Genomic DNA, 45,207 nt, shown 5'->3' with positions numbered 1-45,207 from the left:
GGTGCAGCGCAGATTGCACTTGTCGATCACCGACAGCCGCAGATCCGTGGCCCGGCGCCCGTGCCGGTCCATCAACCCGGTCCCGGCCGGGGCCCCGGAGGGGCCCGGCCCGGCACCGCGCACCCGCGGCAGACCCAGGGAAACACTCATGACACCGCCTCGATGGTCTCGACCGGCGCAGCGGGGGCCGGCGCGCCGGGTGGTCCGCCCAGTGTAGTCGGACCCCATGACGCCGACCCTGCGGGATCCGTGCGCGGCGTCAACTGCGCCCGGGCGGATCCAGCTCGTCCAGCCGGGCGAGGGCGTCCGTCCACCGGGCCTGCCGCTCCTCCGGGGTCTGCTCCCACCAGGGGGTGCCGCGCTCGCCCAGGCCCCGCTTGGCCAGGCCCACCCGCTCCCGCACGGCGCGCAGCTGCGCCTCCGTGCCCTCCCGCCGGACGGTGCGCACCGCCGCGCGGGCGCGCCCCAGGTGTGACCTGAGCCGGGCCGCGACGTCCTCGGGCAGCGCGGGGTCCTGCCGGCGCCACCGCCGGCCGTCCACCACGATCCACCGCCCGTCCGGCGTGTGCTCCACCTCCCGCTGTGCCATGGCACCCATCCTGCCAGCCCCGTCCCCACGATCCGTCCGGGGCGGCGGTCCGCGGTCGAGCACGCCGCAGCAGGGGCCCCTACGCTGGGGGCATGAGCAGGCACGCGCAGCACCCGGTCCGCAGCGTCGACGAGCACCTCCGTGCGGTCACCGAGGCCCTGCGGTCGGTCCGTCCGCGAGCGGAGACCGTCTCCCTGGAGGACGCGCTCGGCCGGGTCCTGGCCGAGGACCTCGTGGCTCCCCTGGGCCTGCAGCCCTTCGACAACTCGCAGATGGACGGCTTCGCGGTGCGCGCCGCCGACAGCCGCCGGGCACCGGGGGAGGACGGGCACGTGCCGTTCGTCGTCGTAGCCTCCGTCCCGGCGGGCCACGTCCCGGACCCGCTCGGCCCGGGGGAGGCAGCCCCCATCATGACCGGTGCACCGCTGCCGCCCGGAGCGGACGCCGTGGTGCCGGTCGAGGAGACCCGGCCGGGCGGCTTCCCCGCCCCCGGGACCGTGCTCCGGCTCCCGCCCGACCAGCCGGCCGGCCGGTTCGTGCGCCGGGCGGGGGAGGACGTGGCCGAGGGCGACACGGCGCTGTTCGCGGGGCAGCGGCTCACGCCGGCCCGGCTCGGGCTGGCCGCCGCACTGGGGTGCGCCACGCTCCCCGTGCGGACGCGGCCCCGGGCCGTGCTCTACACGACGGGCGACGAGGTCGTGGCCCCCGGCGCCCCCCGCGGTCCCGCCCAGATCTTCGACGCGAACGCGGCCATCCTGCGCGCCCAGCTGGCGGAGGCGGGCGTGGAGGTCCTCGCGGCCCACCTCGTCCCCGACGACGCCGGGGCCTTCGCCGCGCGGCTGGCCGCGGACGCCGCGCTGCGGCCCGACCTCTTCGTCTCGTCCGGGGGCGTCAGCGAGGGCGCCTACGAGGTGATCCGGCAGGTGCTGGGGCCTCAGGGGGAGTTCGTGCACGTGGCGATGCAGCCGGGCGGACCGCAGGGTCTCGCCCGGCCGGAGGGCGTGCCCTTCGTGTGCCTGCCCGGCAACCCGGTGAGCACGCTCGTGTCCTTCGAGATGTTCCTCCGCCCGGCCCTGACGGAGGTCGTCGGCGCCCCGGCCCCGCGCCCGCGCCGCACCGTGCCGCTCGCGGAGGCCGTCCGCCCGCTGCCCGGCAGGACCCAGGTGCGCCGGGGCGTGTGGGACGGCACGTCGGTGCGGATGGTGGGCGGGCCCGGCTCCCACCTGCTGGCCGCCGCGGCCCGCGCCGACGCCCTCGTCCTGCTGCCGCCCGGCGACGCCGAGCTGCCGGCGGGCACTCCCGTGGAGACGCTCTCCCTGGACTGAGCCGGCGCGGGAGCCGTCCGCGCTGCTGGCTAGACTGGCCTGCGCCCCCGCCCGGACGACCGCAACAGAACAGGCCCCCATGAAGTCCCTGCCCGCGCCCCTGCTCCTCGCCGCCACCGCCGTGCTCCAGGCGCTCGGCCGCTACGAGTACCACCAGAACGCGATCACGGTGGTGGGCCAGATGCTCTTCCCCATCTTCTTCGCCGTCCTGGCGCTCTTCCTCGCCCGGCGCGGCACGGAGGGGGCCTTCGGCACCACGCACCTCGTCCTGCTCGTGGCCGGCGCGCTCCTGTTCGTGCTCAGCCTGGTGGGCCGCGGCGGCACCGTCCCGGAGCTGTATCCCTCGGTGTGGGTCTACTACACCGCGTTCGCCCTCGTGGCCGTCGAGGCCGCGCTGCGGATCGCGGGGACCCCGCGGCGCGGGCGCGAGGCGTCCCCCGGCGAGGGGTCCGCCGGGCACTGAGCGGCTACCCGCGCCCCGCCGTCCCGCCGGGAGCCCCGGCGCGCTCCACGACGAGGCGTGCCAGGAGCTCCGGGCGCGTCTCCGGCAGCCAGTGCCCGGCGTCCAGCTCCACGAACCGGTAGGGGCCGCGCACGTGCTCGGCCGTCAGCTCCGCGGCCCGCCGGCCCAGGGCGAGGTCCCGGTTGCCCCACGCGTAGGTGGTCGGGACGTCGACCGCTCCCGTGCGCAGCCGGGACAGCGGCAGGGCACGGTACCAGTTCAGGGCCCCGGTCAGCGCACCCGGCTCCTCCATCCGGGCGGCGTAGCGAGCGGCCTCCGCGGCGGGCAGGCCCGAACGGTGCAGGAGCTCGCCGAGCCGCGGGCGCAGCAGCGCCTCGGGGGCCCGGGGCAGCTGGAAGGCGCCCACGTAGGCGGAGCGCAGCCCCTGCCCCGAGCGGACGAGGGAGCGCGCCAGCGCCCGCGGATGGGGCACCGAGGCCACGGTGAGGGACGCCGCCCGTTCGGGCCGGTGCGCCGCGAGGGCCCACGCCACGATCCCGCCCCAGTCGTGGCCGACCACGTGCGCGCGCTCCAGCCCGGCGGCGTCGAGCACCGCCACGGCGTCCTCGACGAGCAGCTCCAGCCGGTAGGCCCCCCGGCCCGTCGGCCGCGCACCGGGGGAGTAGCCCCGCTGGTCCGGCGCGAGCGTGCGCAGGCCGGCGTCGTGCAGCACGGGCGTGACCCGGTCCCAGCACGTGCGGTCCTGGGGGAAGCCGTGCAGCAGGAGCACGGGGGCGCCGTGCGAGGGTCCCTCGTCGCGGACGTCGAGCAGCAGGCCGCCGGAGGGGCAGCGGGTCGGTCGGTCCATCCGTCCAGGGTATCCGGGGCTCTCCCGCGCGGGCCGGAGCGGACGGATCACTCCTCGGAGGCCCGCCGGACGCCGGACAGGGGCGTGCGCCAGACCTCCGGGTCCGCGGCGGGGAACCGGCGTCCGGTCACGAGCTCCGGGACGATCCGGACGAAGATGCCCTTGGGCCCCGCCTGCCACGGGAAGAGCGGCAGGTCCACGGTGTCCATCAGGCCCTCGATCGACCGGATGCGCTCGGCGCGGCCCCTGGTCACCACGCTCCACGCGGTGCCGTCGGCGGCGTCGTACCCGTCGATCTCGAGGGCCACCGGGACGTCGGAGAGGGCGGCCGAGACCTTCGTCCCCTCCGCGGAGCGGAAGACGAGGCTCCCGTGGTCCACGACGAAGTTGACCGGGAAGATGTCCGGGTGGTCCTCGACCCACACGGCGAGGCGCCCCACTCCGGCCTCGTGCAGCAGCTCCCAGCAGCTGTTCACCGGCAGGTTCTCGACCTCTGTGGTGTGCTCGTCCGTCATCCTGTGCTCCTCGGGGTGGGTCTGCGGCATCGGCGGCGCCGGGCGGGCGTGCGGCCAAGCTAGCACCGCCACCGGCCCGGATCCAGGGCATGACGCGGGCGGACCGGACCCGGCTCCTGACCCGGCGCGGGCCGGAATCCGGGCCGGAACGATCTGGGCCAGAATGGTGGGACGCACCGACCGGCAGATCCGAGGGGACCGAACCGACATGACCGAGCAGCAGCAGGGCCTCACCCACGTGCGGGCCGACGGGTCCGCGCACATGGTGGACGTCTCGGAGAAGGCCGTCACGACCCGGGAGGCCACGGCCACGGCGACGCTGCGCACCCGCCCCGACGTCGTCGGGCAGGTCTTCGCCGCGGACCTGCCCAAGGGCGACGCCCTGCCGGTGGCCCGGGTGGCCGGGATCATGGCGGCGAAGCGGACCTCCGAGCTGGTCCCGCTGTGCCACCCGCTGCCGATCAGCAAGGTCGTCGTGGACTTCGAGCGGCTGGCGGACGGGGTGCGGATCACCGCGACCGTGCGCACCCGGGGGGTGACCGGCGTGGAGATGGAGGCCCTCACCGCGGCGTCGGTGGCCGCGCTGACTCTGTACGACATGATCAAGGCCGTCGACAAGCTCGCCGAGATCGGCGGGATCAAGGTGCTCGGGAAGTCCGGCGGGAAGTCGGGGGACTGGGTCCGCGACGACGGGGACGGCGCATGAGGACCGCAGCCGTCATCGTCGCCTCCACCCGGGCGGCCGCAGGCGTCTACCGGGACCGGAGCGGGCGGATCGCCGCGGACTGGTTCGGCTCCCACGGCTTCACCGTGGAGGGCCCTTTCGTGGTGGCCGACGGCGAGGACGTCCGCGCCCAGCTCGAGCGGCTGCTCGTGGCGCGGGCGCCGGAGGACCGGCCCAGCGTCGTGGTGACCAGCGGCGGGACCGGCCTGGCCCCCGACGACCTGACCCCGGAGGTCACCCGTCCCTTCCTCGACCGCGAACTCCCCGGCATCATGGAGGCACTGTGGGCGGAGGGCCGCAGGACCACGCCCCTGGCCGTGCTCAGCCGCGGGCACGCCGGCGTCAGCGGGCACACCTTCGTCGTCAACCTCCCGGGCTCCACCGGCGGGGTCTGGGACGGGTTGAAGGTGCTCGAGCCGCTGCTCGACCACGTCTGCGACCAGCTGGAGGGCCACCGCGACCGCGGCCACGACGGTCCCCAGCACGGTCCCCGGCACCACGGCCCCGATCCGCACGAGAAGCACGAGGAGACCGACCGATGAGCAGTCCCGGACCGATCCAGGCACAGACCGCCGTCGTCGCCGCGTTCGTGACCGACGAGGCGCTGGACCACGGGCAGGCGGTCACCGCCGTGCAGGACGAGCGCACCGGCGCCGTGGTCTCCTTCAGCGGCGTGATCCGCGACCACGACGGCGGCCGGTCCGTCACGAGCCTCGACTACACCTGCCACCCCGGTGCCGGTGCGGCGATCGAGCAGGTCGCCCGCTCGGTCGCCGACGAGTTCCCGGGCGTGCGGATCTGGGCCGCCCACCGGGTCGGGCACCTGGGGATCGGGGACTCCGCGCTGGAGGCCGCCGTCGGCGCCGCCCACCGCAAGCTCGCGTTCGCCGCGTGCGACGCGCTCGTGGACCGGATCAAGACCGAGGTGCCCATCTGGAAGGAGCAGCTGTTCGCCGACGGCTCCACCGAGTGGGTCGGGCTGGACGCCTGAGCGCCATGGACCTGCCTCCGCTCGTCGAGCCCGCGGCGACACTCACCGACGCCGAGCTGCGCCGCTACGCCCGCCACCTGACCGTCCCCGAGATCGGCGAGGAGGGCCAGCTGCGGCTGAAGAACGCCCGGGTGCTGTGCGTGGGCGCGGGCGGGCTCGGCTCCCCGGCCCTGCTCTACCTCGCCGCCGCGGGCGTCGGGACCCTCGGGATCGCCGACGACGACGTGGTGGACTCGTCCAACCTCCAGCGCCAGGTGATCCACGGGGAGGCCGCACTGGGCACGCCCAAGACGCGCTCGGCCGCCGCCCGGATCGCCGACCTCAACCCGCTGGTGCGCGTGGTCGAGCACCGCGAGCGGCTCACGGCCGCGACCGCGCCGGAGGTCCTGGCCGGCTACGACCTCGTGCTGGACGGCACGGACAACTTCGAGACCCGCTACCTCGTCTCCGACGCCTGCGAGCTCGCCGGCGTTCCGCACGTGTGGGGTTCGATCCTGCGCTTCGACGGCCAGTACTCGGTGTTCTGGGGCGCGCACGGACCCACCTACCGTGACCTCTACCCGGTGCCGCCGGCGCCCGGCTCGGTGCCCAACTGCGCCGAGGCGGGGGTGCTCGGCGTCCTGCCGGGGCTGCTGGGGACCGCCATGGCCGTCGAGGCCGTCAAGCTGGTCACGGGCGTGGGCACCACGATGCTCGGCCGCGTGGCCACCTACGACGCCCTCTCCGCCCGCTGGTGGGAGATCCCGCTGGCGCCCACGCCGGGACGCCCGCCGGTGACCTCGCTGCGGGACGACGCCGGGGCCCCCGCCTGCGCGGTGCCCGTCCCGGCCGGTCCGGCCGGGGAGGCGACGGCCGAGGAGGTGCCCACGGTGACGGCGCCGCAGCTGGCGGAGCTGCTCGCCGCCCGCGAGCGCGGCGAGGCGGAGTTCGAGCTCCTGGACGTGCGCGAGCCCTACGAGGCCCGGCTCGCGGCCATTCCCGGCGCGCGGCTGGTCCCCCTGGGCGAGTTCGAGTCCGGTGAGGCGTGGGCGGGGATCGACCCGGCCCGCCGCGTGCTGCTGCACTGCAAGGCCGGGGCGCGCTCCGAACGGGCCCTCCGGCTGCTGCGGGCGGCCGGGCACACCGACGCCGCGCACCTGGAGGGCGGGGTCCTGGCGTGGATCGAGCAGGTCGACCCCGCCCAGCAGCCCTACTGAGCGAGCCGGGCCGGTCCGTACCGGGCTTCGCGGGGAGCGGACAGCGCTGGCGGGTCCACCCCCGCACCTGCCTACGGTGGGGCCGTACCGTCCTGACGAAAGGATTTCCGCATGTCCGAGAACAGCATCTCCGCCAGCCGCGTCATCGACGCCCCCGCCGACGCCATCTTCGACGTCCTCAGCCTCCCCTCCCGCCACCGGCAGATCGACGGCTCCGGCACGGTCGTCTCCGGCGACGACCAGCGGATCCAGAAGGTCGGCCAGGTGTTCGTGATGAACATGAACGGCGAGCACATGGGCGGCGACTACGTCATGGAGAACACCGTCTCCGGCTTCGACGAGAACAAGCTCCTGGCCTGGCGGCCGAAGCCGCAGGGCGCGGAGCTCGAGGGCTGGGAGTGGATCTGGGAGCTGGCGCCCCAGGGCCCCGGCTCCACCCTGGTCACCGAGACCTACTCCTGGGAGCACGCGACCCCCGAGGCCAAGCAGGCCGTGTCCTTCCCCCTCTTCGAGGAAGGGGCTCTGGAGCACTCCCTCGAGCGGCTCGCCGCGGCCGTCTCCGAGAAGTGAGCGGCTGAGCACCCTCGTACCCGCGCGCCGGCGCCCGCCCACCTCGAGTGGCCGGGCGCCGGCGCGCGTGCGCTCAGCGCGGTCGACGGCGGACTGGCGGCTCCGGCGCGGCCGGGGCCCGGTCGCCCACCGCCGCGGCCGGGCCGTGCGGCCGGGCGCCGGTGCCGGGGTCCACCCAGAGCACCTCCCAGAGGTGCCCGTCCGGGTCCCGGAAGCTGCGCGAGCGCAGGAAGCCGTAGTCCTGGACGTCGCCCTCGGTCGCGCCGGCGCGGACCGCCCGGTCGACGACGGCGTCGACCTCGACGGGAGAGCCGACGTCGATCGCGGCGACGACGGAGGCGTCGACGGGAGTGCCCGGCACCCCGGGGCCCACCGTGTACAGGTGGCGGTCCTCGCTGAGCACCATGACGTGCTCCGCGCCGCGGACCAGCACCGTGCCGCACCCGTCCCCGCACGAGGGGCGCAGCTCCCAGCCGAGACGCTCGTAGAAGCGCCTCGTCCGGTCCGGGTCCGTGACGGGAAGGATGACGAATTCGGTCGTGGTCATGATGTCTCCTCCGTGCTGCGGCAGAGCCCGTCCCCAGGATGGTCCCCGGCCGGTGCACACGCAACGCTGTGACAGCGGATCGGCCCGCATGTCGGGACGGGAACGGGACGGCATCGGGGCGGTGCCGGAATGGGATCGGGGCCCGCACCGTTGGAACGGGCATGTTCGTCATCGGAGTCGAGTCGTTCGGAGGGCCCGAGGCCCTCGCCGTCCACGAGGTGCCGGATCCGCATCCGGGTCCCGGGGAGGTGCGGATCCGGGTGCGGGCGGCGGCCGTGAGCCCCACGGACACCGTCCTGCGCGCCGGGGGCCAGACCCTGGACGGGCGCCGCCCACCGCACGTGCCGGGGATGGACGCGGCCGGGACCGTCGACGAGGTCGGCGAGGGCAGCGTCTGGCAGGTGGGGGACGCGGTGATGGCCATCGCCCTGCCCCGCGGCGAGCACGGGGGCGCCTACGCGCAGCTGCTGGTCGCCCCGGACGACTCGATCGCCCGCCTCCCGGCGAACGCGGACTTCGCCACGGCCTCCACCCTGCCCATGAACGGGCTCACGGCCCTGCAGATCCTCGAGGCGCTGGACCTCCAGCCCGAGCAGACCCTCGCCGTCACCGGGGCCGCCGGCACTCTCGGCAACTACGTGGTGGAGCTGGCCAAGCACCAGGGGCTCACCGTGGTCGCGGACGCCGCGGACCAGGACCTGGAGCTCGTGGAGAGCCTGGGCGCCGACCACGTGGTGGCCCGCGGCGACGACGTGGCGGAGCGGATCCGGGAGTTCTTCCCCGACGGGGTCGACGCCGTCGTGGACGCGGCCGTGCTCGACGAGAAGGCGGCTCCGGCGGTGCGGGACGGCGGCGGGTTCGCGACCGTGCGGGGGTGGACCGGGGACGCGGGCCGGGGCATCACCGTGCACCGGATCGGCGTCTACGACGAGTACCACTCCGGGGACAAGCTCGAGCTCCTGCGCCGGTACGTGGAGGACGGGGTGCTGACCCTGCGCGTGGCCGACCTCCTGCCGGCCGCGGAGGCCGCCGAGGCCCACCGCCGGCTCGAGGCCGGCGGTGTCCGGGGGCGGCTGGTCCTGCAGTTCTGACGCCGCCGGGGCCTCTGCGTGCCCCCGGCGGGACCTCAGAGCCCGGACCGGTACTGGTGGTCGACCCCGGCCTGGTCCACCTTGCGGTGGAAGCGCATCCCGGTCAGTCCGCCGAGGATCGCGGCGATCAGCGGGACCAGCACGGCGACGACGAGGGCGATGATGCCCCCGGTCGTCAGCGCGCCCTCGTTGAGGGGGATCCGGGGGAAGCTGTTGAGCTCGCGCAGCACGTTGAACTGCTCGCCCGCCACCGCGCCCAGGACGGCCAGCACGATCGCGATGACGACGGCCCAGACCCACACGGCCACGCCCTGCTTGGCGCCGTCGAACCGGGCCATCCGGCCTGCCACGTAGCCGCCCGCGAAGTAGGCGATGAACAGGATCAGGGCGAGGACGATCCCGCTGACGATCCCCACGGTGCCGGCGTTCTGGCCGACCTGGTCCGCGATCTCCTGCGGGTCGGTGCTGGTGGCCACTCCGACGCCCGCCCCGATCGCGGTCAGGAGCGCGGTGAGCAGCACGGCGATGCCGGTGGCGGTCATCCAGCCGAAGAACGCGCAGCCGAACTTCACGCCCCCGTACTCCTGCTTCTCCGCGGCCACCACGTCGTGCCGGCGCCCTCGCGGAGTGGTGGCTCCTGAACGGTCCGGGGTGCTGCGTCCGGAGCCCTCGGGAGCGGACGATCCTGTCGGTTCCTGGTGCACCATGGTGCTCTCCTCACATCGGATCATCAGTGTGCTTAATATCTTCCTCCGAACACCCGTGCTCCGCAATGGGCCGGTACCGGACCCGTCACGGAGCGGCCCCGGTGCCGGTGACCGGAGTAGGTTGATGGTTCCAGCAGCACCTCGAGAGCAGCCCGCCCGAGGTGGGCGGGAAGGCACGACCATGGAGTTCACCCCTCGCACCGCCATCGTGACCGGCTCGGACTCCGGAATCGGGCGCGCGACCGCCGTCGCCCTCGCGGCGGCCGGCACGGACGTCGGCATCACCTGGCACGAGGACGAATCCGGCGCCGAGCGCACCGCGGACGAGGTCCGCTCCCACGACCGCCGCGCGGTGGTCGCGCGGCTGGACGCCACGGACCTGCAGGGCTGCGCCGGCGTCGTCGACGCCATGGTGGCGCAGCTCGGCGGGGTGGACGTGTTCGTGAACAACTCCGGGACCGGGGCGAACGTCCCGTTCCTCGAGACCTCGCTGGAGACCTGGCGCACGGTCCTGGCCACCGACCTGGACGGGGCGTTCCTGTGCCTCCAGGCGGCGGCCCGGCACATGGTGGCCGCCGGGCGCGGCGGCCGGCTGATCGCGGTCACGAGCGTCCACGAGCACCTGCCGCGGGTCGGCTCGAGCGCCTACGACGCCGCCAAGCACGGCCTGGGCGGGCTCGTGAAGACCATGGCGCTGGAGCTGGGAGAGCACGCGATCACCGCGAACGCGGTGGCCCCGGGGGAGATCGCGACCCCCATGACGGGGCAGGAGGACGAGGATCCCCAAGGCACCCACCGCCCCGGCGTGCCGCTGGGCCGGCCCGGGGACGCCCGCGAGGTCGCCTCGGTCATCGCGTTCCTCGCCTCCCCGGCCTCCGCCTACGTCACCGGCGCCTCCTGGGTGGTCGACGGCGGCATGGTGCAGATGGGCCCGCAGGCCGGCTCCCACCTGAGGAGCGACGACTGGCGCCAGGGCTAGACGGCAGAGGGCACGACGCTGCCGACGCGGACCGGGGTGCGTGAGGCCGGCGGCTGCCGGGGGCTCCCCGGCAGGGGAGTGAGCTCGCACCGGACGGAGGATCAGCCGCGAGCGAGGAGATACTCGGTGCGCACGTGGCCATGGGGGAACGCGAGACTGGAGCGCAGCTCCAACCTCGTGTCGCCGGGAACGGTCGGTGCCAACGGGCGCCCGGTCCCGATGAGCACCGGGACGACCCGCAGACGCAGGACGTCGACGAGTCCGGCCGCGAACAAGGCGTCCGCCAGCGTCAGGCTGCCCCACAGCACCAGGTCGCCGCTGTATCGCCGGCTCAGCTCGGCCACGGCCTGAGCTCCGTCGCCGCGTTCCACGATCGCCGGCGCGAACGTGCCCCAGGGTGCCTCGTCGAGAGTGGCGGAGACGACGTGCTTGGGCAGCGTGTTGATCGGCCCCGCGATCCGCTCGGTGGTCCCATCGGCGCCGGGCCAGTAGGCGGCGAACATGCGGTAGGTGGTGGCGCCGAGCAGGATCGCCTCCACCTGCGCGAGCATCCGGAGCTGGTCGTCCTCGGTCTCGGAGAAGTCCGAGTCCACGAACCAGGAGATGTCCCCGTCGGGGCGGACGGTGTATCCATCGGCGCTGACGATCTGCTCCACGATCACCCGTCCCATGGACCCTCCTCAGATCAGGGGGTGCGCGTCCCGACCACGATCCCCTCGGGGTCACCCGTTTCCAGGCTACGCCGCAGCCGATGCGCCCATGCCTGCTGGACGAAGTGTGGCTCCAGCTCGTCCGGGACCGCATCGGCCGGGGAACCCCCGGCGGATGCGGCACGCGCGTGGTCGTCCATTGCGCTCACGCTACGCACCGCTCTCGGCAGGGCTGGTGGAGTTGCGGGTCGCCCGCGTGTTCCGGAAGCGGTACAGGGCCGCGCCCAGCAGCGTGAGCACGGCGGCGGGTGCGGCGTGCATTCCCGCGATCCCCAGGGCCGCCTCGGCCCACCGCACGATCTCCATTGCGGTCAGGGGCATGCCTTGGAAGAAGCCGAACACGCCGACGAACAGGTGGTGCACGAACACCACCGCGGCTCCCACGACCGCCCACAGACCAACGACCTGTCCCGTGGGCACCAGGCGGTAGCCGTCGGCAACCGCCCAGATGCCGGCAGGCACGAAGGCGATCAGCATGGCGATCAGCCCGGGCCCGAGATGCGGGTTCCAGAGGAACCAGTCGTTGCGCAGCATCACCTCGAAGCTCACCCGCATGGCGACGACGATCGGCACCAGGCGCACCAGGACCCGCAGCACCCAGTAGAGGGGTCCCGTGCGGCGTGGACCGGGCTGGTCGGCTGTCGTGCTGGCGTCGTCGTTCCGTCCGGCCGTCATGTCATCCACGCTCCTGTCGGCCGAGCACACGGCTCCGGCCGACGGCCGGCCACGTGCGGGGGATGACCGGGTTCGCGCCGGCGGCCATCGAGACGGGGTCCATGGCACCACGGTAGGCGGGCTGGCGCGGGAAGACCGCAGCGCACCCGGGGTGCTGCGGCCTCGAGAGGCTCAGCCCAGCTCGGGAATCCGAGCGGTGAGCCAGTCGGTGACCCACCGTTCGAGCCGCTCGGCGTCCCGGTCCGGGGCGCCGGCGGTGATGACGTCGCCGAGGTAGGAGACGAATCCGTCCAGCAGGGTCACGACCTCGCCCGGGGTGCCGCGGCGGAACTCCACGCCGTAGCGGGCCCAGGACGGCCGGTGGTGTGGGGCAGGGGCCTCCGGGTCGAAGGGACGCCCTCGTCCTCCAGGGCCGTGATCCGGCCGGCGACCCACCGCCACAGGGGCGTCAGCGACCCGGGGTGCCGTCGAGCGGCGCCGCGTCTCGCTCTGGTGCCCATGTGTGCGGACGCTCGCCGGAGCCGTGCAGTGTCAGGGGTTCGTGCTGATCTCCCCGCCGAGCTCGTCCTGGAGCTGCTGCAGTTGAGCCACGTCCTGCGAGAGGACGACCCAGTTGCCCGCGTGCAGGAAGGGGATCCTCCCTCGATCGGCGAGGGTGCTCAGAAGCCCCTCCATGCTCTCTTCGGATCCGGCGACTGCCATTCCCATGAGGCCGTTGGTGCAGTCGAGGAAGGTGGTCTCCGGATCATCGGGTGCGGGCAGCTGGTCGGTGCCCGGGCACTCCACGCCGGCATCGACGACGGCCTCGCGCAGCGCCACGGCGTCGTCGTAGCTCTCGGCGGGTCCGTCCACCATCGCCTGGATGTCGTCGGTGGCGGGCCCGCAGCCGGTCAGCGCCAGGGCGGAGAGGGTCAACAGGGTGGTAGCAGCTCGGCGCACAGGTCTCTCCGGTCGTCGGGGGATCGAGCATGGGCTGGGATTCGAGCGCGTGGGCGCACGGGCAGGCACCTGCTTCGATCCTATGCGCCCCGGCACGGTCCGGCGGCACGGCTGGTGGCGAGCGTGACGGTGATGGGTCCGCACGCATGGTGGCCGAACCAGTCGGCCCGACCTCGAGGAGCACCCCGTTCCCACCCCGGAACCCGAGGAGGCCGTCGCCACGATCACCGTCCTGGACTCCGACGCTCCACGATGAACACCGCGACGAGCGGCGGGCCCACCCGGCGGACCGATCACGGTCGCTACGCTGGCGGCACGGCTGAGACAGGAGCGACCGAGGCCGGCGGCGGGTCCCGCTGATGCCGGCCGACGAGATCCTCCGGCTGGCCGGCTGTTCGCTGCTGCTCGCCGGGTTCCTGTTCATCCTCCGCTGGTGGGTGGAGACCCGCGGCGAGGACCGGACCAGCCGGGACCGGCGGATCGCCGTCGTGCTGACCAGCGCCTCGCTGGTGCTGACCGCTGCCGCGATCGTGGTCGGTGCGGGCGCAGGCTGATCAGCACTCATCGAGAGGAGGGCCGCCGTTGCCGACGTCGCTGAAGATCCACCTGGTTGCCCTCGGGTTCCTGTTCGTCGGTCTGGCCTTGCTGGCGCGGGGTCTGGTCGAGGGCAAGGGCACGATGCCGAAGGGCCGGGACCGTCGTGCTGCTGCCGGGATGTTCCTCGTCTCGGCCGCGCTGTTCCTGGCCGCCGGCGGTCTCCTGATGTCCGGGGACTGAGCGCCGGAGCTGCAGGTGGCTCCGTGGCGGCCCCGCTAGGAATCAGGGCCGCCACGGGCAACGAGCGCCTGACAGGGGCGCTCCGTGCGGCGAGACCACGCCCCCCGACGGGCCTCGCGCTGTCGGGCCGCTCGCAGCGGCTCGCCGACACGAGTCAGCCTATGCACGGGGGTGCGGTCCGGGGAGCCCCACTTCTGTGCACAAGCATGGGCTCGGCGGCGCCACGCCCGGCCGGGCCCGGGCGAGGACGTCGCACTCGGCCTCGGGAAGGAGCTGGACCGCGGTCAGCGAGGCCCCGGACAGGTCGTGGCGGAGCGGGTCGGCGAGCAGCTGCGGGGCCCCGACGTGGCGGGAGGTCAGGTGGCCGGTGACCACCGCGTCGCCGGAGGCGAGGATGCCGGTGTCACCGATCAGGTAGGAGGTGTGGCCGGCGCCGGCGGCATCCTGCGGCGGGCTTCCATCACCTTGGCGTGCGAGGACTCCATCCGGGCTCCCACCATGAACGCCGTCCCGACGACCGGTCCGAGCACCCAGGCCGAGGACGGTCCGAGGAGGACGAGCAGCATCACCGTCACCGCCCAGGCCACCAGCCCGGCCATCCAGGACAGCACCACCGTCGGCATCGCCGTGGTCACGTAGTCGGTGGTCATCGGCAGCGGCTCCGGATCGCCCTCGTCCTCGAGCTTCCGATGTCTGGCCCGGGTGCGCGCGTAGAACACGAAGCAGACCGTCAGGGCGACCAGTCCGGCGACGGCGTTGGACAGGCCGTACCCGCCGATGGCGACCACCCGGTCCCACACCGCCTCGCCCACCGTGTCGAGGAAGAGGGAGACAGCGAAGTACGCCGGGATCCACCACCACCGGAACGGCCGGCGCTCTCGCGGCGCACCGGAACTCCCGGCGTCGTCGATCCCCTCCGTGCTCACCGCGCCACCCCCGCACAGGTCCGTCTACGGGCTCAGCGTAACGAGCCCGGTCGGGATCCGTGTCCGCACACATGGGAGGCGAGCCCGCACCGGCCCGTGCGCCGCGGCGAAGACCGTCGGGGCCCGCCGGTACGCTCGACGAGTGCACGACCCGACTCCCGGAGGTAGCCCATGTCAGAGCCCCCTCGGCCGCAGCGGCGGGTCAGGAACGGCTGGGCACGCCTCGACCAGCGGCTGAGCCGGCTGGAAGGCACGGCATGGCGCAGGATCAGGTCGGTCCCGCTGCGCTGGTGGGTCCGCGCCGCGGCCGTGACGATCGTTCTCCTCATCGCCTCGTACCTGCTCGGCCTCGGCGTCGGGTGGATGGGGTGGTTCCGCGACCTCGTGGACCGCGCCTGGGTGGTGTACGACCACGTGCTGGAGCGGGTGATCCCCTGGGCGATGCTGCTGCCGCTGGCGATCGCCTACGTGGCCTACCGCGTCTACCGCGCGGACCAGTGGTGGAAGCGCGCCGAATGGGCTCTCGACGCCGCCTCCGAGGGCAGGGCCCACACTCGCCGGCGGTTCGGGAACAAGGCGATCGACGAGCTGCTGGTCAGCAGGATGGCTCCCACCGAGGACTTCACGATGTTCGACGCCGTCGTCGCCGAGCGGTACGCGGACCTCGTGCAGGAGATCGCCCTGAGCGACCCGACCGTCTCCCCGCCGCCCCGCGCCTCCTGGGCGGATCCGGACGTAGACGGCACCCAGGAGAGGAGAGGACAATGACGCTACGAGACCCACTGAGGAGGTGCGTCACCGTGAGCACGACTGCATCCGGGGACAGGCAGACGGGCGCCGACCCAGGAGGCGACGCCCTGCGGCGCGCCGCCTCGGCCCTCGGGGTGGATGTCCGCACGCTGCGCGCCCTGCGCGAGCGGTCTCCGTACCGCACGGTGCCGGTGAGCCTGTGGCTGATGGGCGAGGACCCGATCTACGTCTCGACGGAACGGCAGGCCGACGAGCTGCGGGCCGTGGACAGGTCCTACCGCCTCGTCACCCGCTGAGCACTCGTCCGCTGAGCGCTCGTCGCGCGCACCGGGGGAGCGAGGTGACGTCCCGCCCCGGATAGGCTGACCCCATGTCCTGCACCGAGCACTGTGAAGCCCCCGCCGAACGCGCCGGCGGGGGCTTGCTCGTGCGCAAGGACGGGGTGAGGACCAGGAGGGGAGATCCGAGGCCGCCGTGCGGAACCTCCCTCCGGGCGTGCGGGAGTCGAAGCGGAGTGCTGATCCTCGACGCCGGCTCCACCCGCTCCGGGATCACCGCGGACGCCGTGGCCCGGAGGGGCCAGGCGGTCCGCGAGACCGACGGGACGGGGACTCCGTGGCACGGATCCGCGAGGTCAGGGGCCCGGACACGGTCGGCGTCCCCGGCGGCACCCCGCCCCGTCCACCCCTTCGAGAACCGACCTCCCGCACGAGAACTGAGGACCTGGTGAGCGTACCCTCCACCTCCACCGCAGTCGCTGCCCGCCCCCGGCGCCCGGTGCCGCTGACCGTCCTGGCGTGGCTGCTGCTGGCGACCGTGCTGGTGCGGTCCGTCTGGCTGGCCCTCGATGGCAGCATCGACCTGGACGTCTACCGGCTCGGCGGCATGGCCGTGGTCGACCGGCACGGGTTCGACGACGAGCTCTACGGACCCGGTCTGAGCCTGGACGACGACGGGGGGCTGCCCTTCACCTACCCGCCGTTCGCGGCCCTGCTGTTCGTGCCGCTGGCCTACCTGCCCGCGTGGCTCACCGAGCTCGCCCTGGTGCTGGCCACCATCGGCTTCGCGGCCGGCCTCTCGGCGGTGCTCCTGCGCTACGCGGCAGAGCGCGGACGGCCGCTGCCGCTGCAGAGCCGCCTGGACCCGGCCACGGCCGTGGCCGCCGGCACCGCGGTGCTGCTGTGGTCGGGGCCGTGGATGCGCAACGTGGGCCTGGGCCAGATCAACGCGCTGATCATCGCCCTCGTGCTCTACGACCTCCTGCGCACCCGCGACGACAGCTTCCTCGGCCGGGTGCCGCGCGGCTTCTGGATCGGGCTGGCCGCGGGGATCAAGCTGACTCCGCTGGCCTTCGGGCTGGTCTTCCTGATGCGCGGGCAGCTCCGGCCGATCCTCACGATGGGCCTCACCTTCGCCGCGACCGTGCTGGTCGGGTTCCTCCTGCTGCCGCGGGACGCGGTCGTGTTCTGGACCGAGGCCGTGGTCAGCGACGAGCGCGTGGGCAACACCGCCTACATCGACAACGTCTCGCTGCAGGGGGTGCTGCTCCACCTCGGCGTCCCCGGCGGGCTCGAGCCCGTGCTGCGCTGGGCCCTGATCCTCGCGATGCTCGTGGGCGCCGCCCTGCTGATCCGGGTCCTCGCCGCCCGGGGGATGATCCTGTCGGTCGTGGCCGTCAACGCCCTCGTCATGCTCTACATGTCCCCGGTCACCTGGTCCCACCACCACCTGTGGTGGGGGCTCGTGCTGACCACGCTGTGGGTGGACGCCTGGCCCGCGTTCCTCCGGGACGGCCCGCGCCGGCTCGCCCTGGCGCTGGGCGGGGTGGCCCTGGTGGGCCTGTACGTGGGCCCGATCCGCTGGGACGCCTGGCTGCGCCCGCTCGGCACCCCCGAACCGGCGATCGACGTGGTGGCCACCCTGCCCTACCTGGCGCTGTTCCTGCTGCTGGCCCTGTGGACGGTGACCGGGCTCCGGTCCGGGGCCCGGGGGGCCGGCGGCAGCGGCCGTGGCTGAGTCCGTCCCGCCCGGGACCTGGACGGGCTACGACCGCGGCAGCCGGGGGTACCGCCGTGTCCTGTTCGCCCTGCTGTGCGCCGGGGTCGCGACCTTCGCCCAGATCTACTCCGTGCAGGGCGTCCTGCCCCTGATGGCGGCCGAGCTCGGGATCGACGCCGCACAGGCGTCCCTGGGCGTCTCCGCCGCCACCTTCGGGCTGGCGGTGGGCGTCCTCCCGTGGTCCGTGGTCTCCGACCGCTGGGGCCGACTGCGGACCATGGTGATGGCGGTCGTGGCCGCCACGGCCCTCGGGCTCGTGATGCCCCTCGCTCCGAGCTTCGAGGCCGTGGTGGCGCTGCGCTTCGTGGAGGGGGCCGCCCTGGGCGGGATCCCCGCCGTGGCCATGGCCTATCTCGCGGAGGAGCTCGACCGCCGGCACGCCGCCGTGGCCGCCGGCACCTACGTGGCGGGCACGAGCCTGGGCGGGCTGGCCGGGCGCATCATCGCCGCCCCCGTGGGCGACGCGTTCGGCTGGCGGACCGGCACGATCACCGTGAGCGTCCTCGCGGCGCTCGCCGCCGTGGTGTTCGTCCTCGTCGCCCCGCGCCAGCGCGGGTTCGTGCGCCAAACCGTCCGGCTCACGGGGCCGTCCGGGCTGCTGGGCCGGCTGGGCGCCAACCTGGCGGACCGGGGTCTGCTGGTGCTCTACCTGCAGGGCTTCCTGCTCATGGGCGGGTTCGTGGCGATCTACAACTACCTGGGCTTCCACCTCGGCCAGGAGCCGTTCGGCGTCTCCCAGACCGCGGTGAGCCTCCTGTTCCTCGCCTACCTCTCCGGCACGTGGTCCTCGAGCACGGCCGGGCGGATCGCGGCCGCCCGCGGCCGCCGGGTGGTGCTCGTCAGCAGCGGGCTGGTGATGCTCGCGGGGCTGCTCGCCACCCTCGTCCCGTCGATCCCCGTGATCGTGGCGGGGCTGCTGCTGTTCACCGGGGGCTTCTTCGGCGCGCACGCGGTGGCGTCTGGGTGGGTGCCGGTGCGCTCGACCACCGGCAAGGCACAGGCGTCGTCCCTCTACACCCTCTTCTACTACGGGGGCTCCTCCGTGCTCGGCACGGCCGGCGGCGTGTTCTACACGGCCACCGGCTGGTCCGGGGCGGTCGCGTTCGTGGCGGCGCTCGTGATCCTCGCCGTGCTCCTGGTGCTCGTGGTGCTGCGGGACCCGGATCCGGCCTGACCCGGTGCCCGTCCGGCCGGGGGAGCCGTCACTAGTCCGTGCCGCCCCACTGCAGGGGGAACACCTCGAAGGAGCTCGCGAGCGGCACCCCGGCCCGCTCGCCCACGGCCTCCGCGTTGCCCCGCAGGAAGGCGTCCGGGTCGAAGTCGGCCCAGCCCAGGCCGTCCAGGTACGCCTGGTGCGCGCGCAGGGACGCCACGCCGGCGTCGAACGCGTCCGTGACGTCCACGGCGTGCCGGGCGTCCGGCGAGGCCGCCGCCCACACCGCCACCACGTCCGGCCACGGCGCCAGCCCGTCCTGGACCTGCTCCGGGAAGACCCACCGGTTGCCGGCGTCCCGCGCGGCGTCCAGGGTGGCGCGGCCCACCGCGATGTGGTCCGCCTGGTTCAGGTTCGTGGCACCGTCCCAGGTCTCCCGGAAGTTGTTGGTGATCACCACGTCCGGGCGGTGCCGGCGGACGACCTCCGCGATCCGGCGCCGCAGCGCCACGCCGTACTCCAGGACCCCGTCCGGCAGGCGCAGGAACTCGACCTGCTCCACGCCCACGACCCGGCAGGACTCCCGCTGCTCGTCCTCCCGCAGCGGTCCGGCCTGCTCGGGAGCCAGGCCGTCGATCCCGGCCTCCCCGCTGGTCACCAGGCAGTAGACCACGTCCTTGCCCTGCCCGGTCCACCGGGCCACGGCCGCGGCGGCGCCGAACTCCATGTCGTCCGGGTGGGCGACCACCACCAGGGCGCGCTGCCAGTTCTCGTCGACGTGCCTGAGCTGTTTCTCCACCATGTCACCCATGATGGGTGGCGGCGGGCGGTCGGGGCAATGCCTCGGTCCGCACGCCGCTCTGCTCCCGTGGCCGGTGCGGACACGGCGAACGGCTCCTGGCCGACCTACGCCGCGCCGGCGCCCGCACCAGGGGTCGAGAGGACGACGGTGGCGAGCACGGCGAGGACTCCGAGCACGTAGGCCGCGGCATGGCGGAACCTGCGCATGGTGGCTCCGCGGGGCTCGGTCCTGGGCCGGGGCAGGACGGGGGCGCCGCCGGCGGCCCGCACCTCGAGCGGAGCCGCGCCGGGCCACCGGGCGGCCGCGCCCGGACCGCTGACGAGCAGCAGCAGGGCCAGGAGGGAGACCCCGGCGGCCGCGAGGGCGCGGCCTGCGGCCGCGAGTCTGGCGGGATGCGTCATCGGAGCCTCCGGAAGGGGACGGGGGAGAAGAAGGTAAAAGCGCCCCGGCGGACGGGACCGCAGTGCATCGCCGGGGCGGAGCGGACCGGCAGCGCTGCCGGATTCCCCGTCGACACGTCAACTCTAGACAAAAGTCTATGAATCTGAACAGAAATGACCTGTCCCCACTTCACCCGACGTTACTGATCGGTAGTGTCCCCGCTCCGGCGGGTCCGGATAGCGGCCTAGGATGCCGGGGGAGGGCTCCCGCCGGGAGAGCCCCGGAGCGGAGGACCCCCATGACTCGAGCATCCCAGCGGCGCCGGGTGCACCGGTACACGGTCGACGGCGAGGAGACCGGCCGCGCGGACACCCTCGCCGGCGAGGAGCCCCTGGAGATCCGGCTCAACGGCGCCCCCTTCACCGTCACCATGCGCACCCCCGGCAACGACTTCGACCTCGTGGCCGGGTTCCTCGTCTCCGAGGGCGTGGTCCGCGCGCCGTCCGAGATCGTGCAGATGGACTACCGCAGCGGCATCGGCCCCGACGGGCAGCGCACCTACAACGTCGTCGAGGTGCGGCTCGCGCCGGGGGTCGCCCTCCCCGACACCTCCATGGAGCGGCACGTCTACACGTCGTCGTCGTGCGGGGTCTGCGGCACGGCGTCCATCGAGGCGGTCACCAAGGTCTCCTCCTTCGACCCCGCCGGGGACCCGGTCCGTCTCCCCGTGCCCGGGCTGCTCGCCCTGCCGGACCGGCTGCGCGCCGGGCAGAAGCTGTTCTCCACGACCGGGGGTGTCCACGCCGCCGGGCTCTTCCGCTGGCCCGAGCCCGGCGCGGGCACCGGCGGCGCCCCCGCCGAGCCGGAGCTGCTGTGCCTGCGCGAGGACGTCGGCCGGCACAACGCCGTGGACAAGGTCGTGGGCTGGGCGCTGCGGGAGGGGCTGCTGCCCCTGCGCGGCACGGTCCTGCAGGTCTCGGGACGCGCCTCCTTCGAGCTCGTGCAGAAGGCGTACATGGCCGGCGTCCCGGCGCTCGCGGCGGTCTCGGCGCCCTCCGCGCTCGCGGTCGACCTCGCCGAGGAGGCAGGCCTCACGCTGCTCGGGTTCAGCCGCGGGACCTCGGTCAACGCCTACGCCCACCGGGAGCGCCTGGCCGTCCGAGGGGGTCCGGAGGGCGTCCCCCCGCTGGCTACGATGGAGCCATGAAGCCCTTCCTGCTGCTCGCCACCCGTGCCCAGGACGACGTCGCGGACGAGGAGTACGAGACGATCTGCCGCTTCAGCGGTCTGCAGGAGGGCATGCTGCACCGGGTCCGCCTGGAGGCCGGGCCCATGCCGCCGATCGACCTCGAGCGCTACTCCGGGGTGATCATCGGGGGGTCCCCGTTCAACTCCTCCGACCCGCCGGAGCTGAAGTCCGGGGTGCAGCGGCGGGCCGAGTCCGAGATGCGGGAGCTGCTCGACGAGGTCGTCGCCCGTGACTTCCCCTTCCTGGGCGCCTGCTACGGGGTCGGGACCCTCGGCACCCACCAGGGGGCGGTGGTGGACCGCACGTACGGCGAGGAGATCGGGGTCGTGGAGGTGAGCCTCACCGAGGAGGGCCGGCAGGACCCCCTGCTGCGGGACTTCCCGCCGGTGTTCCACGGGTTCGTGGGGCACAAGGAGGGCACACGCACGCTGGCGCCCGCCGCGGTCCTGCTCGCCACCGGCACCGGGTGCCCGGTCCAGATGTTCCGGATCAAGCAGAACCTCTACGCCACCCAGTTCCACCCCGAGCTGGACGCCACGGCACTGGTGCACCGGATCGAGGCGTACAAGGAGCACGGCTACTTCCCGGCGGGCGCGGCCGAGGAGGTCAAGGAGCGGATCTGCCGGGGTCCGTCCGTGACCGAGCCGGAGAAGATCCTCGCGGCGTTCGTGGACCGCTACGCCCGCTGAGCCGCGTCGGGCCCTCCCGGACCGCGGTGTGTCCGCGGGGGCCGATAGCGTGGGGGCATGACCATCCGCACCGCCCCGTGGGGCCCGGGCCCCCTGGACCACCACCGCCCGGAGCCGTCTGCTCGCGTCCTGCCGTACCACCGCCTGGCCCACGCCGATCCCGAGCACCGGTGGTGGAAGCCCCTCGTGGAGCTGCTGCTCTTCGGCGCCTTCTACCTGGTGCTGGCGATCGTCTTCGGCATCGTGTGGGCCGTGGGCCTCATGGCCGTGCGCGGCGAGGAGGCCATGGACGAGATCGTCCTGGACGCCACGGCCCTGGAGATCATGGACCCGGCGATCTTCTTCATGCTGTTCTTCTCCCTGGTCCTCATGATCCCCGCCCTCCTGGCGGCCCGGGCGATCACGGGTCCCCGTCCGATCGGACTGCTGCTGTCGGTGACCGGGCGGCTGCGCTGGGACTTCCTGGCCCGGTGCCTGCTCGTGGCCCTGGGGATCTACGCGCTCGGCCACGCGGCCGCGCTCCTGCTGGAGCTCGCGGCGCTCGGGACGCTGCCGCCGCCGCAGCCCGTGGACGGCTTCTGGTGGCTGATGGCGATGATCGTGCTGGTGGTGCCGCTGCAGTCCGCGGCGGAGGAGCTCGTCTTCCGGGGCTACCTGCTCCAGAGCGTCGGGCGCTGGCTGCGCCGGCCCGTGTTCGCCATCCTGCTGCCGGTGCCCCTGTTCACGTTCGGTCACCTGTACGACGCCTGGGGTCTGCTGGCCGTGGCCTTCATGGCCGTCGTCGCCGGCTGGCTGACCTGGCGCACGGGAGGGCTCGAGGCCGCGATCGCGCTGCACGTGGTCAACAACGTGGTGGCCACGCTGTTCGGGGCCTTCGGCCTGGCCGACCCGGACGCCCAGGAGTCCACGTGGGTGGCCCTCGCGCTCTCGGCGGCCATGCAGCTCGTCTTCGCGTGGCTCGCCGTCCGCATCGCCGGCAGGCGCGGCGTGGCCGTGACGCGGACCGTGCGCCCGCCGCTCCCGGCCGTGCCCGGTGGACAGGAATGGGCGGCTCCCGCGGTCGGTCCCGGCGGCCCGATGTGGGCCGCTCCCGTGCCCGGCCCCGAGGGCTGGGTGTGCCCCGGCCCGCCCGCCTGCCCCGGCCACTGGGCCGGCCGCGCGTCCGGGCCCGCCCCGCAGCGCCTTCCGTAGACTGGCGGCATGGAATCCCGCCCCGCCGCCCTGTCCGCCGTCGAGGACCTCGGCCGCTACGTGCTGGAGTCGCCGAGCTCCTACCACGCGGCGCACGCCGCGGCCGCACGGCTGGAGGAGGCCGGTTTCACCCGCCTCGACGAGGTCCGGGACTGGGCCGGCACCGGTGTGCGCGGGCGGCGCTACGTGCTCCGCGACGGGGCCCTGATCGCCTGGGTGGCGCCCGCGCGGGTCCCTCCGGCGGCGGGCTTCCGGATCCTCGGCGCGCACACCGACTCCCCGGGCTTCAAGCTCAAGCCCCGACCCACCAGCACGGCCCACACCTGGTACCAGGCGGGCGTCGAGGTCTACGGAGGGCCGCTGCTGAACTCGTGGCTGGACCGCGAGCTGCGACTGGCCGGACGGCTCGTGCTCCGCGGCGGCGACGGCGCGCCCGTCGAACGCCTCACCGCGACCGGGCCGGTGGCGCGGATCCCCCAGCTGGCCGTCCACCTGGACCGCGAGGCCAACAAGGGGCTGCAGCTCGACCGGCAGCAGCACGTCCAGCCGGTGTGGGGCGCGGGGGAGCCGGAGGACGCCGACGTCCTCGCGCTGCTGGCCGAGCACGCCGAGGGCGGGCCCGTGGACCCGGCGCGGATCCTCGGCTACGACATCGTGCTGGCGGACGCCCAGCCGCCTGCCGTGTTCGGGCACCGCGGGAGCCTCTTCGCCTCCGGGCGGCTGGACAACCTGTCCTCTGTGCACGCCGGGCTGAGCGCCCTGCTCCGGGAGGCCGAGACCCTCGAGGCGGGCCGGCACATCGCGGTTCTCGCCGCGTTCGACCACGAGGAGATCGGCTCCGGCACCCGTTCCGGCGCCGCCGGTCCGTTCCTCGAGGACGTGCTCGTGCGCGTCGACGAGGCCCTGGGCCGCACGGACGCCGAGCACCGCCGCGCCCTGGCCGGGTCCGTGTGCCTGTCCGCCGACGCCGGGCACCTCGTGCACCCCAACTACCAGGGCCACCACGACCCGGTGAACCGGCCCGTGCCGGGCGCCGGGCCGCTGCTGAAGATCAACGCCGACCAGCGCTACGCCACGGACGCCGTGGGGGCCGGGATCTGGGCCGAGGCCTGCGAGCGGGCCGGGGTCGGCTACCAGGAGTTCGTCTCCAACAACCGGGTGCCGTGCGGGTCCACGATCGGCCCCATCACGGCCGCCCGGCTCGGCATCCGCACGATCGACGTCGGCATCGGCCTGCTGTCCATGCACTCGGCCCGGGAGCTGTGCCACGTGGACGACGTCGCGGCGTTCGCCGCCGCCGCCGGGGCCTTCTATACGGCCTGAGGCGCACCTCCCGGGGGCGGTGCCCGGGAACGCACCGGGGGCCGTGCCCGGGCGGGCACGGCCCCCGGTGCCGGGAGGCGCTCAGGAGCGGATCAGCTGGACAGCGCGCCCACGGCGACCCGCTCGGCCGGGAACTGGGGCATGGCGATGTCGGCCATCCGGGCGAGCACGCGCACCACCTGGCAGGAGTAGCCGAACTCGTTGTCGTACCAGACGTAGAGCACCAGCGAGCTGCCGTTGACGATCGTCGCCAGGCCGTCCACGATGCCCGCGCGGCGGGAGCCGACGAAGTCGGTGGACACGACCTCCGGGGAGTCTGTGTAGTCGATCTGCTTGCGCAGGGACGAGTTCAGCGAGATGTCCTTCAGGTACTGGTTGACCGCGTCCTCGGACTCGGGGGCGTCCTCGAGCTGGAGGTTGAGGATCGCCATGGACACGTCCGGGGTGGGGACGCGGATGGCGTTGCCGGTCAGCTTCCCGGCCATCTCCGGCAGGGCCTTGGCCACGGCCTTCGCGGCGCCGGTCTCGGTGATGACCATGTTGAGGGCGGCGGAGCGGCCGCGGCGGTCGCCCTTGTGCCAGTTGTCGATGAGGTTCTGGTCGTTGGTGTAGGAGTGCACCGTCTCGACGTGGCCCTGCTTGATGCCGTACTTGTCGTTGAGCACCTTCACCACCGGGGTGATCGCGTTGGTGGTGCAGGACGCGGCGGAGAGGATGGTGTCCTCGGGGGTGATGACGTCGTCGTTGACGCCGCACACGATGTTCTTCAGCTCGCCCTTGCCGGGTGCCGTGAGCAGGACCTTGGCCACGCCCTTGGACTGCAGGTGCTTGGACAGTCCCGCCTCGTCACGCCAGACTCCCGTGTTGTCCACGACGATCGCGTTGTCGATGCCGTGCTCGGTGTAGTCGATCTCCGAGGGGTCGTTCGCGTAGATGAACTTGATCGCCACGCCGTTGGCGGTGATGACGTTGTTCTCCTCGTCGACGTGGATCGTCCCGTCGAACTTCCCGTGCACCGAGTCGCGGCGCAGCAGCGAGGCGCGCTTGACCAGGTCGTTGCCCGGCTTCCTGCGCACCACGACGGCGCGCAGGTTCAGGCCGGTGCCGTCGTTGCGGTTGATCAGGATGCGGGCGAGCAGGCGGCCGATGCGGCCGAACCCGTAGAGGACCACGTCCTGGGTCTCCGGGAAGTTCTGCGCCTTGCGGTCCACGACCGGGGCGAGCTCCTCGCGCAGGAACGTCCCGAGGTCCTGGTCCGAGTCCTGGGCGAGCCGGTTGAGCTTGCCGAGGTCCACCGCGCAGGTCCCGAGGTTCAGCCCGGACATGGCCTCGAGCAGGCGGGTCGTGTCCTCGAGGGGCAGCTCCCGGCCGTCGATGCGGCGGGCGAAGCGGTGCGCCTTGACGATCTGGGTGACGGACTTGTGCACCAGGGAGCGACCGTAGACCGTCGGCACGACCTTGTTCTCGCGGTGCAGGCGGCCCACCAGGGGAACCATGAGCTCGGCGAGGGCCTCGCGGTCGGACCAGCTTTCGGGAGTGCTCAACAGTGACTCTCTTCCTCGGCCGGGGACGTCATCGTATCCGGCCGTGACGTGCCGCGCCTCGTTGCGCGATCAGGTGCGCGCCGCTGCGGTTCGCGCAGGGTGCCGCGCTCCATTCTAGGGGCACCGGAGTGCCCGGCGGCGGCTGCGTTACGCGCCTCGGGGCGCCGGTCCGGCGGGAACCGCGGGTGCTACCGTGAGGGCATGCTGACGGTCATCGGTGAGGCGCTCGTTGATGTGGTCTCGAAGCACGGGCAGGAGCCCCGTGCGCACGCCGGGGGGAGCCCCATGAACGTCGCCGTGGGCCTGGCGCGGCTGGGGCACCGGGTCCAGTTCCTCGGCCGCTACGGCGGGGACGAGTACGGCGCCCAGGTCGAGGCCCACCTGCGGGACAACGGCGTGCTCCTGCCGTTCGAGGCCGACACGCGGCCCACCTCCGTGGCGGAGGCGGTCATCGGGGACGACGGCGCCGCGACCTACGACTTCCAGCTGGACTGGTCCCTGGACCTCACGGACGAGCAGCTGGGCGAGCTGCTCCGGGACACCACCCTGCTGCACGTGGGGTCGATCGGCGCGATGCTCGAGCCCGGCGCCTCCAAGGTGCTGCAGGCCGTGGAGCAGGTCCAGCGCACTGCCCTCGTCTCGTACGACCCGAACTGCCGGCCGTCCATCATTCCCGACTCCTCGGGAGCCCGGGCGCGAGCGGAGCAGCTCGTGGCCCTCGCCGACGTCGTGAAGGCCTCGGACGAGGACCTCCTGTGGCTCTACCCCCACCGCAGCGTCGAGGAGAGCGCCGCCGCGTGGCTCCGGGCCGGCGCGGAGCTCGTCGTCGTCACGCGCGGTCCGCTGGGGCCCTGGGCCCGCACCCGCGCCACCGGCCCGCGCGGGGTGGAGGTGCCCGCCGCCCGTGCCGAGGTCGTGGACACCGTGGGCGCCGGCGACTCGTTCATGGCCGCGCTGCTCGCCTGGCTCACCGACCACGGCTGCACCGGCGCGCAGGCCCGCGAGCGGCTCGACGACCTCGACGCCGAGCAGGTGGGCGAGCTGCTGCGCTACGCCGCCTCGGCGGCGGGTGTCACGGTCTCGCGCGCCGGCGCCGACCTGCCCCGCACGGACGAGCTGCCCCCGTCCTGAACTCTTCCACCCCCGACCGGAAGGAGCCCCCCGTGCTCGACCGCGAACCGTACGCCGACCTCCCCGACCTGCCCCGCTTCGACCTGACCTCCGAGGACGTCACCGACGGCGGACCCCTCGCCCGGGCGCAGCTCTCGGGCATCATGGGCGCCGGCGGTGACGACGTGTCCCCCCAGCTGAGCTGGTCCGGGGCCCCGGAGGGCACGAAGAGCTACGTCGTCACGGTCTTCGACCCGGACGCCCCCACCCCCAGCGGCTTCTGGCACTGGTGCCTGTCCAACATCCCGGCCGGCGTCACCTCCCTCGAGCGGGGCGCGGCGTCGGACCCGCCCGCGGGTGCCGTGCGCCACCGCAACGACGGCGGCACCGACGAGTACATCGGGGCCGCCCCGCCGCCCGGCCACGGGACGCACCGCTACATCGTGTGCGTGACCGCGGTGGACGTGGAGGAGCTGGAGGTGGGCCCGGACGACAGCCCGGCCACGGTGAACTTCCAGCTGTTCTTCCACGGCCTGGGCCGCGCGCTGCTGACCGGGACGCACGAGGAGCAGTGATCCCCGCTCCGTGACCCCGCCCCTGGAGGTGCCCGGCGGCGGGGCGCCGATCAAGCTGATCGCCAGCGACCTGGACGGCACGGTCCTGGGGCACGACCTCCGCATCCGCCCGCGCACCGTCGAGGCGATCGGGGCGGCCCAGGAGCGCGGCCTGCACGTGGTCTTCGTGACGGGCCGGCCCATGCGCTGGCTCGACCCGCTGCGCGAGCAGCTGCGCGAGCAGCTGGCGCACCAGGGCGTGGTGATCTGCTCCAACGGCGCGGTGGTCTACGACCTCACCGCGGACGTCGTCGTGGAGTCCAGCCTCTTCCCCGCCCGGGACGCCTTCGCGGTCATGGAGGAGGTGGCGGCGCACCATCCCGGCACGCTGTTCGCCGCCGAGACCCTGGAGGGCGTCTACACCGACCACGGGTGGGCGCGCACCGACCGGATGGAGATCGGTGCTCCGCGGGTCGGCCCGCTGCGCGAGCGCGTGCCCGCGGGGACGGGCCTGGTGAAGTTCCTCGCGAAGCTGGACACCGCCGACCCGCAGGAGTACTTCCGGGCCCTCACCGACCTCGTGGCCGGGCGGCTGTCCGTCACGCACTCGGTGGCGGCCGCACCGCTCGTGGAGATGGGGCAGAAGGGGCTGACGAAGGCCCGCACCCTCGAGCAGTACGCGGCCGAGCGCGGGATCCGGCCGCACGAGGTCATGGCCTTCGGGGACATGCCCAACGACCTCGAGATGCTGACCTGGGCCGGTCACGGCTACGCGATGGCGAGCGGGCACCCCGCGGTGGCACGGGCCGTGGGCCGCACGGCCCCGCCCTTCGAGGAGGACGGCGTGGCGCAGGTGATCGAGGCGCTGCTGCACGGGGACCGACCCGGCGCGTCACGCACGGGACATTCCGCTACCGCGGGGTAACAATGGGGGCGTGACTCCTGCACCGCACCGCCGCGGCACCCCCGCGGCCCTCGCCCACCGCGGGTTCTCCCGGGAGGGCGCCGAGAACACCCTCGACGCCTTCCGTGCCGCCCGCGACCTCGGCTACGTGTGGGTCGAGACGGACGTCAACACGACCTCCGACGGGGTGGTCCTGTCCTTCCACGACGACACGCTCGACCGCGTGACCGGCCGCAGCGGAGAGGTCTCGAACCTCACCTGGGAACAGATCCGCTCCGAGCGCGTGGCCGGGGCCGGGTGCATCACGCGGCTGGCCGACCTGCTGACCGAGCTCCCCGAGCTGAAGCTCAACATCGACGTCAAGGACGAGGCGTCCGTGACCGCCCTGCCGTCGCTGCTCCACGAGCTCGGGGCCGTGGACCGGGTGCGCGTGACGTCCTTCTCCGAGAGCCGGCGCCGGCGCACGCTGCGCCGGCTCCGCGAGCTCGCCGGGCGGTCCGCGCCCACCTCCTCCGGCCAGGGCGGGATGCGCCTGCTGCTCGTGTGCTCGTGGCTGGGCGGGCCGAGCTGGGGCCTCGCCCGGCGGGTCGCCGCCCGGTGGATCGAGCCCTTCGACACCGTCCAGATCCCCCGGCGCCACCGGGTGCGGGGCGGGGTCGAGGTCGAGCTCGTCACCCCGCGCTTCCTGGACTTCGCCCACCGGCACGGCATCCACGTGCACGTGTGGACGGTCAACGACGCCGCGGAGATGGCGGAGCTGCTGGAGCTGGGCGTGGACGGGATCGTCACCGACCGGGCGGACCTCCTGGCCGGGCTGCTGGAGCAGCGGGGGCAGTGGCCGCCGTCGGGCGGGTGAGCCATGACACGTGCGGGCTCCGCGTGGCAGGGTGGGGCCATGACCGACACCGCCGCCGCGCCCGCGGACACCGATCAGCACGTCCTCGCCGAGGTCCGGAACGGGACCGGGCACCTGGTGCTCAACCGCCCCCGCCAGCTCAACGCGCTCACCGCGCAGATGTACCGCGACCTCAAGAACGCCCTGGACGCCTGGCGGGACGACGACGCTGTCCGCCACATCCTGGTCACATCGGCCTCGCCCAGGGCGTGGTGCGCCGGCGGTGACATCCGGCAGGTCCGCGACGCCGTCCGCGACGGCCAGGTCGCCGCGGCGACGCAGGTCTTCGCCGTCGAGTACGCCCTCGACTGCCTGATCGCGGACTACCCGAAGCCCTACGTGGCGCTCATGAACGGCATCTGCATGGGCGGCGGCATGGGCATCTCCGTGCACGGGTCCCACCGCGTGGTGGGCCGCTCCACCGTCATGGCGATGCCCGAGACGAGGATCGGCTTCTTCACCGACATCGGTGCCTCCTGGTTCCTGCCGCGCGTCTCGCGCCCGGACCGCCGGCAGGAGCCCGGCCTGGCCGTGGGACGCTGGCTCGCCCTGGGCGGGCAGCGGATCACCGGCGCGGACGCCGTGGCCCTGGGGCTGGCCGACGTCCTCGTCGCCGACGAGGACTTCCCGGCCCTCGCCGCGGCCGTGGTGGAGGAGGGGCCAGCGGACGCCCTGGCCCGCTTCGCGCGGGAGCCGGAGCCGTCGCCCGTCGTGACCCGGTGGGAGCAGATCGAGGACCGCTACGGGGCCCCGACCCTGGAGGAGATCGCCGCGGCAGCACCCGAGGACCTCGCGGGCATGAGCCCGTCCTCCCTGGTGCGCACCTTCGAGCTGCTCGAGCGCGGCGCGGCCGACGACGGGGTGCGCTCGTGCCTGGAGCGGGAGCTGCGCCTGGCCGCGGACACGATCGCCCGGCCGGACTTCGCGGAGGGGGTGCGCGCCGTCCTCGTGGACAAGGACAACACCCCGGCCTGGGAGCACGCCTCCGTCGCCGACGTCGACGTCGAGGCGGTCCGGGCCGTGCTCGACGAGAAGCTGCCGCTGCCCCTCTGAGCCGGGCGCAGGGCCCGGCGTGCTCAGCGGTGGGACGGGTCCTTGCCGTTGCGGCTGACCACCACGGGGACGATGTCGGAGCGCTCCCCGGCGTCGGTGGGCCGGTCCACGAAGCGGCGGTAGCCGACGTACAGGACCAGTGCCAGGGCCACCGTGACCACCCCAAAGGTCACCAGCGTGTCCTGGGAGACCAGGCTGCGGACCACGCTGTGCAGGAGGGTGAACAGGCCGCCGAGCAGGATCCCGTCGGCGAGCACCGGTCGGCGCCGCTCGACGAGCATGCTGAGCACGAGCAGCAGCAGGGAGCCGATCAGGGTGACCACGCCCACGTCCCGGCTGTGGCGCACGGACCGCTCCTCCCACACGTCCCGGTCGCGCAGGTGCTCCGTCCACTGCTGCTGCTCCGCCGGGGTCAGCTCCCGGGTCTCCTGGGCCGCGACGAGCGCGGGGGACGCCTCCGGCGCCTCGGGGCCGGGGTGGACCGTGGTGACGCCGAGACCCACGAAGAGCGCGATCAGCGCCCCGAGGAAGAGCGTGTAGGCCGTTCGCAGGACCCTGGTCCCCGTGCGGTCGCCCATGCGGCGTGCTCCGTCCTCCCGTCCGTGCGGGCTCGTCCGTCGGCTGCTCCCGGGGCCGCGCGGACCGGCTCCCGGGTGCTCGCATTATGGGCCGGGCCGGGGGCGTTGTCCACGACCGTCACCTGTCCTGCGGGTCTTCCGCCGTGTGGTGCCCCTGCCTACGCTGGAGGCATCGGCTCCGGCGACCGGGGAGATGGTGGCTGAGATGGTGGTCTTCGAGAACAGGGTCGACGCGGGGGGCCGGCTCGGCGATCGTCTGCTCTCCCTGCGCGGCCAGGACGTGGTGGTGCTGGGGCTGCCCCGCGGCGGGGTGCCCGTGGCCCACGAGGTGGCCCGGATGCTCGACGCCCCCCTCGACGTCATCGTGGTCCGCAAGCTCGGCGTGCCCTCCCAGCCGGAGCTGGCGATGGGCGCCATCGGCGAGGAGGGGGCCCGGGTGCTCGACGAGCGCACCCTGCAGTACCTCGGGGTGACGGACGCGCAGCTGGAGCAGGTCGAGGAGCGGGAGCGGGGCGTGCTCGAGGCCCGCACCGCGCGCTTCCGGGAGGGACGGGGGCGGGCCGACCTCACGGGCCGGACCGCCCTGGTCGTCGACGACGGCATCGCCACCGGATCCACCGCGCGCGTGGCCTGCCGGATCGCCCGCCAGCTCGGCGCCGGGCGGGTGGTGCTGGCGGTGCCGGTGGCCCCGCAGGAGGCCCTGGACCGGGTGACCGAGGCGGACGAGGTGGTCTGCCTGGCCACCCCGTCGTCCTTCGTGGCCGTCGGCCAGCACTACCGCGACTTCGCCGCGACGGAGGACGACGAGGTGGTCGCCCTGCTCGACGCCGCCCGGCGCCGCCACGAGACCCGCCTGCCCGCCGCCTCCGCGCCCGGCCGGGAGGCCGACGTCCGCGTCCCGGCCGGGACGGTGCAGCTCGCGGCCCACCTGCACCTGCCCGCCCCCGGCGCCGGGGTCGTGGTCTTCGCCCACGGCAGCGGCAGCGGCCGGCACAGCCCGCGGAACCAGTACGTGGCCTCCGTCCTGCAGGACGCCGGGCTGGGGACCCTCCTGCTCGACCTGCTCACGGACGAGGAGGAGGCCGAGCGCGCCAACGTCTTCGACATCGAACTGCTCGCCCGCCGGCTGCTCCTGGCCACGGCCTGGTTGCGGGAGCAGCCGGGGGCCGCCGGGTCACCGGTCGGCTGGTTCGGGGCGAGCACCGGGGCCGGTGCCGCCCTGTGGGCGGCCGCCGAGCCCGGGGCTCCGGTGGCCGCCGTGGTCTCCCGCGGCGGCCGCCCCGATCTCGCGGGGGAGCGGCTGCGCTCCGTGCGGGCGCCCACCCTGCTGGTCGTCGGCAGCCAGGACCGCGAGGTGCTGGGCCTCAACCGCTGGGCGCAGGAGTCGATGCGCTGCCCCACCCGGCTGGCCGTCGTGGAGGGCGCCACCCACCTGTTCCAGGAGCCCGGCACGCTCGCCGAGGCCGCCGGGCTCGCGCGGGACTGGTTCCGGCGCCATCTCGTGCCCGCCCGGGAGCGCGCCGACGGAGGCCTCCGATGAGCTCCGCCGGGCGCGGGCCGTCCCCGGCCACCGGTGTGCTCGCGGAGATCCGGTCCCTCGCCGGTCCGCTGACGGGCGCCCAGGACCTCGACCGGCTCGTCGAGCGCTGCGCAGGAGCCCGGTTCGTGGCCGTGGGGGAGGCCTCCCACGGCACCCACGAGTACTACCGGTGGCGGGCGCTGCTCAGCCGCCGGCTCATCGAGGAGCACGGGTTCAGTTGGATCGGGGTGGAGGGCGACTGGCCCGACTGCTGGCGGCTCAACCGGTGGGTGCGCGGGCGGGACGAGCAGCACCTGGACGCCCGGGGTGTCCTCGCCGGCTTCGGCCGCTGGCCCACGTGGATGTGGGCGAACGAGGAGGTCGCCGAGTTCCTCGACTGGCTGCGGGCGGAGAACGCGCGCCGGCCCGAGCCGGAGCAGGTGGGCTTCTACGGGCTGGACGTCTACTCGCTGTGGGACTCGCTGCGGGAGATCATCGCCTGGCTCGAGGCGAACGCGACCGAGGCCCTGCCCGCCGCGCTGCAGGCGTGGGAGTGCTTCGTCCCGTTCCACGAGGACCCGCACGAGTACGCGAGGAGCACCCGGATCGTGCCGGAGAGCTGCGAGGCGGACGTCGTCGCCCTCCTGGCGGAGGTGCGCCGGCGCACGACGGACCGGACGGAGGGGGACCCCGCCGCGCTGGACGCCGTGCTCAACGCCATGGTCGCGGCCGACGCCGAGCGCTACTACCGCAGCATGGTCCGCGGCGACCGGCAGTCCTGGAACGTGCGGGACGAGCACATGGCCGACACCGCCGACCTGCTCTCCCGGCACCACGGCCCCGGTGCCCGGGGGCTGGTGTGGGAGCACAACTCGCACGTCGGGGACGCACGGGCCACGGACATGTTCGACGCCGGGCTGGTCAACGTGGGCCAGCTGCTGCGCGAGCGGCACGCCGCGCGCGACGTGGTGCTCGTGGGCATGGCGGGCTGGACCGGCACCGTGGTCGCGGCGGAGTCCTGGGGCGCGGCCGAGGAGGTCCTGGCGGTGCCCGAGGCCCGCTCCGGCTCCGCCGAGGACCTCCTGCACCGGGCCCTCGGCGAACCGGCGGCCCTGCTGTTCGGCCGGGACCGCTCCGGGGACTGGCTCTCGGGCCGGTTCGGCCACCGGGCCGTCGGGGTCGTGTACCGCCCGTGGCGGGAGGCCGGCAACTACGTCCCCACCCGCATGGGGGAGCGCTACGACGCCCTGCTCTGGTTCGAGGAGACCTCCGCGCTGCGGCCGCTGCACCACGAGCCTCCGCCGGAGGAGCCCGAGCTGGAGACCGAGCCGTGGGGGGTCTGAGCCCGCCCCGTCCGGTGCGGGCCCGGACGCCGCTCTGCTCGCGCCGCGGGGCCCGTCGCGTCATCGTCCGACGTCGTGGGCCACCGGGCTGACGTGCCCGTCCGGCGGTGCCTAACCTGGAGTCGTCCAGACGGACCGCACCGGCTCCTCCGGCCGACCCGGCCGGCGGCAGCACGTACCGCCCCGGGGCCGGTGCCGCAGAAGAGGAGTCGTGCCATGGCCGGACTGATGCGCCGCGAGGCGTTCGAGATGCTGGAACCGATCCGCCGCCTGCTGGAGGGGGACCCGGAGGCCTCCTGGCCGCGGGTGGAGGAGTACCGGGACGGGGACACGGTGGTGATCCGGGCGGACCTGCCGGGCATCGACCCGGAGCGGGACGTCGAGCTCACCGTGGCCGACGACGTCCTCCACCTCCGGGCGGAGCGGCGGGAGAGGACGGAGCACAAGGACAAGGACAGCTACCGCTCCGAGTTCCGCTACGGGTCCTTCACCCGCACGCTGCCCCTGCCCGCCGGCTGCCGGGACGAGGACATCCGCGCCGCCTACCGCGACGGCGTCCTGGAGGTCCGTGTCCCGGTCGTCCAGCACGTCGAGCCGCCCGCCACCCGGAGGATCGAGGTGACCCGCGGCTGAGGCACCGGCTCCGGCCGCGGACGGCGCCCACGGCCGGCCCGGAGGCGTCAGCCCCTGGCCGTCAGCCCCTGCGCGCCAGCAGCTCCGCGCACGCCTGCTCGCACCGTTGGCAGGCCTCGGCCGCCAGCGCGCAGTGCTCGTAGGCCTCGGCCCGCCGGCTGCAGGCCTCCCGGCCGGCCCTGGCCGCGGCCCGGCAGGCCTCCAGCAGCGGCACCAGCACGGCGCGGCCGTCCGTGGGCTCCGGGAAGCCGAGCCGGGCGAGCACCTGCGCGGTGGCGGTGCAGACCGCCGCGCAGTCCTGCTCCGCGCGCAGGCACTCGCGCAGTTCCGCGACCGTGTCCTCCTCCACGCAGGCGTCGGCGGCGACCAGGCAGATCTGGGCGGCCTCGATGCACGCCTCGAGGCACTCGGACTCGGCCGAGCGCTCCTGGCGGGAGATCTCCGGGGCGGCGGGATGGGTCATCAGGGCGCGGCGGATCGTGCTCACGGACTTCTCCTCCAAGAAACTTCTCCCGCACCGGACGGGACCGGGGCGGGCGGGCCGGCTCAGCCGGCGAGCCGGGGCCTGGGGGCGGTGCGGTGCGGCACGGGGCGCCGCGGCGCCCACGTGGCGAGCCGGGTGACGGTGCCGTGGCCGGGCAGCTCGGCGGGCAGCACGAACTGCACGGACGGGGTGTCCCGCACGGCGTCCTCGTGCTCCGCGGCCCAGCGCAGCAGGTCCACCGCCGCGGGCTCGACGTGGTGGGCGGAGGTGATGTCCACGATCACGGCGATGCCCGGCACCAGCGTGCGGGCGCGGCGGATCAGCGGGCACAGCGCCCGGTGGTTGACCTCGGTGACGCAGCCCGTGACGACGAGCCGGACGTGTCTGCCGTCCAGATCGACCTGGACGAGAACGGACAGTTTGTGGTGCATGTGGTCTCTCCCCCTGCAGCGTGTCGTGCACGGCCTGCTGCTCGGCCTCCCGCACTCCACGCTAGGGGACAGACGACCCGCGTCACCAAGGAATCCGGCCTCCGGGCCGCACATTTCCTCTACCGAAGAGTAGAGCGGGCGCCGGGGCTCAGCCCAGGGGAGAGGGCATGCGCGTGGTGTCCGGGGTGAGGGGGTCGCTGCCCACCGTCCCGCGCGCGCGGGCCAGGGCGGCCATGAGGTGGTAGACGACGAGCGTGGCGGCGGTGCCGAGGGCGATGCCCGCGAACTGCAGGCCGAAGGCCTCCCACGTGTAGTCGGCGATCCCGATGATCATGGCGACCGCTGCGGTGGTGAGGTTGACCGGGTTGGAGAAGTCCACGCGGTTCTGCACCCAGATCCGCACGCCCAGCATGCCGATCATCCCGTACAGCACCGTGGCCGCCCCGCCCAGCACGCCGGCCGGGACGGTGGCCACGGCGGCCCCGACCACCGGGAAGACGCTCAGCAGGATCGCCACGACGGCGGCCACCCAGTAGGCCGCCGTCGAGTAGACCCGCGTGGCGGCCATGACGCCGATGTTCTCGGCGTAGGTCGTGGTGCCGGAGCCGCCGCCGGAGCCGGCGATCACGGTGGCGAGCCCGTCGGACATGATCGCGCGCCCCATGTACGGGTCCAGGTCGTCGCCGGTCATCAGGGCCACCGACTTCACGTGGCCGACGTTCTCGGCCACCAGGACCAGGATCACGGGGATGAACAGGCCCACGAGCGGGAGGTGGAACTCGGGGGTCTGGAACGGGGGCAGCCCGAACACGCCCTGCTCCTGCCACACGGTGCCGAGCCGGCTGAAGTCCACCTCGCCGCGCAGCACCGCGGTGACGTATCCGATGGCCACGCCCAGCAGGATCGACAGGCGCCCGGGCAGGCCGCGGAAGAGCACCGAGACGAGGACGATGGAGGACAGCGTCACCAGCGCGGTGACGGGGGCCTCCATGAAGTTCTGCTTGGCGGAGGGGGCCAGGTTGAAGCCGATGAGCGCCACGATGGTGCCCGTGACCAGGGGCGGCATCAGTCTCTGGAGCCAGGACGTGCCCGCGTACTGCACGACGAGCCCGATCAGGAAGAGGGCCGCGCCGGCCATCAGGACGCCGCCGAGCGCCCCGCCGGGGCCGTACTGGTTCGTCGACGCGCCGATCGGGGCGATGAACGCGAAGGACGAGCCGAGGTAGGACGGCACCCGTCCCGCCGTGACCACCAGGAAGAGGATCGTGCCCACCCCGGAGAAGAAGAGGGTGGTGGAGGGCGGGAACCCGGTGATCAGCGGCACCAGGAACGTGGCCCCGAACATCGCCACCACGTGCTGCGCACCGATCGTGACGGTGCGGGGCCAGGTGAGCCGCTCGCGCGGGGTGACGACCTCCCCGACCGTGACGGTGCGCCCGTCGCCGTGGAGGCGCCAGCCCAGGCCGAGGCGGGCGGCGGTGGTCTGTCCGGGCACGGGGGAACTCATGCGGGTCTCCTCGACAGCGGGGTGGAGCCCGGATCCGGGCCCCCACCACTGTACTCGGTGCGTCCGCGGCCTGGAGGTGTCGGCCCCCGCCTTTATGATCAGTAGGGTGATGGACAGCAGGAGGGCGCGACCGGCGCGCTCGGACCGGACAGGAGTCGACATGCATCAGCCACAGCCGCGCGGGCCGTTCAGCGAGGAGCTGCTCGCGGTGCTCCGGACCGTCCCGGGATCCGTGGAGGCGGAGGAGCGGTCCGCAGGTCTCGCCGGAGCGGCGGAGGCCGCCCTGGCCGGGACCTCGGACGTCAGCGCGGACGAAGACGTGCAGCTCGGCCTCTTCGTGCTGCACGCCCTGCACTACCAGGGCGTCGACGGGGTCGATGACCGGTGGGAGCTGCACCCGGAGCTCGTCCGCGCGCGGGAGGTCCTCTCCGGGGCGCTCGAGGCGCAGCTGCGCGCGCAGCTGCCCGCCGACGACGTGCCCGGCACCCCGCAGGCCGTCGCGGACGCCCTGTTCGCGATGGCCGCCGACGACGACGGCCCGAGCCTGGCGCGCCACCTCTCCGGCCGGGCGGACGCCACCCAGGCGCGGGAGTTCCTGCAGCTGAAGTCCGTCTACCAGCTCATGGAGGGCGACCCGCACACCTGGGGGATCCCGCGGCTGGGCGGACGGGCGAAGGCGGGCCTGATCGAGATCCAGGTCGACGAGTACGGGGGCGGCAACGCCTCCCGCATGCACTCGGCCCTGTTCGCGGCCGGGATGCGCGAGGCCGGCCTCGACGACTCCTACGGCAGCGCCGTGGACCGGGTGCCCGCCGAGTGGCTCGCCGGCGTCAACACCGTCACGATGTTCGGTCTGCACCGGCGGCTGCGCGGTGCTGTGGTGGGGCACCTGGCGATGTACGAGATGACGTCCTCCGTCCCCTCCAAGTTCCTGGCGCGCGGCTTCCACCGTCTGGGGCTGCCCGCCGCGGCCGCGTTCTACGACGAGCACGTCGAGGCCGACGCCGCCCACGAGCAGATCGCCGCCCGGGACATGGCCGGCGGCCTCGTGGTGGACGACCCCGCCGTCGCCGCGGACGTGTTCTTCGGGGCGCGCTGCGTCCTGCACCTGGACGCGCTCGCCGCGGGGCATGCGCTGGCACGGTGGGAGGCCGGCGAGTCCGCGCTGCGCCCCGCGGACGGGACGAACGCCCGCTCCGGTGCGGCGGAGCTCGTCTCGTGAGCGGCGTGCCGCCCGAGGAGGAGCCCGGGCGCCGGGAGGGGCCGTGGCCGGTGGAGGCGCCCGAGCCCGTGACGATCACCGTGTGCCCGGACGGGCCCCTGCTCGTGCGCGGCAGCTACGAGCTGCTGGACGGCGACGACCGTCCCATCGACCCCGGACGTGCCACCGTGGCGCTGTGCCGGTGCGGGGCCTCGTCCATCAAGCCCTTCTGCGACGGCTCGCACAAGCGGGCCCGCTTCCGGGCCCGCTGACCCGCGGCGTTCCCCGGGGCGGCGCAGTGGGTAGCCTGGGGCCATGCGCGCCGAGGAGCTGAGCCGGTCCGTCCAGGACTACCTGAAGACGATCTGGCTGGCCCAGGAGTGGTCGCCGGAGGCGGTCACCACCACGGGGCTGGCCCAGCGCCTGGGCCTGTCCCCGTCCACGGTCTCGGAGGCCGTCAAGAAGCTCGCCGCCCAGGGGCTCGTGCACCGGCCGGACAGCGGGGCGATCGATCTCACCGACCAGGGCCGCGAGGTCGCGGTGCAGATGGTCCGGCGCCACCGCGTGCTCGAGGCCTTCCTCACCGCCCGGCTCGGCTACGCGTGGGACGAGGTGCACGACGAGGCCGAGGTGCTCGAGCACGCGGTGAGCGAGAAGTTCATCGCTCGGGTGGACGCCCTCCTGGGACACCCGGAGCGGGACCCGCACGGGGACCCCATCCCGCGGCGCGACGGCACCGTGCCACCCGCCCCCGCGGTGCTCCTGGCGGACGTGCCGCCGGGCACGACCGCCGTGGTGGCGCGGGTCTCCGACGCCGACCCGGACCAGCTGCGCCGGCTCGGCGAGGCCGGCATCCGGCCCGGGACGGAGCTCGTGCTGGGCGAGCACCTGTCCCGGGCCGTGTCCGTGACGGTGGGCGGGGCCGTCGTCGAGGTGGGCGTCCTCGCCGCGGAGGCCGTCTGGGTCCGTCCGCGGCCCTGAGCGGGTCCCCGGCCGGGCCGGTCAGGAGATGACGGCGTCCACCAGGTCCTTGGCCTCCTGCTGCACCTGCTTCAGGTGCTCCTCGCCCAGGAAGGACTCCGCGTAGATCTTGTAGACGTCCTCGGTGCCGGACGGGCGCGCCGCGAACCACGCGTTCTTCGTGGTCACCTTGAGCCCGCCGATCGCCGCACCGTTGCCGGGCGCGTTCGTGAGCTTGGCCGTGATCTGCTCGCCGGCGAGGGTGTCGGCCTCCACCTGGGCGGGGGAGAGCTTCTTCAGCGTGGCCTTCTGCTCGCGGGTCGCGGGCGCGTCGATGCGCTGGTAGACGGGCGCGCCGAAGTCCTGGGTCAGCTCGGCGTAGCGCTGGGACGGCGTCCTGCCGGTGCGGGCCGTGATCTCCGAGGCCAGCAGCGCGAGGATGATCCCGTCCTTGTCGGTGGACCACACGGAGCCGTCCGTGCGCAGGAAGGAGGCGCCGGCGGACTCCTCGCCGCCGAAGCCGATCGAGCCGTCCATCAGCCCGGGCACGAACCACTTGAAGCCCACCGGCACCTCCACGAGCTCGCGGCCCAGGGAGGCCGCGACCCGGTCGATGATCGAGGAGGAGACCAGCGTCTTGCCGATCCCGGCCTCGGGGGACCAACCGGTGCGGTGGCGGAAGAGGTAGTCGATGGCCACGGCCAGGTAGTGGTTCGGGTTCATCAGGCCCGCGTCCGGGGTCACGATCCCGTGCCGGTCCGTGTCGGCGTCGTTGCCGGTCGCGATGTCGTACTTGTCCCGGCTGCCGATGAGGGAGGCCATGGCCGAGCGGGAGGAGCAGTCCATCCGGATCTTCTCGTCCCAGTCCAGGGTCATGAACGCCCACTGCGGGTCCACCGACGGGTTGACCACGGTCATGTTCAGCCCGAACCGCTGGGCGATCTCGCCCCAGTAGGCCACGGAGGCGGAGCCCATGGGGTCGGCGCCGATGTGCAGGCCGGAGTCGCGGATCACGTCGAGGTCGATGACCTCGGACAGCGTCCGCACGTACTCCTCGAGGAAGTCGTAGCCGCCGGTGGTCTCCGCCGCGCGGGCCTGCGCCAGCGGCACCCTGCGGACCCCCGCCATGCCGTTCTCGAGGAACTGGTTCGCGCGCTGGGCGATCCACTCGGTGGCGTCGGTGTCCGCGGGACCGCCGTTGGGCGGGTTGTACTTGAAGCCGCCGTCGGAGGGCGGGTTGTGGGACGGGGTGATGACGATGCCGTCGGCCATGCCCTCCGCCCGGCCGGTGTTGTGGGTGAGGATCGCGTGGGACAGCGCCGGGGTGGGCACGTAGCCGTCGCGGGAGTCCAGCAGGACGGTCACGTCGTTGGCGGCCAGCACCTCGAGCGCGGTGTCCTGCGCGGGCCCGGAGAGCGCGTGGGTGTCCTTGCCCATGAACAGCGGCCCGGTGATCCGCTGGCCGGAGCGGTACTCCACGATCGCCTGCGTGATCGCGGCGATGTGCTGCTCGTTGAACGAGCCCTTCAAGGACGAGCCCCGGTGCCCGGACGTGCCGAAGGCCACGCGCTGGTCCGGGTCGGACGCGTCCGGCACGACGTCCGTGTAGGCGTCGAGGAGCTTGCCGAGGTCGACGAGGTCACTGGGTTGGGCGACGGTGCCCGCACGATTGGTCATGCCGCCCAACCTACCGCCAGCCTCCGCGACGCGCGGAGGCTGGCGCGCGATCAGGTCGTCAGGTTTCGCCGATTCCGCTCTGCGCGAGGGGCGCGCGAGGGGTCTGGAGGAATCGGAGCCGGTGGGACAGGATGAGGACACCAGCGAGCGCACGACCCAGCGAGGAGGCCGGCAGCATGAGCGAAGCACCCGACGAGACGAACGAGCACTCGGGCAAGGGCCCGGAGGGCACCGTCCCCGACAACGAGCAGGGCATCGGGCTGACCACCGACGACGACGCGACCGGCTTCGAGCCGGAGGAGGACCCCGAGGCGGCCACCGAGCCGGGCGACGACCCCGAGGGGGGAGACGTGGCCCTGGGCCACTCCTGACCTGCAGGGCCTCCCTGTCCGGAGGACAGGGCGAGGCGCCGTCCGGGAGGTTTCCGGGCGGCGCCTCGCCGTCCCGACGCCGGCCGGGAGGGCATGTCGGCGGCCGGTCGTCTAGCCCGGCGGGCGGGGGCCGGCGAGGCCCTGGTCCTCGAGCTGCGCGACGACGGCGAGCAGCTGCGCCTCCGCGCTGGGGCGGCCGATGAGCTGGACGCCCATGGGCACGACCGGTCCGCCGTCGTCGCCCGCCGCGCGGGTCCACAGCGTCGGGACGGTCACCGCGGGCAGGCCGGCCACGTTCACGAGCGAGGTCCACGGGGTGTACTGGCACTGGCGCATGTAGTCCTGGTCCGCGCCCGCAGGGTCCTCGAGGTCGTGGCCCGACCAGTACCAGCCCAGGGGGCGCGGCGTCATGGCGAGCGCGGGCGTGAGCACCATGTCCCAGGCCCCGTAGTGGCGCACCACGTCCCGCTCGATCCGGCGCAGCGTGCTCACCGCCTGCGCCAGCTCGACGGCGGAGCGGCGCAGGGCGCGCGCGCGGAAGGCCGCCGCGAGTCCGGTCAGCCTCCGGGCCTGCTCGTGGTCGAGGGGTGCGGTGCCCATCGAGGTCGTCCAGACGTCGAAGAAGGCGCCGGGGTACTCGGGGTCGTAGGCGATCGGGGCCTCACCGACCTCGTGCCCGGCCGCGCGCAGCCGGGTGATCCCCGCGTCGAGGGCGGCCCGCGCCTCGGGGGAGACCTCGATGTCGTAGACGGCGTCGAAGGGCGAGGCGGTGCTCACCCCGATCCGCAGCGGTCGCTCGCCCCAGGGCAGATGTCCCCGGCGGGCGGCCCGCACGCCCTCGAGGAAGGATGGCTGGGGCACGGCACCGACCGCCCGGTGCACCACGTTGCCGTGGGCCGGGCCGCGGGCGGGGGCGCACAGCACGTCCAGCAGCAGGGCGGCGTCCTCGGCGGTGCGGGCGATGGGGCCGTTGACCACGAGCTGCGCGGCGTCCGACTGCGCGTCCGCGGTGGGCACCCGCCCACGGTTGGGCTTGAGGCCCACCAGCCCGCACGCCGCCGCCGGGATGCGGACGGAGCCCCCGCCGTCGGAGCCCGGGGCCACCGGCAGCATGCCCGCGGCCACGGCCGCGGCCTGTCCTCCGGAGGACCCCCCGGCCCCGGCGCCGGGATCGTGCGGGTTCCGGGCGGGCGGGGCCACGAGGTTCTCGGAGTAGCAGTTGAGGCCGAACTCGGGGACCTGGGTCTTGCCCAGGCACACGGCGCCGGAGGCTCCGAGCACGGCCACGAGGTCGTCGTCCTCCGGGGCGATCGGTGCCCCGGACCCGGGGGCCGCCACGGCCGCGGAGCCGTAGCCGGTGGGCATGCCCGTGACGTCGTGCAGGTCCTTCACCGCGAGCGGCAGCCCGTGCAGCGGCCCGCGCGGGGCTCCGGCGGGCCGGGCGTCGAGCGCCCGGGCCCGTTCGAGGGCCAGCTCGGGCGCCACGTGCACGAACGCGCCCAGCCCCGGATCGCGCTCCTCGATCCGGGCCAGGAAGAACGCCGTGGTCTCCGCCGCGCCCAGCTCTCCGCGCGCGAGCGCGTCCCGCAGCTCGACGGCGGTGAGGTCCCCGATCCCGGTCACGGCGGCTCCTGTCTCGGCCACGGCTGTCCGGGGCCGGCGGCTCCGGACACACTGTGGGGCGTGCTGCCCAGGCTAGTAGGGTGAGGGCGCCCGGACCGCGACCCGCGTTCCCCGATCCGCACAGGAGGCCCTCCGTGCCGACCGCCCACCCGCCCCGTTCCGCCGTGACCCGTGCCGCGGCGACCGCAGCCCTGCTCCTGGCCCTGACCGGCTGCTCCCTCTTCGACCGCGACTCCGGGTCCGGGACGGACGCGGCCGATCGTGGTGCCTCGACGCCGTCCGCCTCGCCCACCTCGTCCGCCTCCCCCTCCGGCAGCGCCTCGGTCAGCACCGTGGAGGAGACCTGCGCCCGGGTGCTGGAGACCGCGCGCACGGCCCCGGAGCAGCTGCAGCAGGACCCGGCGGCCCTGTTCGCCGAGGTGGATGACATCGCCGCCACCGCCCCGGCCGAGCTCTCCGGGGAGATCACCTCGGTCCGCGAGGCCATCGACGAGTTCCGGCAGGGCGAACGGTCCATGATCAGCGTGGTCCGGGAGGCCCGGGCCCTGCAGGAGCGCTGCTCCGGCTGACCCCGCCCAGCACGAGGGGCCGTTCCCCGCCGGAGCGCGACGGCGTCTCCGGCGGGGAACGGCCCCTCGCGGCGGTGTGGTGCGGGTGCTACTGCGCCGCGTGGCGGATGGCCTCGGCGAGCACGCGCAGGCCGTCGCGCAGGAGGTCCTCGCCGATGACGAGCGGGGGCAGCAGGCGCACGATGTTGCCGAAGGTGCCGCAGGTCAGGATGATGACGCCCTGCTCGAGGCACTCCGCGGCGATGGCCTTGGCGGCGTCCGCGTCCGGGTCCTTGCCGCCGGGCCGCACGAACTCGAGCGCCATCATGCCGCCGCGACCGCGGATCTCACCGACGGTGCCGGTCTCCTCGGCCACCGGGGTCAGCTCCTCGCGGATGATCTCCTCGACCCGGCGGGCGCGGGCGATGAGGTCCCACTCCTCGATGGTCTGCAGCGCCCCCAGCGCGGCCGCGCAGGCCACGGGGTTGCCGCCGTAGGTGCCGCCGAGTCCGCCTGCGTGCACGGAGTCCATGATCTCGGCGCGGCCGACGACCCCGGACAGCGGCATGCCGCCGGCGACGCCCTTGGCCACGGTGATGAGGTCGGGGACGACGTCCTCGTGGTCCACGGCGAACCACTCGCCCGTGCGGGCCACGCCCGCCTGGACCTCGTCCACCACGAAGACGGCTCCGTTGTCGGTGCACCACTCGGACAGCGCCGGCAGGAAGCCCTCGGCCGGCACGATGAACCCGCCCTCGCCCTGGATGGGCTCGATGACGACGGCGGCCACGTTCTGCGCGCCCACCTGCTTCTCCACCTGGAGCAGGGCGCGGCGGGCGGCCTCGGCGCCGGTCATGCCCTCCGGGTCCCGGAAGGGGTAGGAGACCGGCACCCGGTAGACCTCGCCGGCGAACGGGCCGAAGCCCTGCTTGTAGGGCTGGACCTTGGCGGTCATGGCGAGGGTCATGTTCGTGCGGCCGTGGTAGGCGTGGTCGAAGACGACGACCGCCTGCCGGCCGGTGTGCAGCCGGGAGATCTTGACGGCGTTCTCGACGGCCTCGGAGCCGGAGTTGAACAGCGCGGCCTTCTTGGGGAAGTCGCCGGGGGTGAGCTCGGCGAGCTTCTCCGCGACGGCCACGTAGCCCTCGTAGGGGGTGACCATGAAGCAGGTGTGCGTGAAGTGCTCCACGGCCTCCTTGACCCGGGCGACCACGGCCGGAGCGGAGGCGCCCACGGTGGTCACGGCGATGCCGGAGCCGAGGTCGACGAGCTGGTTGCCGTCGACGTCGAGCACGATCCCGCCGTCCACGTCCGCCGCGTAGGCGGGCACGGAGGAGGCGACGCCGGAGGCCACGGCCTCCTGCCGGCGGGCGGACAGCTCCCGCGAGCGAGGACCGGGCAGGGTGCCCTCGATGCGGCGGACCTGCTCCAGCCGGTACTGGATGTCGGGCAGGGTCTCGGTCATGGGAGACGTCCTTTCGGGAACGGGGTGCGGTCGCCGCGGGAGGGCGGCGACCGCACCGGTGGTGGAACGGTCCGTCCGGGGAGGGGAGGGACTCAGGCGGGGGTGCCGGTGCCGGGGTTGGAGACCTGGGCCCAGGGGTTCTCCACGCCGATGTACTGGGTGGTGGTGTACTCGTGGATGCCTTCGGCCCCGCCCTCCCGGCCCAGGCCGGACTGCTTGACCCCGCCGAAGGGGGCCGCGGCGTTGGAGATCACCCCGACGTTGAGGCCCATCAGGCCGAACTCGATCCGGTCCCCGATGCGCAGGCCGCGGGAGATGTTCTCGGTGAACACGTAGGAGGCCAAACCGTACTCGGTGGCATTGGCCAGCTCCACGGCCTCGTCCTCGTCCCGGAAGGTCACCACCGGGGCGACGGGGCCGAAGATCTCCTCGGTCACCGCCCGCGCGTCACGGGGGACGTCGGTGAGCAGGGTGGGCTCGAAGAAGTAGCCCGGACCCTCCACCCGCTTGCCCCCCACGACGACCTTCGCCCCGCGGGACACCGCGTCTTCCACGAAGGCCTCCACGGAGTCCCTCGCCTTGGCCTCGACCATCGGCCCGACGTTCACCCCGTCCTCCACGCCGTTGCCCACGGTCAGTG

At 74.1% G+C, this 45,207-nt stretch carries 53 protein-coding genes and 1 pseudogene; 32 read left to right on the top strand and 22 right to left on the bottom strand.

The window, feature by feature from the left end:
• Both RE027_RS16075 and RE027_RS16070 read right to left on the bottom strand, forming a co-directional pair.
• A pseudogene (locus tag RE027_RS16075) lies at window positions 1-150 on the bottom strand (GTP 3',8-cyclase MoaA); the annotation flags it as partial.
• Between the two features lie 109 nt (window positions 151-259).
• Entirely contained in the window at window positions 260-589 is a 330-nt protein-coding gene (locus tag RE027_RS16070) for a biopolymer transporter Tol (protein ID WP_368809287.1), read from the bottom strand.
• 92 nt (window positions 590-681) lie between these two features.
• Between RE027_RS16070 and RE027_RS16065 the strand changes: the two genes are divergently transcribed.
• Together RE027_RS16065 and RE027_RS16060 are read left to right on the top strand one after the other, a co-directional pair.
• Window positions 682-1,914: a molybdopterin molybdotransferase MoeA gene (locus RE027_RS16065; protein WP_368809286.1), complete on the top strand. Its 1,233-nt coding sequence runs from the start codon at window positions 682-684 to the stop codon at window positions 1,912-1,914.
• A gap of 79 nt (window positions 1,915-1,993) precedes the next feature.
• A complete protein-coding gene (locus tag RE027_RS16060; RefSeq protein ID WP_368809285.1) occupies window positions 1,994-2,377 on the top strand; it encodes a hypothetical protein in 384 nt (127 codons plus the stop codon).
• Between the two features lie 4 nt (window positions 2,378-2,381).
• On the opposite strand, the gene RE027_RS16055 is transcribed toward RE027_RS16060, so the two are convergent.
• On the bottom strand, window positions 2,382-3,224 hold the full coding sequence (locus tag RE027_RS16055; RefSeq protein WP_368809284.1) for an alpha/beta fold hydrolase: 843 nt from the start codon (window positions 3,222-3,224) through the stop codon (window positions 2,382-2,384).
• 47 nt (window positions 3,225-3,271) lie between these two features.
• A complete protein-coding gene (locus RE027_RS16050; protein WP_368809283.1) occupies window positions 3,272-3,739 on the bottom strand; it encodes a pyridoxamine 5'-phosphate oxidase family protein in 468 nt (155 codons plus the stop codon).
• Between the two features lie 208 nt (window positions 3,740-3,947).
• On the opposite strand from RE027_RS16050, the gene moaC reads away from it, so the two are divergent.
• The 5 genes from moaC (at window position 3,948) to RE027_RS16025 (ending at window position 7,220) form a co-directional block, all read left to right on the top strand.
• Entirely contained in the window at window positions 3,948-4,445 is a 498-nt protein-coding gene (gene moaC / locus RE027_RS16045) for a cyclic pyranopterin monophosphate synthase MoaC (protein WP_368809282.1), read from the top strand.
• A complete protein-coding gene (locus RE027_RS16040; RefSeq protein ID WP_368809281.1) occupies window positions 4,442-5,005 on the top strand; it encodes a MogA/MoaB family molybdenum cofactor biosynthesis protein in 564 nt (187 codons plus the stop codon). The genes moaC and RE027_RS16040 overlap by 4 nt, the downstream gene beginning before the upstream one ends.
• The gene (locus tag RE027_RS16035) at window positions 5,002-5,454 is read left to right on the top strand and encodes a molybdenum cofactor biosynthesis protein MoaE (RefSeq protein WP_368809280.1); all 453 of its coding nucleotides are present in this window, start codon (window positions 5,002-5,004) and stop codon (window positions 5,452-5,454) included. The genes RE027_RS16040 and RE027_RS16035 overlap by 4 nt, the downstream gene beginning before the upstream one ends.
• A gap of 5 nt (window positions 5,455-5,459) precedes the next feature.
• Window positions 5,460-6,650, top strand: coding sequence for a molybdopterin-synthase adenylyltransferase MoeB (moeB, locus tag RE027_RS16030; protein ID WP_368809279.1), 1,191 nt, complete (start codon window positions 5,460-5,462; stop codon window positions 6,648-6,650).
• A 111-nt stretch (window positions 6,651-6,761) separates the two neighbouring features.
• Entirely contained in the window at window positions 6,762-7,220 is a 459-nt protein-coding gene (locus tag RE027_RS16025; RefSeq protein ID WP_368809278.1) for an SRPBCC family protein, read from the top strand.
• A gap of 73 nt (window positions 7,221-7,293) precedes the next feature.
• Here RE027_RS16025 and RE027_RS16020 read toward each other — a convergent pair whose 3' ends face one another.
• Window positions 7,294-7,767: a VOC family protein gene (locus RE027_RS16020; RefSeq protein WP_368809277.1), complete on the bottom strand. Its 474-nt coding sequence runs from the start codon at window positions 7,765-7,767 to the stop codon at window positions 7,294-7,296.
• Between the two features lie 161 nt (window positions 7,768-7,928).
• On the opposite strand from RE027_RS16020, the gene RE027_RS16015 reads away from it, so the two are divergent.
• Complete coding sequence (locus RE027_RS16015; protein ID WP_368809276.1) at window positions 7,929-8,858, top strand: NADP-dependent oxidoreductase; 930 nt, start codon at window positions 7,929-7,931, stop codon at window positions 8,856-8,858.
• A gap of 35 nt (window positions 8,859-8,893) precedes the next feature.
• On the opposite strand, the gene RE027_RS16010 is transcribed toward RE027_RS16015, so the two are convergent.
• On the bottom strand, window positions 8,894-9,565 hold the full coding sequence (locus tag RE027_RS16010; protein ID WP_368809275.1) for a hypothetical protein: 672 nt from the start codon (window positions 9,563-9,565) through the stop codon (window positions 8,894-8,896).
• A 181-nt stretch (window positions 9,566-9,746) separates the two neighbouring features.
• On the opposite strand from RE027_RS16010, the gene RE027_RS16005 reads away from it, so the two are divergent.
• Entirely contained in the window at window positions 9,747-10,544 is a 798-nt protein-coding gene (locus tag RE027_RS16005) for an SDR family oxidoreductase (RefSeq protein WP_368809274.1), read from the top strand.
• Between the two features lie 101 nt (window positions 10,545-10,645).
• On the opposite strand, the gene RE027_RS16000 is transcribed toward RE027_RS16005, so the two are convergent.
• From RE027_RS16000 to RE027_RS15985, 4 genes are all read right to left on the bottom strand, one after another.
• The gene (locus RE027_RS16000; protein WP_368809273.1) at window positions 10,646-11,215 is read right to left on the bottom strand and encodes a dihydrofolate reductase family protein; all 570 of its coding nucleotides are present in this window, start codon (window positions 11,213-11,215) and stop codon (window positions 10,646-10,648) included.
• 189 nt (window positions 11,216-11,404) lie between these two features.
• Complete coding sequence (locus RE027_RS15995) at window positions 11,405-11,929, bottom strand: hypothetical protein (RefSeq protein WP_368809272.1); 525 nt, start codon at window positions 11,927-11,929, stop codon at window positions 11,405-11,407.
• A 171-nt stretch (window positions 11,930-12,100) separates the two neighbouring features.
• Window positions 12,101-12,265: a hypothetical protein gene (locus tag RE027_RS15990; RefSeq protein ID WP_368809271.1), complete on the bottom strand. Its 165-nt coding sequence runs from the start codon at window positions 12,263-12,265 to the stop codon at window positions 12,101-12,103.
• 195 nt (window positions 12,266-12,460) lie between these two features.
• Entirely contained in the window at window positions 12,461-12,868 is a 408-nt protein-coding gene (locus tag RE027_RS15985) for a hypothetical protein (protein WP_368809270.1), read from the bottom strand.
• Window positions 12,869-13,227: 359 nt separating this feature from the next.
• Here RE027_RS15985 and RE027_RS15980 point away from each other — a divergent pair, with 359 nt between their 5' ends.
• Entirely contained in the window at window positions 13,228-13,422 is a 195-nt protein-coding gene (locus tag RE027_RS15980) for a hypothetical protein (RefSeq protein ID WP_368809269.1), read from the top strand.
• A 28-nt stretch (window positions 13,423-13,450) separates the two neighbouring features.
• On the top strand, window positions 13,451-13,645 hold the full coding sequence (locus RE027_RS15975; protein WP_368809268.1) for a hypothetical protein: 195 nt from the start codon (window positions 13,451-13,453) through the stop codon (window positions 13,643-13,645).
• A gap of 410 nt (window positions 13,646-14,055) precedes the next feature.
• Here RE027_RS15975 and RE027_RS15970 read toward each other — a convergent pair whose 3' ends face one another.
• Window positions 14,056-14,571 carry a hypothetical protein gene (locus RE027_RS15970; RefSeq protein ID WP_368809267.1) on the bottom strand — a complete coding sequence of 172 codons (516 nt, stop codon included), beginning with the start codon at window positions 14,569-14,571 and terminating at the stop codon, window positions 14,056-14,058.
• A 171-nt stretch (window positions 14,572-14,742) separates the two neighbouring features.
• Between RE027_RS15970 and RE027_RS15965 the strand changes: the two genes are divergently transcribed.
• The 4 genes from RE027_RS15965 (at window position 14,743) to RE027_RS15950 (ending at window position 18,553) form a co-directional block, all read left to right on the top strand.
• Window positions 14,743-15,339, top strand: a complete 597-nt coding sequence (locus RE027_RS15965; protein ID WP_368809266.1) for a hypothetical protein — start codon at window positions 14,743-14,745, stop codon at window positions 15,337-15,339.
• A 32-nt stretch (window positions 15,340-15,371) separates the two neighbouring features.
• The gene (locus RE027_RS15960) at window positions 15,372-15,617 is read left to right on the top strand and encodes a hypothetical protein (protein ID WP_368809265.1); all 246 of its coding nucleotides are present in this window, start codon (window positions 15,372-15,374) and stop codon (window positions 15,615-15,617) included.
• A 430-nt stretch (window positions 15,618-16,047) separates the two neighbouring features.
• Entirely contained in the window at window positions 16,048-17,337 is a 1,290-nt protein-coding gene (locus RE027_RS15955) for a glycosyltransferase 87 family protein (RefSeq protein WP_368809264.1), read from the top strand.
• Window positions 17,330-18,553 carry an MFS transporter gene (locus tag RE027_RS15950; protein WP_368809263.1) on the top strand — a complete coding sequence of 408 codons (1,224 nt, stop codon included), beginning with the start codon at window positions 17,330-17,332 and terminating at the stop codon, window positions 18,551-18,553. Before RE027_RS15955 ends, RE027_RS15950 begins: the two co-directional genes overlap by 8 nt.
• 31 nt (window positions 18,554-18,584) lie before the next feature.
• On the opposite strand, the gene RE027_RS15945 is transcribed toward RE027_RS15950, so the two are convergent.
• Both RE027_RS15945 and RE027_RS15940 read right to left on the bottom strand, forming a co-directional pair.
• On the bottom strand, window positions 18,585-19,334 hold the full coding sequence (locus RE027_RS15945) for a PIG-L deacetylase family protein (protein WP_368809262.1): 750 nt from the start codon (window positions 19,332-19,334) through the stop codon (window positions 18,585-18,587).
• A gap of 104 nt (window positions 19,335-19,438) precedes the next feature.
• Window positions 19,439-19,735 carry a hypothetical protein gene (locus tag RE027_RS15940; protein ID WP_368809261.1) on the bottom strand — a complete coding sequence of 99 codons (297 nt, stop codon included), beginning with the start codon at window positions 19,733-19,735 and terminating at the stop codon, window positions 19,439-19,441.
• Between the two features lie 278 nt (window positions 19,736-20,013).
• Between RE027_RS15940 and fdhD the strand changes: the two genes are divergently transcribed.
• Genes fdhD through RE027_RS15920 form a run of 4 tightly spaced genes read left to right on the top strand, consistent with a single transcriptional unit; the run spans window position 20,014 to window position 24,167 of the window.
• Window positions 20,014-20,922, top strand: a complete 909-nt coding sequence (gene fdhD / locus RE027_RS15935; RefSeq protein WP_368809260.1) for a formate dehydrogenase accessory sulfurtransferase FdhD — start codon at window positions 20,014-20,016, stop codon at window positions 20,920-20,922.
• Window positions 20,919-21,653, top strand: coding sequence for a glutamine amidotransferase (locus tag RE027_RS15930; RefSeq protein WP_368809259.1), 735 nt, complete (start codon window positions 20,919-20,921; stop codon window positions 21,651-21,653). The genes fdhD and RE027_RS15930 overlap by 4 nt, the downstream gene beginning before the upstream one ends.
• A gap of 57 nt (window positions 21,654-21,710) precedes the next feature.
• Window positions 21,711-22,844 (top strand): CPBP family intramembrane glutamic endopeptidase, encoded by a 1,134-nt coding sequence (locus RE027_RS15925; RefSeq protein ID WP_368809258.1) that lies wholly within the window; start codon window positions 21,711-21,713, stop codon window positions 22,842-22,844.
• 9 nt (window positions 22,845-22,853) lie between these two features.
• Window positions 22,854-24,167: a M18 family aminopeptidase gene (locus tag RE027_RS15920; RefSeq protein WP_368809257.1), complete on the top strand. Its 1,314-nt coding sequence runs from the start codon at window positions 22,854-22,856 to the stop codon at window positions 24,165-24,167.
• Window positions 24,168-24,259: 92 nt separating this feature from the next.
• Here RE027_RS15920 and RE027_RS15915 read toward each other — a convergent pair whose 3' ends face one another.
• On the bottom strand, window positions 24,260-25,711 hold the full coding sequence (locus RE027_RS15915; RefSeq protein ID WP_368809256.1) for a glyceraldehyde-3-phosphate dehydrogenase: 1,452 nt from the start codon (window positions 25,709-25,711) through the stop codon (window positions 24,260-24,262).
• 201 nt (window positions 25,712-25,912) lie between these two features.
• Here RE027_RS15915 and RE027_RS15910 point away from each other — a divergent pair, with 201 nt between their 5' ends.
• From RE027_RS15910 to RE027_RS15890, 5 genes are read left to right on the top strand one after another with little or no spacing between them, the layout of a single operon-like run.
• The gene (locus RE027_RS15910) at window positions 25,913-26,842 is read left to right on the top strand and encodes a carbohydrate kinase family protein (RefSeq protein ID WP_368809255.1); all 930 of its coding nucleotides are present in this window, start codon (window positions 25,913-25,915) and stop codon (window positions 26,840-26,842) included.
• Window positions 26,843-26,874: 32 nt separating this feature from the next.
• Window positions 26,875-27,396 (top strand): YbhB/YbcL family Raf kinase inhibitor-like protein, encoded by a 522-nt coding sequence (locus RE027_RS15905; protein ID WP_368809254.1) that lies wholly within the window; start codon window positions 26,875-26,877, stop codon window positions 27,394-27,396.
• A gap of 10 nt (window positions 27,397-27,406) precedes the next feature.
• On the top strand, window positions 27,407-28,300 hold the full coding sequence (locus RE027_RS15900) for an HAD family hydrolase (RefSeq protein WP_368809253.1): 894 nt from the start codon (window positions 27,407-27,409) through the stop codon (window positions 28,298-28,300).
• Window positions 28,301-28,310: 10 nt separating this feature from the next.
• Window positions 28,311-29,135, top strand: coding sequence for a glycerophosphodiester phosphodiesterase family protein (locus RE027_RS15895; protein ID WP_368809252.1), 825 nt, complete (start codon window positions 28,311-28,313; stop codon window positions 29,133-29,135).
• Window positions 29,136-29,174: 39 nt separating this feature from the next.
• Window positions 29,175-30,227, top strand: a complete 1,053-nt coding sequence (locus RE027_RS15890; protein WP_368809251.1) for an enoyl-CoA hydratase/isomerase family protein — start codon at window positions 29,175-29,177, stop codon at window positions 30,225-30,227.
• A 23-nt stretch (window positions 30,228-30,250) separates the two neighbouring features.
• On the opposite strand, the gene RE027_RS15885 is transcribed toward RE027_RS15890, so the two are convergent.
• The gene (locus RE027_RS15885) at window positions 30,251-30,805 is read right to left on the bottom strand and encodes a hypothetical protein (RefSeq protein WP_368809250.1); all 555 of its coding nucleotides are present in this window, start codon (window positions 30,803-30,805) and stop codon (window positions 30,251-30,253) included.
• A gap of 205 nt (window positions 30,806-31,010) precedes the next feature.
• Here RE027_RS15885 and RE027_RS15880 point away from each other — a divergent pair, with 205 nt between their 5' ends.
• The 3 genes from RE027_RS15880 to RE027_RS15870 all read left to right on the top strand — a co-directional run bounded on the left by RE027_RS15880 (window position 31,011) and on the right by RE027_RS15870 (window position 34,300).
• A complete protein-coding gene (locus RE027_RS15880; RefSeq protein WP_368809288.1) occupies window positions 31,011-32,345 on the top strand; it encodes a phosphoribosyltransferase family protein in 1,335 nt (444 codons plus the stop codon).
• The gene (locus RE027_RS15875) at window positions 32,342-33,667 is read left to right on the top strand and encodes an erythromycin esterase family protein (RefSeq protein WP_368809249.1); all 1,326 of its coding nucleotides are present in this window, start codon (window positions 32,342-32,344) and stop codon (window positions 33,665-33,667) included. The genes RE027_RS15880 and RE027_RS15875 overlap by 4 nt, the downstream gene beginning before the upstream one ends.
• A gap of 216 nt (window positions 33,668-33,883) precedes the next feature.
• The gene (locus RE027_RS15870; RefSeq protein ID WP_368809248.1) at window positions 33,884-34,300 is read left to right on the top strand and encodes an Hsp20/alpha crystallin family protein; all 417 of its coding nucleotides are present in this window, start codon (window positions 33,884-33,886) and stop codon (window positions 34,298-34,300) included.
• 61 nt (window positions 34,301-34,361) lie between these two features.
• Here the strand turns inward: RE027_RS15870 and RE027_RS15865 are convergent, their stop codons facing one another.
• The 3 genes from RE027_RS15865 to RE027_RS15855 all read right to left on the bottom strand — a co-directional run bounded on the left by RE027_RS15865 (window position 34,362) and on the right by RE027_RS15855 (window position 36,722).
• Window positions 34,362-34,787 carry a four-helix bundle copper-binding protein gene (locus RE027_RS15865; RefSeq protein WP_368809247.1) on the bottom strand — a complete coding sequence of 142 codons (426 nt, stop codon included), beginning with the start codon at window positions 34,785-34,787 and terminating at the stop codon, window positions 34,362-34,364.
• Between the two features lie 59 nt (window positions 34,788-34,846).
• On the bottom strand, window positions 34,847-35,215 hold the full coding sequence (locus RE027_RS15860) for a hypothetical protein (RefSeq protein ID WP_368809246.1): 369 nt from the start codon (window positions 35,213-35,215) through the stop codon (window positions 34,847-34,849).
• A gap of 148 nt (window positions 35,216-35,363) precedes the next feature.
• On the bottom strand, window positions 35,364-36,722 hold the full coding sequence (locus tag RE027_RS15855; RefSeq protein WP_368809245.1) for a uracil-xanthine permease family protein: 1,359 nt from the start codon (window positions 36,720-36,722) through the stop codon (window positions 35,364-35,366).
• A gap of 160 nt (window positions 36,723-36,882) precedes the next feature.
• Between RE027_RS15855 and RE027_RS15850 the strand changes: the two genes are divergently transcribed.
• The 3 genes from RE027_RS15850 to RE027_RS15840 are packed head-to-tail and all read left to right on the top strand — an operon-like array spanning window position 36,883 to window position 38,904.
• Window positions 36,883-37,944 carry an iron-containing redox enzyme family protein gene (locus RE027_RS15850; protein ID WP_368809244.1) on the top strand — a complete coding sequence of 354 codons (1,062 nt, stop codon included), beginning with the start codon at window positions 36,883-36,885 and terminating at the stop codon, window positions 37,942-37,944.
• Complete coding sequence (locus RE027_RS15845; RefSeq protein ID WP_368809243.1) at window positions 37,941-38,195, top strand: CDGSH iron-sulfur domain-containing protein; 255 nt, start codon at window positions 37,941-37,943, stop codon at window positions 38,193-38,195. The genes RE027_RS15850 and RE027_RS15845 overlap by 4 nt, the downstream gene beginning before the upstream one ends.
• 43 nt (window positions 38,196-38,238) lie before the next feature.
• Complete coding sequence (locus tag RE027_RS15840; RefSeq protein ID WP_368809242.1) at window positions 38,239-38,904, top strand: metal-dependent transcriptional regulator; 666 nt, start codon at window positions 38,239-38,241, stop codon at window positions 38,902-38,904.
• Window positions 38,905-38,925: 21 nt separating this feature from the next.
• Here RE027_RS15840 and pgm read toward each other — a convergent pair whose 3' ends face one another.
• Window positions 38,926-40,560: a phosphoglucomutase (alpha-D-glucose-1,6-bisphosphate-dependent) gene (pgm, locus tag RE027_RS15835; RefSeq protein ID WP_368809241.1), complete on the bottom strand. Its 1,635-nt coding sequence runs from the start codon at window positions 40,558-40,560 to the stop codon at window positions 38,926-38,928.
• A 176-nt stretch (window positions 40,561-40,736) separates the two neighbouring features.
• Here pgm and RE027_RS15830 point away from each other — a divergent pair, with 176 nt between their 5' ends.
• Window positions 40,737-40,931, top strand: coding sequence for a hypothetical protein (locus RE027_RS15830; RefSeq protein ID WP_368809240.1), 195 nt, complete (start codon window positions 40,737-40,739; stop codon window positions 40,929-40,931).
• Window positions 40,932-41,042: 111 nt separating this feature from the next.
• On the opposite strand, the gene RE027_RS15825 is transcribed toward RE027_RS15830, so the two are convergent.
• Complete coding sequence (locus RE027_RS15825; protein WP_368809239.1) at window positions 41,043-42,575, bottom strand: amidase; 1,533 nt, start codon at window positions 42,573-42,575, stop codon at window positions 41,043-41,045.
• A 113-nt stretch (window positions 42,576-42,688) separates the two neighbouring features.
• Between RE027_RS15825 and RE027_RS15820 the strand changes: the two genes are divergently transcribed.
• On the top strand, window positions 42,689-43,123 hold the full coding sequence (locus tag RE027_RS15820; RefSeq protein WP_368809238.1) for a hypothetical protein: 435 nt from the start codon (window positions 42,689-42,691) through the stop codon (window positions 43,121-43,123).
• An 88-nt stretch (window positions 43,124-43,211) separates the two neighbouring features.
• On the opposite strand, the gene gabT is transcribed toward RE027_RS15820, so the two are convergent.
• Both gabT and RE027_RS15810 read right to left on the bottom strand, forming a co-directional pair.
• Window positions 43,212-44,567 carry a 4-aminobutyrate--2-oxoglutarate transaminase gene (gabT, locus tag RE027_RS15815; RefSeq protein ID WP_368809237.1) on the bottom strand — a complete coding sequence of 452 codons (1,356 nt, stop codon included), beginning with the start codon at window positions 44,565-44,567 and terminating at the stop codon, window positions 43,212-43,214.
• Window positions 44,568-44,659: 92 nt separating this feature from the next.
• Window positions 44,660-45,207: aldehyde dehydrogenase family protein (locus tag RE027_RS15810; protein WP_368809236.1), on the bottom strand; the 548-nt coding region annotated here is incomplete at its 5' end.

The organism is Kocuria sabuli (genome assembly GCF_040981185.1).
Taxonomy (GTDB): Bacteria; Actinomycetota; Actinomycetes; order Actinomycetales; family Micrococcaceae; genus Kocuria; species Kocuria sabuli.
This window is presented reverse-complemented; position numbering and strand designations above follow the sequence as displayed.

Coding starts and splice junctions, on each gene's coding strand:
- gabT (WP_368809237.1), bottom strand. CDS start 44,567: ATGACCGAGACCCTGCCCGACATCCAGTACCGGCTGGAGCAGGTCCGC.
- moaC (WP_368809282.1), top strand. CDS start 3,948: ATGACCGAGCAGCAGCAGGGCCTCACCCACGTGCGGGCCGACGGGTCC.
- RE027_RS16065 (WP_368809286.1), top strand. CDS start 682: ATGAGCAGGCACGCGCAGCACCCGGTCCGCAGCGTCGACGAGCACCTC.
- RE027_RS16060 (WP_368809285.1), top strand. CDS start 1,994: ATGAAGTCCCTGCCCGCGCCCCTGCTCCTCGCCGCCACCGCCGTGCTC.
- RE027_RS16040 (WP_368809281.1), top strand. CDS start 4,442: ATGAGGACCGCAGCCGTCATCGTCGCCTCCACCCGGGCGGCCGCAGGC.
- RE027_RS16070 (WP_368809287.1), bottom strand. CDS start 589: ATGGCACAGCGGGAGGTGGAGCACACGCCGGACGGGCGGTGGATCGTG.
- RE027_RS15920 (WP_368809257.1), top strand. CDS start 22,854: ATGGAATCCCGCCCCGCCGCCCTGTCCGCCGTCGAGGACCTCGGCCGC.
- RE027_RS15855 (WP_368809245.1), bottom strand. CDS start 36,722: ATGAGTTCCCCCGTGCCCGGACAGACCACCGCCGCCCGCCTCGGCCTG.
- RE027_RS16000 (WP_368809273.1), bottom strand. CDS start 11,215: ATGGGACGGGTGATCGTGGAGCAGATCGTCAGCGCCGATGGATACACC.
- RE027_RS15880 (WP_368809288.1), top strand. CDS start 31,011: ATGGTGGTCTTCGAGAACAGGGTCGACGCGGGGGGCCGGCTCGGCGAT.
- RE027_RS15965 (WP_368809266.1), top strand. CDS start 14,743: ATGTCAGAGCCCCCTCGGCCGCAGCGGCGGGTCAGGAACGGCTGGGCA.
- fdhD (WP_368809260.1), top strand. CDS start 20,014: ATGACTCGAGCATCCCAGCGGCGCCGGGTGCACCGGTACACGGTCGAC.
- RE027_RS16035 (WP_368809280.1), top strand. CDS start 5,002: ATGAGCAGTCCCGGACCGATCCAGGCACAGACCGCCGTCGTCGCCGCG.
- RE027_RS15940 (WP_368809261.1), bottom strand. CDS start 19,735: ATGACGCATCCCGCCAGACTCGCGGCCGCAGGCCGCGCCCTCGCGGCC.
- RE027_RS15980 (WP_368809269.1), top strand. CDS start 13,228: ATGCCGGCCGACGAGATCCTCCGGCTGGCCGGCTGTTCGCTGCTGCTC.
- RE027_RS15850 (WP_368809244.1), top strand. CDS start 36,883: ATGCATCAGCCACAGCCGCGCGGGCCGTTCAGCGAGGAGCTGCTCGCG.
- RE027_RS16020 (WP_368809277.1), bottom strand. CDS start 7,767: ATGACCACGACCGAATTCGTCATCCTTCCCGTCACGGACCCGGACCGG.
- RE027_RS16050 (WP_368809283.1), bottom strand. CDS start 3,739: ATGACGGACGAGCACACCACAGAGGTCGAGAACCTGCCGGTGAACAGC.
- RE027_RS16055 (WP_368809284.1), bottom strand. CDS start 3,224: ATGGACCGACCGACCCGCTGCCCCTCCGGCGGCCTGCTGCTCGACGTC.
- RE027_RS15870 (WP_368809248.1), top strand. CDS start 33,884: ATGGCCGGACTGATGCGCCGCGAGGCGTTCGAGATGCTGGAACCGATC.
- RE027_RS15945 (WP_368809262.1), bottom strand. CDS start 19,334: ATGGTGGAGAAACAGCTCAGGCACGTCGACGAGAACTGGCAGCGCGCC.
- moeB (WP_368809279.1), top strand. CDS start 5,460: ATGGACCTGCCTCCGCTCGTCGAGCCCGCGGCGACACTCACCGACGCC.
- RE027_RS15925 (WP_368809258.1), top strand. CDS start 21,711: ATGACCATCCGCACCGCCCCGTGGGGCCCGGGCCCCCTGGACCACCAC.
- RE027_RS15885 (WP_368809250.1), bottom strand. CDS start 30,805: ATGGGCGACCGCACGGGGACCAGGGTCCTGCGAACGGCCTACACGCTC.
- RE027_RS15910 (WP_368809255.1), top strand. CDS start 25,913: ATGCTGACGGTCATCGGTGAGGCGCTCGTTGATGTGGTCTCGAAGCAC.
- RE027_RS15860 (WP_368809246.1), bottom strand. CDS start 35,215: ATGCACCACAAACTGTCCGTTCTCGTCCAGGTCGATCTGGACGGCAGA.
- RE027_RS15890 (WP_368809251.1), top strand. CDS start 29,175: ATGACCGACACCGCCGCCGCGCCCGCGGACACCGATCAGCACGTCCTC.
- RE027_RS16005 (WP_368809274.1), top strand. CDS start 9,747: ATGGAGTTCACCCCTCGCACCGCCATCGTGACCGGCTCGGACTCCGGA.
- RE027_RS16015 (WP_368809276.1), top strand. CDS start 7,929: ATGTTCGTCATCGGAGTCGAGTCGTTCGGAGGGCCCGAGGCCCTCGCC.
- pgm (WP_368809241.1), bottom strand. CDS start 40,560: ATGACCAATCGTGCGGGCACCGTCGCCCAACCCAGTGACCTCGTCGAC.
- RE027_RS15875 (WP_368809249.1), top strand. CDS start 32,342: ATGAGCTCCGCCGGGCGCGGGCCGTCCCCGGCCACCGGTGTGCTCGCG.
- RE027_RS15840 (WP_368809242.1), top strand. CDS start 38,239: ATGCGCGCCGAGGAGCTGAGCCGGTCCGTCCAGGACTACCTGAAGACG.
- RE027_RS15930 (WP_368809259.1), top strand. CDS start 20,919: ATGAAGCCCTTCCTGCTGCTCGCCACCCGTGCCCAGGACGACGTCGCG.
- RE027_RS15995 (WP_368809272.1), bottom strand. CDS start 11,929: ATGACGGCCGGACGGAACGACGACGCCAGCACGACAGCCGACCAGCCC.
- RE027_RS15830 (WP_368809240.1), top strand. CDS start 40,737: ATGAGCGAAGCACCCGACGAGACGAACGAGCACTCGGGCAAGGGCCCG.
- RE027_RS16025 (WP_368809278.1), top strand. CDS start 6,762: ATGTCCGAGAACAGCATCTCCGCCAGCCGCGTCATCGACGCCCCCGCC.
- RE027_RS16010 (WP_368809275.1), bottom strand. CDS start 9,565: ATGGTGCACCAGGAACCGACAGGATCGTCCGCTCCCGAGGGCTCCGGA.